Origin of the sequence: Sphaerimonospora thailandensis (assembly GCF_016863115.1) — a bacterium.
Lineage (GTDB): Bacteria > Actinomycetota > Actinomycetes > Streptosporangiales > Streptosporangiaceae > Sphaerimonospora > Sphaerimonospora cavernae.
Genome location: NZ_BOOG01000053.1, coordinates 1 through 49733 on the forward strand (window position 1 = coordinate 1; position 49733 = coordinate 49733).

Annotated in this window: 33 protein-coding genes; 6 read left to right on the plus strand and 27 right to left on the minus strand. The window is 70.2% G+C overall.

Annotation, left to right across the window (positions count from 1 at the left end; all coding sequences use genetic code 11):
• Together Mth01_RS23795 and Mth01_RS23800 are read right to left on the minus strand one after the other, a co-directional pair.
• Positions 1 to 5238, minus strand: a 5238-nt coding sequence (locus tag Mth01_RS23795; RefSeq protein WP_204018159.1) for an RHS repeat-associated core domain-containing protein, incomplete at its 3' end; no start/stop codon positions are given.
• Positions 5239 to 5951: 713 nt separating this feature from the next.
• The gene (locus Mth01_RS23800) at positions 5952 to 6425 is read right to left on the minus strand and encodes an Lrp/AsnC family transcriptional regulator (RefSeq protein ID WP_204018160.1); all 474 of its coding nucleotides are present in this window, start codon (positions 6423 to 6425) and stop codon (positions 5952 to 5954) included.
• 100 nt (positions 6426 to 6525) lie between these two features.
• Here Mth01_RS23800 and Mth01_RS23805 point away from each other — a divergent pair, with 100 nt between their 5' ends.
• Together Mth01_RS23805 and Mth01_RS23810 are read left to right on the plus strand one after the other, a co-directional pair.
• Positions 6526 to 7992, plus strand: coding sequence for a pyridoxal phosphate-dependent decarboxylase family protein (locus Mth01_RS23805; RefSeq protein WP_204018161.1), 1467 nt, complete (start codon positions 6526 to 6528; stop codon positions 7990 to 7992).
• A gap of 366 nt (positions 7993 to 8358) precedes the next feature.
• Positions 8359 to 9945, plus strand: a complete 1587-nt coding sequence (locus tag Mth01_RS23810; RefSeq protein WP_204018162.1) for an ATP-binding protein — start codon at positions 8359 to 8361, stop codon at positions 9943 to 9945.
• Here Mth01_RS23810 and Mth01_RS23815 read toward each other — a convergent pair.
• From Mth01_RS23815 to Mth01_RS23840, 6 genes are all read right to left on the minus strand, one after another.
• A complete protein-coding gene (locus Mth01_RS23815) occupies positions 9932 to 12238 on the minus strand; it encodes a HelD family protein (protein WP_204018163.1) in 2307 nt (768 codons plus the stop codon). The two genes, Mth01_RS23810 and Mth01_RS23815, sit on opposite strands and share 14 nt — an antisense overlap.
• A 141-nt stretch (positions 12239 to 12379) precedes the next feature.
• Positions 12380 to 13006, minus strand: coding sequence for a hypothetical protein (locus tag Mth01_RS23820; protein ID WP_204018164.1), 627 nt, complete (start codon positions 13004 to 13006; stop codon positions 12380 to 12382).
• Positions 13007 to 13022: 16 nt separating this feature from the next.
• Positions 13023 to 13727: a hypothetical protein gene (locus tag Mth01_RS23825; protein WP_204018165.1), complete on the minus strand. Its 705-nt coding sequence runs from the start codon at positions 13725 to 13727 to the stop codon at positions 13023 to 13025.
• Positions 13717 to 14841 carry a hypothetical protein gene (locus tag Mth01_RS23830; RefSeq protein ID WP_204018166.1) on the minus strand — a complete coding sequence of 375 codons (1125 nt, stop codon included), beginning with the start codon at positions 14839 to 14841 and terminating at the stop codon, positions 13717 to 13719. The genes Mth01_RS23825 and Mth01_RS23830 overlap by 11 nt, the downstream gene beginning before the upstream one ends.
• A complete protein-coding gene (locus Mth01_RS23835) occupies positions 14841 to 18041 on the minus strand; it encodes an acetate and sugar kinases/Hsc70/actin family protein (protein ID WP_204018167.1) in 3201 nt (1066 codons plus the stop codon). The genes Mth01_RS23830 and Mth01_RS23835 overlap by 1 nt, the downstream gene beginning before the upstream one ends.
• 10 nt (positions 18042 to 18051) lie before the next feature.
• Positions 18052 to 20430 (minus strand): hypothetical protein, encoded by a 2379-nt coding sequence (locus Mth01_RS23840; protein ID WP_204018168.1) that lies wholly within the window; start codon positions 20428 to 20430, stop codon positions 18052 to 18054.
• 440 nt (positions 20431 to 20870) lie between these two features.
• On the opposite strand from Mth01_RS23840, the gene Mth01_RS23845 reads away from it, so the two are divergent.
• Positions 20871 to 21065: a DUF5999 family protein gene (locus Mth01_RS23845; protein WP_204018190.1), complete on the plus strand. Its 195-nt coding sequence runs from the start codon at positions 20871 to 20873 to the stop codon at positions 21063 to 21065.
• Between the two features lie 30 nt (positions 21066 to 21095).
• Here the strand turns inward: Mth01_RS23845 and Mth01_RS23850 are convergent, their stop codons facing one another.
• From Mth01_RS23850 to Mth01_RS23930, 17 genes are all read right to left on the minus strand, one after another.
• On the minus strand, positions 21096 to 21719 hold the full coding sequence (locus tag Mth01_RS23850) for a response regulator transcription factor (protein WP_204018169.1): 624 nt from the start codon (positions 21717 to 21719) through the stop codon (positions 21096 to 21098).
• Positions 21697 to 22848, minus strand: a complete 1152-nt coding sequence (locus Mth01_RS23855; protein WP_204018170.1) for a sensor histidine kinase — start codon at positions 22846 to 22848, stop codon at positions 21697 to 21699. Before Mth01_RS23855 ends, Mth01_RS23850 begins: the two co-directional genes overlap by 23 nt.
• 68 nt (positions 22849 to 22916) lie before the next feature.
• Positions 22917 to 23552 (minus strand): response regulator transcription factor, encoded by a 636-nt coding sequence (locus Mth01_RS23860; protein WP_204018171.1) that lies wholly within the window; start codon positions 23550 to 23552, stop codon positions 22917 to 22919.
• Complete coding sequence (locus Mth01_RS23865; RefSeq protein ID WP_204018172.1) at positions 23549 to 24820, minus strand: sensor histidine kinase; 1272 nt, start codon at positions 24818 to 24820, stop codon at positions 23549 to 23551. The genes Mth01_RS23860 and Mth01_RS23865 overlap by 4 nt, the downstream gene beginning before the upstream one ends.
• A gap of 136 nt (positions 24821 to 24956) precedes the next feature.
• Positions 24957 to 25277: a hypothetical protein gene (locus Mth01_RS23870; protein ID WP_204018173.1), complete on the minus strand. Its 321-nt coding sequence runs from the start codon at positions 25275 to 25277 to the stop codon at positions 24957 to 24959.
• 104 nt (positions 25278 to 25381) lie between these two features.
• Positions 25382 to 26863 (minus strand): SagB/ThcOx family dehydrogenase, encoded by a 1482-nt coding sequence (locus Mth01_RS23875; protein WP_204018174.1) that lies wholly within the window; start codon positions 26861 to 26863, stop codon positions 25382 to 25384.
• Positions 26860 to 29136 carry a TOMM precursor leader peptide-binding protein gene (locus Mth01_RS23880; RefSeq protein WP_204018175.1) on the minus strand — a complete coding sequence of 759 codons (2277 nt, stop codon included), beginning with the start codon at positions 29134 to 29136 and terminating at the stop codon, positions 26860 to 26862. The genes Mth01_RS23875 and Mth01_RS23880 overlap by 4 nt, the downstream gene beginning before the upstream one ends.
• A gap of 24 nt (positions 29137 to 29160) precedes the next feature.
• A complete protein-coding gene (locus tag Mth01_RS23885; RefSeq protein ID WP_204018176.1) occupies positions 29161 to 32391 on the minus strand; it encodes a type 2 lanthipeptide synthetase LanM in 3231 nt (1076 codons plus the stop codon).
• A 1-nt stretch (position 32392) separates the two neighbouring features.
• On the minus strand, positions 32393 to 34972 hold the full coding sequence (locus tag Mth01_RS23890) for an ATP-binding cassette domain-containing protein (RefSeq protein WP_204018177.1): 2580 nt from the start codon (positions 34970 to 34972) through the stop codon (positions 32393 to 32395).
• Positions 34969 to 37179, minus strand: a complete 2211-nt coding sequence (locus Mth01_RS23895; RefSeq protein WP_204018178.1) for a cysteine peptidase family C39 domain-containing protein — start codon at positions 37177 to 37179, stop codon at positions 34969 to 34971. The genes Mth01_RS23890 and Mth01_RS23895 overlap by 4 nt, the downstream gene beginning before the upstream one ends.
• Entirely contained in the window at positions 37172 to 37885 is a 714-nt protein-coding gene (locus Mth01_RS23900) for a hypothetical protein (RefSeq protein WP_204018179.1), read from the minus strand. Before Mth01_RS23900 ends, Mth01_RS23895 begins: the two co-directional genes overlap by 8 nt.
• Complete coding sequence (locus Mth01_RS23905) at positions 37882 to 38196, minus strand: TIGR04351 family putative TOMM peptide (protein WP_204018180.1); 315 nt, start codon at positions 38194 to 38196, stop codon at positions 37882 to 37884. Before Mth01_RS23905 ends, Mth01_RS23900 begins: the two co-directional genes overlap by 4 nt.
• A 171-nt stretch (positions 38197 to 38367) precedes the next feature.
• Positions 38368 to 38658 carry a hypothetical protein gene (locus Mth01_RS23910; RefSeq protein ID WP_204018181.1) on the minus strand — a complete coding sequence of 97 codons (291 nt, stop codon included), beginning with the start codon at positions 38656 to 38658 and terminating at the stop codon, positions 38368 to 38370.
• A 152-nt stretch (positions 38659 to 38810) separates the two neighbouring features.
• Positions 38811 to 39587, minus strand: a complete 777-nt coding sequence (locus Mth01_RS23915) for a sensor histidine kinase (RefSeq protein WP_204018182.1) — start codon at positions 39585 to 39587, stop codon at positions 38811 to 38813.
• Between the two features lie 156 nt (positions 39588 to 39743).
• Complete coding sequence (locus Mth01_RS23920) at positions 39744 to 40094, minus strand: thiocillin family RiPP (RefSeq protein ID WP_204018183.1); 351 nt, start codon at positions 40092 to 40094, stop codon at positions 39744 to 39746.
• Positions 40095 to 40333: 239 nt separating this feature from the next.
• On the minus strand, positions 40334 to 42703 hold the full coding sequence (locus Mth01_RS23925) for an ATP-binding protein (protein ID WP_204018184.1): 2370 nt from the start codon (positions 42701 to 42703) through the stop codon (positions 40334 to 40336).
• Positions 42704 to 42724: 21 nt separating this feature from the next.
• Entirely contained in the window at positions 42725 to 42958 is a 234-nt protein-coding gene (locus Mth01_RS23930) for a hypothetical protein (RefSeq protein ID WP_204018185.1), read from the minus strand.
• A 310-nt stretch (positions 42959 to 43268) separates the two neighbouring features.
• Here Mth01_RS23930 and Mth01_RS23935 point away from each other — a divergent pair, with 310 nt between their 5' ends.
• Positions 43269 to 45524, plus strand: coding sequence for an MMPL family transporter (locus tag Mth01_RS23935; protein ID WP_204018186.1), 2256 nt, complete (start codon positions 43269 to 43271; stop codon positions 45522 to 45524).
• A gap of 62 nt (positions 45525 to 45586) precedes the next feature.
• On the opposite strand, the gene Mth01_RS23940 is transcribed toward Mth01_RS23935, so the two are convergent.
• Complete coding sequence (locus Mth01_RS23940; RefSeq protein WP_239089949.1) at positions 45587 to 46312, minus strand: MBL fold metallo-hydrolase; 726 nt, start codon at positions 46310 to 46312, stop codon at positions 45587 to 45589.
• 90 nt (positions 46313 to 46402) lie between these two features.
• Here Mth01_RS23940 and Mth01_RS23945 point away from each other — a divergent pair, with 90 nt between their 5' ends.
• Positions 46403 to 47233 carry a putative RNA methyltransferase gene (locus Mth01_RS23945; RefSeq protein ID WP_204018187.1) on the plus strand — a complete coding sequence of 277 codons (831 nt, stop codon included), beginning with the start codon at positions 46403 to 46405 and terminating at the stop codon, positions 47231 to 47233.
• Between the two features lie 3 nt (positions 47234 to 47236).
• Here Mth01_RS23945 and Mth01_RS23950 read toward each other — a convergent pair whose 3' ends face one another.
• Positions 47237 to 48775: a PP2C family protein-serine/threonine phosphatase gene (locus Mth01_RS23950; protein WP_239089950.1), complete on the minus strand. Its 1539-nt coding sequence runs from the start codon at positions 48773 to 48775 to the stop codon at positions 47237 to 47239.
• Positions 48776 to 48935: 160 nt separating this feature from the next.
• Here Mth01_RS23950 and Mth01_RS23955 point away from each other — a divergent pair.
• The coding region (locus Mth01_RS23955) for a HAMP domain-containing protein (RefSeq protein WP_204018189.1) at positions 48936 to 49733 on the plus strand (798 nt) is incomplete at its 3' end.

The window sequence follows — 49733 nt, forward strand, 5'->3', positions numbered from 1 at the left end:
GGCGGCGATTCGTTTGGCTTGGGCTTCGGCTGCGGCCTTGGCGGCGGCGGCCTTCTGTGCCGCTTCGCGGGCGGCCTTGGCTGCCGCGGCCTTGGCGGCTTCGGCGGCGCGTTCGGCGCCGCGCAGGATGGCCTTGGCCCACTTGAGTTCCTCGAAGAAGGTGATCACGGCCTTGCCGGCCCGCCAGATCGCCTCGATGATCTTCTTGGCCTTGAAGATCTTGCCCCAGGGCAGGGAGCCGACCACGGCCATCACGCAGGCGCCCAAGTCGCCCTGGAGGCAGTTGACGATGTCGTTGATCCCCAGGACCTCCATGAGGATCTGTCCACCGGCCTCCAGGATGACGTCCAGGACGCTCTTGTTCTGCAGTTGCTGGGCCTTCGCGACGTCTTCGGCGCTGGGTCCGGGCGCGGCCTCCTGACCCGGGGCGGTGTTGCCGCCGGTGGTCGGCCCGTTGTCGGGGGCCATGCCGGTGGCGTCGGTGAAGACCAGCGGATTGTTGGCCGCGTAGACATAGGAGGAGGTCGCCGCGCCGCCGGTCGGCATCGGGTCGGTGCTGGTGAAGCGGCCGCTGCCGGGGTTGTAGTTGCGTGCCCGCAGGTAGTAGTTGCCGCTGCCGGTGGTGTCGTCCTGGTAGGCGCCGGTGAACCTCAGCGGGTTGGCCGGAGCCGCCGCCGCTGTCTTGGCCGACCCGTCCGTCCCTGCCGTACCACCCGCTGCCGCGGGGCTGGAACCGGCCGTTGGCGTGGGGCCGGGGTGATCGGCATCGGAGTCCGCCTGCCCAGCGGCCTGCCCGGCGCCCTGTCCGGTGGTCTGCTGAGCGAGTGTGGTGCCCGTTCGGGGGTTGCCGAACGGGTCATAGTCGTAACCCGCCTCGACCCTCCCCGTCGGGGAGAGCATGTTGGCCACGCCGCCGAGCCAGTCGTGGGTGTAGGCGTACGCGCCGCCGCCCGTCAGCAACGCCAGCGGTTCGTCGTCGGGGCCGTAGGTGAAGCCGCGGGTTTCCACCACGCTGCCGGAGGCGTTGACGACGGAGTCGAGGGCGATCTGCGGCAGGTTGCCGTTGGTGTCCCAGCTCCAGTGCTGGGTGGCGGTCTGGCCGCCGGTGGTGGTGGCGGCCGACAGCCGCAACCCGGTCGCGTCGTAGGTGAACGTGGTGGTGTCGCCGCCGACGGTGGCCGTGGCAAGGCTGTTGTCGAGGTTGTAGGTGAAGCGATCGGCGCCGGCCCGGATCTGGTTGCCGTTGACGTCGTAGGCGAAGTCCTTGGCCGTGCTGGCGCCCGGCCGGGTCACGGTCTCACGGGTGAGCTGATCGGCGACGTCGTAGGCGTAGGTGGTGGTGTCGTTGCCCTCGCTGCCGGTCCGCTTCTGCGACAGGCGGTTGCCGACCAGGTCGTAGGTGTAGTCGATCCGTCCGGCCATCTGCGAACCGGCCGCGCAACTGGTGGCCGAGTAGCAGGCGGAGGTGAGCCGGTCCACCGTGTCATAGGCGTAGGCCACGGACTCGCTGCGGTCGCCGCGCGTGGTGACCGCCTTGATCGGGTTGCCGACCTGGTCCAGGGTCAGGTCGAACGCCGAGACCGGGTCGGCGTCACCCGCCGCGGCGGCGATGCGGGTCAGCCGTCCGGCCTGGTCGTAGACGCGTTTCTCGGTCAGGCCCCCGGTGGGCAGGGTGGTGCTGGTACGCCGGCCGGCCACGTCGTAGCCGAACCGCCATTCGGCGGCGTCGCCGGCGGCCCCGCCACTGACGCTCTGGCGGGTGAGGCGGCTGTCGGCGTCGTAGTCGGCGCTCACCGTGGTGCCGTCGGGGTAGCGGCGGGAGGTGATGTTGCCGCGCTCGTCGTAGCCGTAGGTGAACGTCTCATCTGGTCGGCCCGTGGTCTTGCGGGTGACCGAGTCGATCTGGTCCTCGTCGTCGTAGGCGACCTCGCGCACACCGGTCGGGTCGCCGTAGGCGACGGTGCGGTCCTTGGCGTCGTACCCGAAGGTGTAGACGGGCCCCTCGGAGCCCAGGGCGGTGCGGGTGCGGCGGCCCAGGATGTCGTAGTCGCTGGTCACGGTGCGGCGGGCCCGCTCGGCCGGTGAGACCCACTCCGGCCCGTTGATGGTGATCAGGGTCAGCGGATTGCTTTCCGCGTCGTAGGTGATCTCCACCCGGCGTCCCAGCGGGTCGGCCTTGGTGGTCAGCCGGCCGGCGTCGTCATAGGCCATCCGGGTGTAGCGGCCGAGCGGATCGCGTACCGACTCCAGCAGGCCGTCGATGCTGTAGGTGTAGACCGTCGAACGCGCGGTGGGGTCGTTCGGGTTGTACGGAGTGTCGGGGGTGTGGACCGTCGCCGGCAGGTCGTCCTGCCGGTAGGTGTAGTGCGTGGTCCGGCCCTTGGCGTCGGTGACCGAGGTCAGCCGGTTGACCGCGTCATAGGTCGCGGTGGTGGCGTTGCCGAGCGGGTCGATCGACTTGACCTGGTTGCCGGCCTGGTCGTACTCGTACCGGGTGGTGAACTTCGCCGGGTCGGCGCCGTCAACGTTGCCACGCGGCTCGGTGACCGCGGTCAACAGCCCGTCGTCGTCGTACTTCCAGGTGGTGACCCCGCCGGCGGCGTTGGTCTCCTTGATGCGGTTGCCCGCGGCGTCGTAGGTGGTGCGGGTGGTGTTGCCGCCCGCGTCCGTGATCTCCGTCTGCCGTCCGGCCTTGTCGTACGCCATCCGGGTCCGGCGGCCCAGCGTGTCGGTCGTGGCGGTGACCTGCCCGACGTTGTCCCGGCCGAAGTGCGACTGCTTACCCAACTCGTCGACGCTGGTGGTGGTCCGGTCCAGCGCGTCGACCTTGATGTCGCGGTCGATGAACCCGCCGCCGGGGTAGGGGCGGCGTATCCGGATCGGGTTGTCGTCGGCGTCGTAGAAGTAGGTGGTGGTGAAGTCGGCCGCGTTGGCACCGGGCTCGTTGCCACGCGGAGAGACGACCGTCTTCAGCAGGCCCTTGGCGTCATAGCCGTACCGGGTGGTGATCGGCGAGCGGGTGCGCAACTGCACGTCGACGGAGGCCCGACGTCCGGCGTCGGTATACGTGTAGAAGGTGCGGCCGCGCTCGTCGTCGACCGTCTTCAGCAGACCGTTGGCGAAGTAGAAGTAGTTGGTGGTCTGCCCGGTCGGCGTCTGCCGCCGCACGAGCCGTCCGGTCTCGTCGAACCCGCTGCGCCACGCCCCGGCCTTACCGGGTTCCAGCGTGCTCAGCAGCCGGTCCTGGGCGTCGTAGCCGTACCGGGTGGTGTAGGCGGCCCGGTTGCCGCCGCTCACCGTGCCGCGCGGATCCACCGAGGCGATCTGACGGCCGGTGGTGTCGTAGGTGACCTCGCCGCGCCGCCCCGACGGGGAGATCACCGCCTTGAGCAGGCCCGCGTTCGCATCACCGGACGGCAGGTACTCATAACGGGTCACCTTGCCGCGCTGGTCAGTGGTCGAGGTGCGCAGGCCGCGCGAGTCGTACGCGTTGCTGATGGCGTGGCCCTCGGGGTCCACGCTGCGCACGAGCTCGTTGAACTCGTTGTAGGTGTCCTTCCACACCTGCCCGTTGGCGTCGACGTGCTCGGTGGGGTTGTTGCGCTCGTCGAAGGTGGTCTTCTCCGAAAAGCCCAGCGGCTGCGGCGCGGTCGCCGAGATCCGGTTGCCGTTGGCGTCGAAGGTCGCCTCGTGCTGGTGCTGGTTGCCGTTGACCACCAGGTCGCGGTTCAGGTCGCGGTCGTAGCGGTGGCTGTCGGAGTCGCCGGTGCCGCGCTGGGAGTACACCAGCGTGTTGCCCCGGTACCCGTCCCAGATCACCACGCCGTCGGGGTCGGTGGTGGTCGCCTCCTGCTTGGCGGCGTTCCATTCGAAGGTGGTCTTCTTGCCCAGCGCGTCGAGCTGGGCGGTCATCCGGCCGTCGGGGCCGTAGGTGTTGGTCACGATCGCCACGCGGTGCGGGTCGATCACCTGGGTCAGCAGCCCGTTGTCCTGGTAGACGTACTTCCAGGTGAACCCGCGGGCGTCGATCACCGACGTCAGCAGCCCGCCGGTGTAGAAGTACGACACGTGCCGTCCGTCGGGCAGCTTGATCTGCTGGATCAGCCCGTCCTCGATCCGGACCTCGGCCCTGCGGCCGGAGGCGTCGGTGATGTTCACCCCGAGCCCCTCGTAGGCCAGGCTCACCCCGGCCCCGCGCGCGTTGCGGATCGAGGTCAACCGGCCCTGGCCGTCGAAGCCGTACCGCACCTGGCGGGGCGTCTTCAGCTCCCACCCGTTGTCGGTCTTACGGAGGGTGGAGCGCACGCCGGCCGGGCGCTTGTACTTGCCGCCCTCCAGCGGGGTGTACCGGGCCTGCGCGCCGTCCTCGGCACGCACCACCGCCACGCCGTCGGTGCCCTCGGTCACCCGCATGTCGTACGACCAGGCCCAGCCGGGGCCGAACGGGCTCGCGCCGCGGTTCATCGAGGAGTACGTGCGGGCGGTGACGAACTGCGGCCCGAACGAGGCCATCGCCAGGTCCTGCTCGGTACGCACGTACGCGCCGGTCCCGGTGTTCACGCCCAGTCCGCGCGAGGCCTGACCGGCCGCCGTCAGCGCCAGCGCGTTGCCGCACCCGCAGCCGGCCGCCTGCTCGTTCGGCACCGGCGGCGGGTCGATCGTCTGCCGCGCCTGCGACAGCTCGGACGGGGTCGACACCACCTCGCGGCCGTCGCCGTACACCGCGGCGACGCTGACGAAGTACTCCTTGCCGACCTCAAGCGACCAGCCCTGCTCCGCCCCGAGCGACTGGCAGAAATCGCCCGCGCCGCCGCAGTAGGAGACCTCCAGGTCCTGCCGGGACACCAGCGTGGAAGCCTGCTCGGTCTGCGAATCGGTCTCGTACAGCCGCATCCGCGCGCCGGTCCAGGACGGGTCCGCCTGACCGGAGGAGAAGTACAGCACCAGCGAGGTGTCACCCAGCGCGAACCCCGGGCGCAGCGACAGGCCGGTGAAACCCTGCTCCTCCTGTGTCGCCCGCGTCTCCCGTGCCGCCTTCTCGGCAGCGGCAGGAGAGGGCGGGCCCGCGACCCGGCCGCCTCCGGCAGACGCGGAACCAGCCGACCCGGGGCCGGACGTCGCGTTGGAGTTCGCGCGAGACTCGGCGGTGGCCTCGGCCGCGCGCTTGGCCAGCGGCGACCACCGCTGCTTGTCCAGCTTGACCGGCTTACCGTCCGCCGGTGCTCCAGGGGGCACCACCGGGGGCCGCTTGTCTGGTTTAACCGCTGTGTCCGGTCTTATGCCCGCCGGCAACGGGCGGATCGCCGGGGCCGCACTCTGCTTCACCTGCGGTACAGGCGGTGGCTCGGCCTCCGCAGGCGGTCCCGACACCAAAAACGTGGCGACCAGCGTCAGTACGACCAACGGAACCTGAATGCGGGCACGACGAACACGGCCAACAGCGTTCATTGCACGAAACTCCCCCGTGGAGAACCGGCGGCAAAAACAGTCAGCTATCCGAGTACAAGCCCGAATGAAAGCAAGCGCCGTCGAAAACGGCAACTCTTATATTCGGTAACTCACCTTCCGCGATGAAGGCGTCACATCGCCTCCCCACAAGAGGAACAAGCACCCCCGGTGCCGCTCGCCAGCGCTTCTACCAGTGATAACGTGAGCTTCCTGGGTTATGCGGGCATGCGAGCAGCCGCCGACGTTCATTCCGAATCACATTCGGATTCCGGCTTCCCCAAGGCACAGGGCGGCCACAACCAGTGATCTCACACGGCGTCAACAGGCAAGAAATACGCCCGACCGAAAGACGCGACCATAATCCCGGGGTAGGGACAAAGAGGTATGCCTGCAGCAGGCCGACCGGCTCCTTGTCCCTTCGAAACCGAGGCCGGCCGGGCACCCGGACCGACAACACGGTCAAGGTCCAGGCCGGGGGCGGATCGTTTCTGGCGCAGACCCCTTCACGCCAGAGGTCGCCGGTCGGCGGCCTGCTCGATCAACGCGCGGGTGCGCAGTGGCAACTGTTCGCGAAGGGAGATCACTGTGCTGGTGCGCACGACGTCGGGGACGGCGAGGAACTCTCCGGAGATGCGGTGCAGGTCGGCGGTGTCGCGAGCGACGACCTTCAGCAGCAGGTCGGCTTCGCCCGTGGTGGAGTGCATCTCGATGACTTCGGGAAAGGCCGCGAGGGCGGCGGTCGCACGGTGCCCGGTGGTCTGGCTCAGGGCGATGGAGACGAACGCGACGAGGCCGTAGCCGAGAGCGGCGGGGTCGACGCGGCGGGTGAATTCGCGTACGGCACCGGCCGCTTTGAGCCGCTGCAGCCGGGCGTGAAGAGTGTTGCGGGCGATGCCGAGCCGCTTGGCCAGGGCGAGGCTGGGGGCATCGGGGTCGTCGTCGACAGCGAGAAGGATTCGGGCATCGAGCGCATCCACACTGACCATTATGGCAAGTCTTACCCCCGTATGAGTATCATTCTGCTCAGCGAAACAGTGCCTTCTTGTGCGGATGCCCATACTTCAGCACGCTGTCGACATGACGCGTGCGACAGACCACCTCGTTCCAGAATCGCTCCGTACCTCGCCTTCGGCCCTCACCGACCGGGCGGGAGTCCTCGAAGACCTTTCCCACTACCTGACAGCGGCATGGGAGTCGTTCGACCGCCCGCGACCGTGTGAGCCGGCTATCGACGCGGACCTGGTCGGGCGCCTGCGAGCCGCGCTGCCGGAGCAGCCGGACGATACGCGGGCCGCGCTGGATGACGCCGTCAACATCCTGGAGGCCAGCGTGTCGCCATCTCGACCGCTGTACCTCGCCTATGTCGGCTCCAGCGGACTGGAGGTCAGTGTGCTGGCTTCCGCGCTGTCCGCCGCCTATGACGCGAACCTGGCCACCGCCGCAGGAGCTGCCGACCTTCTCGACCAGCAGGCTGTGCGCTGGGTGGCCGACTTCGTCGGCTTCCCGCTGGGGGAGGGACACTTCACCAGCGGAGGCCAGACGTCCAACCTCACCGCCCTGCTCGCGGCGCGGGAGCAGGCACTGCCGGGCGCGCGTGAGGAGGGAGTCGCCGGCTACCGGGCCACCGTCTACTGCTCGGACGAGGCGCACCACTCCATCGCACGCGCTGTGGAGGCGGCGGGCCTGGGCCGCCGAGCACTGCGCCGGATACCGACCGACGAACGGCGCCGGATGCGGGTGGACGCGCTCCGAGACGCCCTTGAGCGCGACCGGGCGGAGGGCTTCACCCCTGTGGCGGTCGTCGCGACCGCCGGCACCACCCTGACCGGAGCGGTCGACCCCCTCGCCGCGATCGCCGACGTGTGCGAGCGCGAGGGGGTGTGGCTGCACGTCGACGGCGCCTACGGCCTGCCGGCCGCCGCCACCTCGACGGCCGGGCACTGGTTCGCCGGACTCGACCGCGCCGACTCCGTCACCGTCGACGCGCACAAGTGGTTCGGCATGCAGAAGAGTTGCAGCGTCATCCTGCTGCGTCATCGCGGCCCGCTGCGGGCGGCGTTCGGCCACGAAGAGCGCTACATGCTCCACGCGGAGGACATCGGCAAACCGGTTGACCATACCTTCGAATACTCCCGGCCCTTCCGCTCCCTGCGCCTGTGGCTGTCGATGCGGGTCCACGGCGCCGACCAGTTCCGCGCCTGGATCGAGGGCACGCTCGCCAACGCGGCGCTGCTCGCCGACGAGGTACGGGCACACGCCTCCTTCGAGCTGTCGCATGAGCCGATGCTGTCGACCGTCTGCTTCCGGCACGTCCTGCCCGGGATGAGCGACAGCGAGCTCGATTCCCACAACGTACGGCTCGCCAGGGCCATACAGGCCGACGGCCGCGTCTACCTGGCACCGGCCATCGTCGACGGCCGCACCTGCCTGCGTGCGTGCTTCGTGAACTTCCGCACCACGCCGGATGTCGTCAAGACCGTCCTGGACGTGGCAGATGAACTGGGGCGGACGTTTCCGCCCGAAGAGACCGCCACCACCCGCTGAACATCAGAGAGGTGTCGGTCGGCCGGCTGGTCGGCAACGGATACCTCACGCAACGCCTGCGAGTGGTTGTAGCCGTACAGCGCGCGCCGGTAGTCACGCGGCGCTCCCGACGCGTGCAGGTAGTTGGCCGCGGCGAGCAGGGCATCGCGGGTGTCGTGGACGTCACCGCCCACGCGGTACGCCTTCCAAAAAGCCGACTGCGCCAGCAAGTCAGCGAGGAAACCCGAAGATGAACGAAGTACTTTGGGTGAGATGTCGCATGCAGACAGTAAGATATGCCATAATTCTTTCCGCCAGAGAGCGGGAGGAACAAGTTTGTCATATCCGTGCTTCCATCCTGAGCGTCAGGGGGATGTGCCCAAGCGGATGAGCCTGACGGAGTTCCGCGCCGCCTTCCCCGGTGAAGGGCAACACATCGAGTTCAAGCAGGGCCTTCCTGAAGAGAAGATCCAGGAAGCGGTCGTGGCCTTCTCCAACAGTGACGGCGGTGTGATCCTCATCGGGGTGGGCCCAGATGGGAGCCTGCATGGCCGCCGTCTCGATGGCGAGGCCACCGCACGTCTGCATCGTGCTCTGACCAGGGCTCGTGACCCTGGGCGCTACGAGATCTTTGAGCTTCTGGTGGAAGAGACCCCACTCACCGTCGTCGCTGTGGCGAGGCGGCGGGAGGGCTTCAGCCAGACGGCCAACGGCCGGGTCCTGGTACGCAAGGCAGCGATGAACGAACCCTTGATGGGCTTCGACCTCAGTGACTTCATCACCAGGCGGGCTCTGGCACGCTTCGAGATCACCGAGTCTGGCGCGGTGTGGCAAGACGTCGATGACATCTGTCGCAGATCCGTCGCGGAGGCGTGGAACTGGCCGGATGACGAGAACCTCATCGATCGGCTCACCGAGAAGGGCCTCGTCCGCAAACGGCGTACGGAACCGGCTCTCACTGTGGCTGGTGCGCTGTATCTCCTTGCCGAACCGCAGCGGGTGCTCGGTAAGTCCTACGTAGAGATCTTCCGGTACGGGGACTCGGGCAACGCCTACGACAAACGTCTGGAGGTCACCGGCCCACTGCCGCGCCAGGTGGAGGAGACGACCCGACTCGTGGTGGACGAACTCGGCTCGGACATGGTCATTGTCGGCCTGAAGCGAGTGGAACTGCCCCGTATTCCGGTGGAGGTGTTGCGTGAGGCGGTGGCCAATGCCGTCGCACACCGCACCTATGAGAATCACCGCAGCCCCGTCCGGCTGGAGATCCGGCCGGATGCGATCAAGGTCATTTCGCCGGGGCCCCTGCCGGAACCCGTGACCGTGCAGAACCTGCGGGAACAGAACGCGCCTCGCAATATGACCGTCATCTCCACCCTGCGCCGCTACCGGCTCGCTGAGGATGCCGGGCGAGGGATCGACGTCATGCAGGACTCCATGGAGGCGCATCTGCTGGATCCGCCACACTTCATCGACGACGGCAGCTGCGTCACAGTGGTGCTGCCGCGGACCAGCGCGGTTACTCCGGAGGAACGAGCTTGGGTACAGGAGGTCGAGAGCAAAGGGGAGATCCGCGGTTCAGATCGCGTTGTGCTGGTCCACGCGATGCGCGGTGCCGTGCTTACCAATCGGAGCGTCCGCGACCTTCTACAGGTCGACAGCGTGGATGCGCGAAACTGCCTGCAGAGGCTCCGGGACGCGGGCCTGCTCATGCAGAGCGGTGAACGGGGAGGTGCAAATTACGCCCTCGCACCGCAGCCCGCCATAACGCTCAGACGTCATGCCGGGCCTGCGGAATTCACCCAACTAGTTCTTCAACTCGCCGCTGAGGGCCCGGTGACCAACCGACAGGTACGGGAACACACCGGGCTAGACCGGGTTCAGGTCACCTCCCTGTTGAACAGGATGGTCCAAGCGGGCAACCTTCTCCGCCGAGGTGAACGCAAAGGCATCCACTACATCATGCCTTCATAACGCAGGCCATCCGCGGGGTGAGCTTGCTGAGCATCTCGGGGAGCGGGTCTTCGTAGACCACGGTCAGCCGGCGGGTCGCTCTGGTGATCGCCACGTAGAGGTCCTGGCCGCCCTTGGCGGACTGCCGCAGGATCGCGCCGGGATCGACCACCACCACCGCGTCGAACTCCAACCCCTTGGAGCTCCGTACGGTGAACACCGCGACGGGAGCGTCCAGCGGGTCGTCGCCGTCGCTGTCGGGGAAGAGCGCCGCGATCTCGGCGTGCCGCGCGTCGGGGGCGATGACGGCGAGCCGCCCGTCCCCGATCGCCGCCCACTCCGACTCGGCGAGCCCGCGCAGGTCGGTCTCGGACGCCGGGACGGCACGCGGCGGCGTGTCGCCGTACCGGACCGACTCGGGAGGTGACTGCTCCGGCATGACCGCCTTCAGCACGTCGGCGGCGACGTCCATGATCTCGGCGGGCGTGCGGTAGTTGACCAGCAGACGTTCCTCGCGCCACCGGCCGCCCACGTGGGGTTCGAGCATCTCCCCCCATGATCGCGCTCCCGCCGCCGACCCGGTCTGCGCGATGTCGCCCACGACGGTCAGCGAACGGGTCGGCACCCGGCGCATGACCATCCGCCAGGCCATCGCGGACAGCTCCTGCGCCTCGTCCACGATCACGTGCCCGTACGCCCAGCGCCGGTCGCGGGCGGCCCGATCCGCCGTGGTCAGGTGGGCGCCGGTGTCGCGGTTGCGGTCGGCGAAGGCCGCCACGTCCATCACGTCGCCGAGCTCGTTGACCGTCATGACCTCCCTGGCGTACAGCTCTTCCTCGGCCCGCTCCTCGGCGCGGCGCCTGCGCTCGGCCGACCGGTGGGCGACCGCCGCCGCGGTCTCGTCCTCGCCGAGCAGCTCGGCGGCCTCGTCCAGCAGCGGGACATCACCCAGCGTCCAGGGGGAGGTGCGCGGCCGTGCCAGCGCACCCGACTCCTCCTCCGACAGGTACGGCGAGGCGGCCGGGCGCAGCCGGTCCCCGTCGGACAGCAGCTCGTCGATCAGCAGCTGCGGGGTGAGCTCCGGCCACAGTGCGTCGAGCGCGTCGCGTACGGACCGGTGCTGCCAGAGCCCGCGCGCGGCGTACCGCAGGTCGGCGGCGTCCATGGGCCGATCGAGCCGGTCGGCCTCGTCGCGGGCGAGCGCGCCGAGCATCTCGGTGAGGAAGAGCCGACGCGCCGCGTTGTGCGGCCGCCGCAGCCCGCGGGCCCTGTCCCGGGCGCGCCGGCAGACCTCGTGGTCCACCCGCAGCGTCATCTCCTCGACCACGACCTCGACGCCGCCGCGCAGTGACGTCCTGACCGGGATCGCCACCTCCAGATCTCCGTACGGCACGCGCTGCCGGTCGCGTACCGCCGCCTCCACCACCTTCGCCATCCGGGGATCGCCCTTCACGACGGCGGCGGCCGGGCCGTCCTCGGCCGTCGCGCACACCCCCGGATAGAGCTCCCCCAGGCTGGACAGCACCACCTCGGTCTCGCCGAGCGACGGCAGCACGTGGCCGATATAGCGGGAGAACGTGGCGTTCGGGCCGATCACCAGCACGCCACGCCGCTCCAGCGTGGCCCGATGGGCGTAGAGGAGGTAGGCCGCCCGGTGCAGGGCCGCCACCGTCTTGCCCGTGCCCGGCCCGCCCTGGACCACCAGCGCCCCGGGCAGGCCGGACCGGATCACCCGGTCCTGCTCGGTCTGGATCGTGGCCACGACCTCGCCCATCCTGCCGGTACGGCCCCGGCGCAGCGTGGCGAGCAGCGCGGCCTCGCCGACGAGCGTACGGCGGTCGCGCTCGCTCATCCGATCGAGGTCGAAGACCTCGTCGTCTATGCCGACGACCTGCCTGTCCCGGGTGTGGATGTGCCGGCGCCGTACCAGCGGTCCCGGGTCTCCGGGCGTGGCGACGTAGAACGGGCGCGCGGCGGAGGCCCGCCAGTCGACGAGCATCGATTCGTGGTCGTCGTCACGCAGCCCGACACGGCCGATGTAGAGGGTCTCGCCGTCCGCGTCGTCGATCCGGCCGAAGCACAGGCCGCGCTCGACGGCCGAGAGCTGGGCGAGACGCCGCGCGTGCTCGGCGGCCGTGATCTCACGCTCGACCACCGCCTGCCGGGTCCCGGTGCCTCCGCGGGCGAACACCTCGCGCAACGTGCGTTCGGTCCGCTCCCGCGTGACGTCCAGCCGTCGGTAGAGCCTCGACACGTACGTCTGCTCCGCCTCCAGGGCCTCGACCCGGGCGGTCTCGGATTGACACTGCTTCATGCGTGTGTTAGACTCCTAACTGGAGGGATGGGTCATTTCATTCACGTGTTGTCCCATCCTAGACGACCGGGTTCTGTTCTGCGCATCGGCAGGCAGGCCCGTTCTCTGTTTCACCCCGCGAGAAGCCGACACACGATCCAGCTAATCGATCTCGCCGGTGCCTGCCCAGCTCGCGGACATCGCGCTGCAGTTGCCGTCGGGCTTCTCCAGGGAGAACTTCGCTTGGTAGGCACTCACCTTCCACCGCCGTTGCGCCGTGTCGAAGACGGCCGCGGTGGGGTGGAAATCGAAGCGCCAAGACACCTCGTTCCCGATGGACAGCGTGTCGTGGCACGTGATCGCGGCGGATCGTAATCTTCCTGACTGCCACCAGTAGGTATCACTCCGGACTAGCCGCGGCGTGCCATCCAGCCAGTGGTGGGATACGCAGAGAGCACCACCATCGCAGTGCCCTACTTCCACTTCGATGACCGGCATTTTCTCGTCCTCACACGCTCTGAAGCTGTCGCACGTCTTCTTGTCCAGGCTGAGCAGCAGGCGCTCTGGGACATCGGCGTCGCGGAGGCTCTCCGGCTTGATGGTCAGGTCGGCCTGCAAGGCGCTCATCTCGTCCCTCAACTCCTGTGTTCGATCCGTCGCGCGGTCGGCTGCGCCCTTCAGGTCGCCGATCCGCACCGTCGCGACGATGAACTCGGTGACGGCGAGGGCGAACATGACGAAGAAGAGAAAAACGTAGACGCGCGTGCCGCGTGGCCCGGTCGCTCGCATATGATCACCGCCACCTTCACATCAGCAACGTGAAAATCAGCCCGATCACGGTCACAGCGACCAGCAGCGCCATGACGGGCAGCAGCCAGGCCGGAAGCTCGCGACGGTCGGAGGACCTGTCGTCAGGCACAGCATCCTGGACGGTCGTCACAGAAATCACCGGCAGGTCCTGATCCGGCCGCACGGCAGGCACCGACGCACCGGACCATGCGGGAAACACCGGCAGGTCGCGCCATGGGGGAAACACCGGCGGATCCCGATCGGGCCGCGCAGAAGGTCCCGGCGGATCCGGCTCAGATGGCACAACGGGAATCGGCCGGGTCGACGCGCTTTCATCCTCGTCCTCGCGAACCATCTGCTGGGCGTGTCGCTCCCAGATGGGCCGCTGCCAGTCCATCCTGAGCCAATCGTGTACGGCGATCGGCCACCGACGGCCTTTCACCCGGATGCCGGTGCCATACCAGCGGAGACTTGGTTCGCCGAGGTCGCGGCAGCGGTCCGACAACTCGGCGGTCGAGCCGGTGAAGCAGATCACTATGAGTTCACCGGCTTCACTCGCCGCGTGGAAACCCACCACGCCCGGCCAGGAGAAGGTCTCCGGCTCGGTGTCGTCGAGTGCGATCCATGCCGACCGTAACTCCGCGACGTCGAAGGGGGAGGCGCCGCTCATCGCGCGCACATAGTCTTCTTTCGTCGGCCATTCGCCCGGATCAGCTGGCATAGATCACTCGCCCTGGATTCACGTCGCCGTCGACGCGCGACCACGCCTTCACGCACACGAGCACCTGCCCCGACCTGCGCGGGAGTTGGAGTGAGATGTCCTGCCGGGTCAGCCCGGCGGCCGCGGCGTAACGGGCGGGCGGGAACTTCACCGATCCTCCGGGGGTGAGGTCGGCGCCGGCGGCAAGGGCCTCGTTGCAGGTCAGCCGCCGCTCACCCCACCACGTGTCGTCCGGTGCGGGTGGCAGGTGCACGACTGAGCACAGCGCCTCGTGCAACCGTACGAGGGCATCCAGCCAGGGACCGGTGAACGGTACGGCTTCGGTCACGGCCCGGCTCCGGCGGTTCAGGTGCTCGGCGAATTCGCGCCGTTCGGCGGTGGCGGCCAGACTGCGCAATCCGCTGAACTCGATCACCTGGAGGCAGTGATGCAGCCGTGGATCCTGCTCGATCAGCACGAGGATCTGCCCGGCGAGTGCGAACAGCGGCCGTACGACCTCCTCGGCCGCTGCCGGCCGTGGCAGCTCTCTGAGGAGTTTCCCACGTGGGGACAGGGCCAGGCCGGGTGCTTGGACACGCCTGTCGAGCCACAGCTCCGGGACCAGAACTTCGTCGCGCACCCCGTGGACGGTGGTCGTGGCTGTGGACGTGGCTGTGGGCGAGGCTTCGGCCACGGTCGATCCCCTCTGCCGAGCCAGGTCTTCCGCCTCCTGCCGTACGGCCTCGGCCTCATCGCGTGGCAACCGCAGAGCGGACAGGTGCAGGGTCGCCCATACCCGGGCGAGATCGTCGGCCGGTTCGCCGATCGACGCCTCGCCCACGCGCCGCGCGACGGTCTCCCTGAGAGAGAGGAGCTCCGCGCGCAGCGCATCTGTCGTCGGACTCGCGACGGCGGTGCCCTCCGCGACGGGATCGGCGTTCGCGGTGCGTGACCGCACGTCGAGCAGATCTCCGATCACGGCTGCCAGAGCCTCGGCGTCGTCCCTGCCCGGTTCTCCTGTCGGGAGGTCGTCCAGGCCCGCCCGCAGCCCCGTGAGGAACGCGCGCACGAGCGGTGCGGCCCGCCCGTCCGCGACCGAGAGTACGGCCCTGGCATGCTCGTCGAAGGTCCCCATCAGTGCGTGCCGTTGAACGGGTCGAACCTCTCGTCGATGTCCGCCGTGCCTGGTTTCATGGCGTAGCCGAGCACCGCGCCCGGTCGTTCCAGCACCTCGGCCATGCTCTTGGCCTGCTGGTAGGCGGGGTAGGAGGGGGTTGTCGTGAGACGGCCGTCCTGGTCCAGGGCCGCTACTATGTCGGGGCCCATTCGCCCCGCCTCGGGGGCCGACATTACTCGCCCGATTTGCACCATACGGTCGGGGTCGGTGCTGTCCCGGCGGTAGAACGACCACCCGCCATCGACGGGAACATCCTTCGGCAGCGCCCCACTGATCAAACCGGCGACCGGACGATCGGATCCACCGACGACCAGGCGGTCCGTGAGCCTCGCGCCGCGCGGGAAGACCACCTGTCCGGCGGCCGCCATCCCGCCGGCCGACTGTGGATTGACGACGATGTCCGCCTGCACGACGGGCACCCCGTCGTCACCGACCTCCACCAGGCCGGTCATGGGGGAGACTCCGTCGAAGCCGACGATGTGCGCGGGCCCGGACTCCTCGCAGAAGTACGCCGTGATCAGGCTGCGCTCGTTGATCTCGAACTGGACCTTGACCCGGCGCTGCCAGCGCGCGAGATCGAGCCAGTGCTCGCCGAGCTCACCGCGCATCGTGGCCAGGTTCAGGTTGCCCCACACATCCCGCTTCTCCTCGAGGGAGAACGGCTGGCGGTAGACCGTGAGGTCCTCCGTCGTGTGCACCCACTCCGAGCGGCGGCGGCCCTCGACCCCACCTGCCGCCCCGATCTGGTCGAACTCGGCACCGATATGGAAGAGGATCCAGCTCTGTCCGTCCAGGGCGTCGAGCACGAAGGTGTTGGGCAGCGCGTGGAAAAGATTGTCGACATCGATGTGCAACTCGGTCAGCCCGCGTCCGACGCGTTGCCTGGCGTTCCTCGCCCGATCGAAACCCTTCCTGCGCACGTGTTCGGCCCAGCATGCTCCGATCGAGGTGCCGGTCTTGGCGAAGGCCGGCTCGTAGACCACATTCATGGGATTCCATTGAATGTCGCCGCCGGCGCCGGTGAACACCTCCCGCAGAATCCGCTGGATCTGCGGGAGAGCCGAACTCCCACCGGAGACCATCACCGTGTCCAGCGTCTCCGGCCCGCCATCGCTGGGCCGTATGAGGCTCCTCTTGACGACGTTCAGCCCGATGTCGAACGCGCTCCTGACGACCTCCTCGATGATCGAGGAGATTTCCGCATGGGCGATGGTGACGTCCGGCAGATCCTGCGCGGCCTCCTTGGCCTTCCCCGACAGGTTGAGCAACTCCCCCACATGGCGGACCAGATAGTCCCCCTCGTTCACGGACTGCTGCGTTTTCGCCTGCTCGGCCTCGTCCCACAGAAGGCGGAACCGTTGCCGCACGGCCTGCTTGTCGGTCGGATCCTTCACCCACCGGGTGGGAATCACCGCGTCTATGAGGTCGTCTCGTAGCGCCTCCATCTTGCTGTCCTCGACCCGTGACAGCAGCGACTTCTCCCGGTATCTCCCCTCTGACAGAAATGGCGGATACTCGCCCTGGACGATCCGGGCATCGCGGGTCAGTAGCAGGTCGGCGAGTGTGGCCTTGAGATGGTTGAATATCCCCAGCGTGATTCTGTCCCCGCCGAGTTGGGCCCGTCCGGCCTTGGCCCGGATCGTCGGCCGCAGCACGTAGTAACGCCCCTGCACATCGCGGCCCTTCCCGCTTTCGAAATCTGTCTCGTCGTGCAGCGTGATACCGATGAGCGCGATATCTGTCGTGCCGCCCCCGATGTCCACCACGAGAATGTTTCTGTGCCAGGTCTGGGCCGCCCCGTCCCTGCGGCTGCGTGCGCGGTACGCCTCGATGCCCACGGCGGGATCACCGGCGAAGTCGCGCATCAGGTAGAACATCGCGGCCGCCGTGGCCTCGTCGTAGTCGGTGACGACCCGGTCCAGTCCGATCCGCCGAGCGAGTTTCTCCACGTCCAGCCGGGTCTGCGGAGGCGCCGCCGTGGGATAGGTCACCACCGCGTGGGTGATCGGCTTGGTGGAGTACTCGTCCGGGTGGTCCTGGCAGAACTTGGCGACCTTGTCCTTGAGGAGGCACTGCCAGGCCGCTGCCAGAACATCGTCTGTGGAGACGGGATGCGGGTGATCGGGGGGAAGCCCGGGCAGCGGGCGAGAAGCTCCGATGTACTGCTTGAGGCCGGGCTGGTACCGAACCTCGACGGGTGCCTGCCCGGCCTCAGTGGAGTCCAGCCTGATTCCGTCCGCGGCCATCCGCACATTGAGCGGCTGCAATGACAGCACGTCGACCGCACTGGCGATGGTCTCCTTCTCGGCGTGCAGGGGGATGCTGACCAACCGCTGTTCCCTGATCGGAGGCATCGCGAACGCCGACGAGTAGAGCCGGTGCAGGCCCAGCGCCAGCTCGGGCCGCTGGCTCTCCACCACCTGGCGTTCCAATGCGATGAGCAACCGGTAGAGGTCGGAGTGCAGCACGTTGCGGGCGACCGTGAGCGGGTCCAGACGCGGCGCGGAAGCCGAGGCGAGGAGATTGCCCGCGGCCTCCAGCATGCGCCGCCACTCCGAGACGGAGAGGCCGAATTCGATCCCCTCCGACTCCCCGCCCTCGAAGAGTTCGCCGAGCCGCCGCCTGATGATCGCCGCCTGGGTTCGCGGCAAACCGAGCAGGACTATCTGGTGCTTCTGATCGAACATGGTGATGGACGTGGTGGTCGTGCCATAGTCCAGGGCGATCCAGCCTTCATGCACATCCAGCCGACCGGGGTCGCCTGTCGTGTCCACTGTCAGCCCACCGGTGGCCTCACGCATGAGGGTGCTCCCGTCATCGAGTTGGTACGACACGGTCCAGTCGAAATGCGTCCGCCCCGGAGGCAACTCGGACCGGCCCACCTGGATGGCGCCCACCGGCCGCCACCAGAGCCCCTCGCGCAGTCGCAGTCCGTTCTGGGGGATTTCGGGCGTCCACTGCCCTGCCAGCCACAGGGCACTGCCGGATGCCGCCGGTTCAGTGCCGTACGCCGGAACGATGCGAACGGAGCGCACAATGGCGGCCGACTCGCCGTGGAACCGCATGACGGGGAACGGCAGCGTCAGACGATCACCACCAGGCCCGACGCGCAGCTCCGTCGTCAGCCTGCCGTCGCCGCCACGGAACACGAACTCCACGGAAGCCACGTCAGTCGGCCTCGGCCTCGCTGATGAGATCGCGCAGGGTGCCTTTCCCCTGCCCTGAGCTCTCGCGCAGCCGGCGCAGCTCGTCGAGCAGCGGCTTCTCCTGCGCGGGGGTGGTCGGCGTCGAGGTGAGGCTGCTCCGCAACTTGGACAGCACGCGCTCCAGAGACTTCAGGAAATCGCCGACGTTCTGAGCTGCCGACGGTCGCAACGCGTCGATCCTGCCCTGCACGGCCGCGGTCGCCGCCCCGACCAACTCGTGCCGCAGACGCAGCACGTGCCCGGGATGAAGCTGGTGTGCGAACCCGCCGTCGTCTATGGGGGGCCGGTCGGTCTTGGCGATCGCCCAGGCGAACCGATGCGGCCGGCGCAGGGGGAACACGTCATCCAGTGTGCCGTCGCCCTCGGCCGCCGCGATGTCGTCGGCGACGTCCATGAGCATGCCGTGCCACTCCGCCGGGTGGGTGAGCAGCCTGGCGCGTTTGACGTTCTTCGGGCTCAGTTCGGGACGCTCCGCCAACGTCCGTACATCCAGCGGCAGGCTGCGCTCGGCCTTCGCGATCACGGCTTCCTCCCACTGGAGCAGGATCTGCCGGTGTGCGGCCCGATATGCGCTGTGGCAGGTGCTTTTGAACTGGGGCAGGAAGGCCTCCGTCGTCTCCGGGCCGCCCCTCACCTCGGCGCCGGCCGTGGTGGAGAGAATCTGCCACCACTCGGGCCAGGCGAGGACCTTCGCGGTGATCGTGGCACGGATGTCCTCGACGATCGACTGGCCGCCCGTGGCCGGAGACATCGTCAGGGTGTCGGCGAGCATCGTGGGAATGTCACTGATCAAGCTCGTGAGCACCCCCTCCGTCCTGTCCAGCAGGCGCATCACGTCAGCGTCGGCGGACGCCCACGCGTCCTGCGGGGCCTGTTCGAGGCGCGTCTCGAGGCCGTTGAGCAGACCGTCGAGGCGATCACGCTCCCGGCGCACCCGTTCATACCTTCTGACCAGCCCATGCTCCGCGAGCCTGTCCTGCAGCCGCGACACCACGGCCTCGCGGCCGCCATCGTGCGCGAGCGCGGCCAGCAGCGGCTTCAGCCTGCTGACCTGCGGCAGGCTCTCCGCCGCGTCGCCTGCCGAACGAGCCACCCCGTCGGCCTCGTCGGCACGATGGTCGAGGGAACCCGCCAGGCCGAGCCGCTTCAGGGCGACGAGTCCGGAGTAGAGGAACGGTTCCTCCTCCGGGCTGAGTCTGTCCGCCGTGTCGAGGAGCTCCTTGAGCGTGGGCAGCTGCCGAAGCAGGTCGTCCTCCCGCTCGGCATGTCGTGCGGCGGGCGATGCCAGACGCCCGATCTCCGGGACATCGCTGACGTTCCCGACACCCACCAGGACGCGGCCACGCCGCCGATCCTTGGCGAAGACGTCACGGAAGAGGTGACCCAGGTGATCGGAGGCCGGTCCGTCCGCGTTCGCCGCTTTGAGCAGCGCCACGACCGTGTCCATTTCCGGGAGCATGGTCTCGGTCAACCGCAGGTCACGCTCACCGGAGATGTGGTTGAGGAAGCCGGGAAAGTCGTAGATGACCAACCGGTCGAGGTCCTGCGCCTGTGTGGAGCCGCCGGTCCACGGCGCCTCGCCGACGAGACGGTCCAGGTCGAGGATTTCGGGCGGCACCTCGACGGTGATCGTCACGTGGCGCACGATCCAGAAGCGATCGGCGGCCATGGAGGAGCTCTCGGACGTGCTGCGCGCGTCCGAGATCGTGAGTAATGGGGCGGCCTCCTGAAGGACTACGGGTTCGTCGCGCCGCCCGAGCAGATGCGTGAACTCAGCGGCAGCCGACGCGATCGCGACCAGCTGCGTCGTGAGCCGCCCGACTTCGTCGGGACAGGCAGCGGCGTGCGTGTCGTACCAGTGCCGAAGTTGACGGCCGTTTCCGGTGGGTGAGGAGGCCTCCCGCACGGCGCCGTCGAATTCCTCCGTCACCAGCGAGTTCGTTCGACCGGCCGCCTCGCGGAGTTGGGCGCCAAGCTTTTCACGGCAGTCGCGCACCTCGGCCGCCGACAGGTAGGTCACGCGTACGCCGACGATCGCCGATGAGCTTTTCGCCGGCCCCTGACGCACCCAGAATGCCGTCACGTTTCCCGTCGTCGGCCTGTCCCCGATCGCCAGGTCATCGAGCAGGCCGAGCAGCGAAGCGATGAACATGGTCTTGCCGGCGCTGAACTCACCGAGAATCCCCACCACATAGGGGTCACGCGTCGCGGATAGGACGAGTTTCGCCTGATCACATGCCCGTTCGACATCTGGCCTGAGATATTCCGGCAGGAGTGCGCTTTCCAGGAGACGTACGATGCCGCCCGAGAACTGCTCCGCCTCTCGAAGGCTGCGCCGCATGCTTTCGACATTCACCGGTACCCCTCGGGTGTCCATAATTCACTTATCTGCCGTCCGTATCGGCAGGATCCCCCGGGTAGTGTCGCGTTGGAACGTTCTTGCCTCGAAACTGTAAACCCACGGCGCAGAAGGCGCTAGAGGCATAAGCACCCCCATTTCGACCAGGCTTCCCAGCAGCCTTCTGATCTACCTTGGTAGGCCCGCGGAAGCAGTACGTACTACCCATATTGGGCGGAACGGGTACCGATGTGGGGGTTTCCCCGGTGCAGTGCCAGGGGTTGGAGAGGGCACGCTGAAGTGGACGTAAAGAACGTTCCGGCACCCGCCGTCCGAAGTCCGGCCCGGTGCCCCGCACCGAAGCACGCCCGGTGCCCAACCCGGAGCCCGGCCACCGACATCCCGGTCGACGTCCAGTACAGCCCAGCCGGAGGAAACCGATGCTGTGTCAGCACCACCCGCCCTGTCCGTCCGCCGATGCCCCCGACCGCGAGGCCGCCTGCCTGGTGGCCTTCCACCCCGAGCAGGGGTGGGGCCTGCTGTGCAACGGCGTCGTACTGTTCGACGACTGGGGAGAGCTGCTGCCCGACGGCCGCAGCGTGCCCTCCCACCAACAGACCCTGGGACGGGCCGCATAGGTTCTCACGGTGGCAGGACGACGCCGTGACTCACCCGTGCCGCGGCCTCTCGATCCACCCGGACTCCATGGCGATGCGCACGGCGTCCGTCCTGTTCCGGGCGCCGGTCTTGGTGAGGACGCTGGAGATGTAGTTGCGGACCGTCGCCGCCGACAGGTGCAGCTCGGCGGCGATCTCCCCGGTCGTGGCCCCAAGGCCGACCAGGCCCAGCACGCTCGCCTCCCTGTCGGTGAGCGGCGTGACCGTCGCGCTCATCGCCGCCAGGGCCAGGGACGCGTCGACCACCCGCTCCCCCTGGGCGATCCTGCGGATGCTCTCGGCCAGTCGTTCAGTGGGGGCGTCCTTGAGCAGGAAGCCGCTCGCGCCTGCGTCCATGGCCCGTCTGAGCAGCCCGGCCTGGGCGAGCGCGGTGAGGATGAGCACGCGGCAGGACGGCATGGCCTGCCTGAGGCGGCAGGTGGCCTCGATCCCGTCGCATCCCGGCATCTCGATGTCGAGGACGGCGACGTCGGGTGCGGCGGCGAGGGCGTGGGCGACGACCTTGTCGCCTCTGTCGGTCTCGGCCACCACCTCGATGTCGCCCGTCAGGTTCAGCAGGATGGTCAGGGCGCCCCGCACAACGCCGTGGTCCTCAGCCAGCAGGACACGAATCAATGGTGATCACTCTTTCCAGATCGTGTACGGCGGGCAGCCACACCCGCACTTCGAACCCGTCTCCCCCCGTGCCACCCGCGTGCAGATACCCGCCCAGCCTGTCCACCCGCTGCCGCAGCCCGGCGAGCCCCGAGCCTCGCCGCGGGCCCGCTTCGCGGCGTGCGCCGTCGTTGCGCAGCAGCAGATGGATCCGCCCGTCCACTCTGTCCAGCTCGATCAGGCAGTGACGGGCATCGCTGTGCCTGACGATGTTCGTGGCCGCCTCGCGCACGATCCAGCCGAGCGCGTCGGCCGTCTCCTCGTCGATCTCACTGATCCCCACGCGCAGGTCGCAGCGCGCACCGGACAGCTCGATCAGCGCGACGGCCGCCGACAGCTCCGCCCCCACGTCGAGCGAGCGCCTGGCCGCCACGACGTCGCCGATCTCCTCACGTGCCTCGTTGACGATGGCGATCACGCCCGTGACCTCGCCGATGGCCCGCTTCCTGTCCAGGTCCACCAGGGCCAGGGCCAGCTCGGTCTTCAGCGTGATCGACGCCAGCGTCTGGCCGAGCAGGTCGTGCAGCTCTCCGGCCATGCGCACCCGGTCCTGGTCCACGGCCATCTCCGCCAGTGCCGCCCGCAGCTCGCGCAGCTCCCGGACGAACCTGGCGTAGTGCAGGATCCCCGCGGCGACCACCGAGGCGACGAACACTCCGGCGCTCTTCAGCAGCGCATCCTCCGGTGTGTGGTCCGACACCGCCAGCGCCAGCGGGAACTCGGCTACGGCCACCGCGAGGAGCACGCCGACGGCGAACCCGAGCGGCAGCAGGAGCAGCCCCGCGGCGGCGACGATGAGGGGCGTGTAGATCCAGGCCGACCCCATGAACGGGAACGCCCCGTAGACGACCACCGCGAACAGGGCGAAGGTCCGCACCCGGTGCGGCCCTTGGCCCGTCCCGGCGATGTGCCGGCCGACGACCCGCATGTACACCACCAGCAACCCGCCGAGCAGCACGCCCGACAGCAGGGCCCGGCCCACCTCGTCGACGATCAGGAACGCGACGGGGGTGAGTGCCCACAGCGCCCCTGTCACCGCGACGATGCCCGTGAGCAGCCACCTGGCCTGCGCCTCGCTCTCCTGCGCCACGGGCGATCTCCCGAAATATCCGGAGGCATCATGATTTCACATAGATCTTGACGCCTTCCGGGCCCATGTCAACCGGCGACGCGACTGTTCTCCAGCCAACCGTTGGCCCGCGCGATGCGTACGGCCTCCTCATCACTGCGGGCGCCGGTCTTCAGGCGAGCGGCGGCGAGGTAGTTCCTGATCGTGTGGTCGGACAGTCCCAGGGTGCTCCGCAGGTCGCTGCCTCGCCCGCCGGCCGCGACGGCCGACAGGACGCTGATCTCCCTCGCGGTCAGCGGGTTGGTGTCGACCTCCTGCTCGCCGCCGCCGTCGGCGGCCACGTCCAGGTCGATGTAGCGCTCCCCCCTGGCCACCGCGCGGATGGCGTCGGTGAGCCGATGGGCGGGCGCGTCCTTGACCAGGAACCCGCGCACCCCCGCGGCCATGGCCCGGTCGAAGTTGCCGGGCGACCCGACGCTGGTGAGGATGAGCACCGGCGGCGGCTGCTCCAGCTTCTTGATCAGGCCCGCCGCCTCGAGGCCATCCATGCCCGGCAGTCCGATGTCGAGCAGGGCCACATCGGGCCTGCTGCCGACGACGGCGGGCACGATCTCATCACCCCTGGACACCTCCCCGATCACTCGGATGTCCCGCTCCTCCGACAGCAGCGCGATCAGCGCTCCCCTGATGAGATCGTGATCCTCCGCGATCAGAACTTTGATCATTTCCGGTCTCCTGTGGCCGAGGTGAGTACGGCCGCCGTGGGGCGGCCGGGAACGTCCAGCGACAGCGTGAACCAGCCGTCTTCGGTGTGCCGCCCGCTGCTCCCGCCGACCTGTGCGAGCCGCTCGTCGAGCCCGGCCAGGCCGCTCCCGCCCACACCGTTTCCGCCCACGCCGGACCCCGAGGTACGCCCCGAGGCGCTTTCCGGGGCGCTTTCCGGGGCGCTTTCCGGGGCGCTTTCCGGGGCGGCACCGCCGCCGTCCGGACGTACGCCGTCGTTGGCGACGGTGACCGTGATCCGGTCACCGTGCGACTCGACGCCGAGCAGGCAGACGGTGGCGTCGCTGTGCCGCAGCAGGTTGGTGGCCGCCTCGCGCACCGCCCAGGCCAGCGCCACGCGCACGTCCGGAGGCAGCGAGGGCGGCAGTTCGGCGAAGTCGCACCTGACGCCGGCGGCCTCGAGCACCCGGCGCACCCCGCCCAGCTCCTTTTCCAGCGACATCTCGCGGTAGCCCTTGACCACCGCCCGCACGTCGTGGAGGGAGCGCCTGGCGATGTCGTGGATCTCCGCCAGCTCACCGTGCAGCCGCGCGATCTGGTCGGTGGGGATCCGCATGGACAGCTCGGTCCGCATCGCGATGACCGAGAGGTTGTGCCCGAGTACGTCGTGCAGCTCGCGGGCGAACCTGAGCCGCTCCTCGGTGATGGCGAGCCTGGCCAGCTCCTCACGGGTGCGCTGCAGCTCGCCCAGCAGCGTCGCGAAGATGGTCAGACCCGCGAGCGCCCCCGCCGTCAGCATGTTCTGCAGCGAGCCGAAGATCAGCAGGCTCATCTCATGGGAGGCCGACAGGGCGATGCCGGCGGCGAGCGCGGCGAAGAAGCCCGCCGCCGCCCACCAGCCCCGCAGCGTGATCGCGAACGCGAACGGGAGCATGAACCCCAGGTTCAGCCAGGAGGGCCCCGCGGCGAACGGCGCGGCCACGGCCAGCGCCGCCATCCCGCCCAGCACCACCAGGTCCCGCCGCGCGCCCCGGTCGAGCACGGCTCTCATCGCGAGCCACAGATAGCAGCCCGTGAGGCCGGTGATGAGGAGCACCGCGATCGCCGCCCTGAAGCCGCCGAACGCGCCGCCACCACCGAAAGCGCCGAGCGCCTCCGCGAGGGGTACGGCGGCGAAGGCCGCCATGCCCACCGAGAACGCCGCGGCCCCGACGCGCGCCAGCCGTACCGCGCCCGGACCCACGCCCCTCAGCCTCTCCGAGGCTCCCACGTGAACCACCTCTTCGCAGCCGGCGACGAAAGGACGAGTCGGGCGATCAGGACCAGCCCCCCAGGCCACCTCCCCCGGATGCCCTCCAGGATCTGGATCGTGGTGGTCCTGCCCGCGCCATCGAGCATCGCCTCGCTCATGTCGTGCCTTGGGGAAGGGTGGGGTCACTCCCGGTGAGCACACAGCCGATGCAGGCCGCGGTGCCGGTCGTGCTGGCCGAGGCGACCGCGGAGCCGGCCGCGGACTCGAGCTCGGCGATGTCGAACTCGCCCTCGGGTCTGGCCGGCAGCGGCGGGGTGGGCACGCCGGACGGGTAGACGATGCCGTACTGCGCGAGCACGGCTCTGGGCTCGGTCTCGTAGCGGCCTCGGAGCTCGGGGTCGTCCCAGGCCGCCGCGATCAGCCGCGCGAACTTCTTGCGATCCTCATCTCCGAGGATGTAGATGCTCTCAGCCATCAGGTCTCCTCTTTCTCCCGGCAACTGGTCCTTCTACCTGCCACGATCCCGAATCTGGGCGAGGTCGGGCAGATGCAGACGACATCTGCCGACCATGACGGACATCACGAACCGGGCGTCGCGTCGTCCGGCGCGTCGTCCGGCGCGTCGTCCGGCGCGTCGTGCGGCGCGCTGCCGATGAGGAAGTCCCCGACCGACGACTCCGTCGCCCAGTCGAGGCCGAAGGTCCGCGCGGCCAGGTCGGCGTCACCGCTGCCGAGGCCGCAGGGCCCCATCCCCATCGCGGTGGCCACGAGGTAGAGGGTCTGGTACAGCACGCCGACGTTCTTCAACGTGGCGGCGTACGCCAGGCCCGAGTACTTCCACGACAGCCGCCGGAACCGCGAGGTGATGGTGATGAGCACGTCGGGGTCGGCGGCCCCGGCCGTCGCCCGGCTCGCCACGGCCAGCATCGCCCGCGCGTCCTCGGCCCTGGCGGGCAGCGTGATGAGCCGGTGGCCGAGCGGGTCGTAGTAGTAGACGCCGCGATCCAGGCCCTCGCACCTGCTGACGGTGAGGTACAGCTCGAGCTCGTAGACCGCGCCGCCGCCGGGGTAGGGCCTGCTGCTGGCCTCGTAGGGCATCCCGGGCTTCGGCGCGACGACCTCCCGCACCCGCGCGGCCCGGTAGAGCAGCTCGCCGAGCTGGCGGACGGTGGGCGGCGCGTCGGCGTACGCGCGTACCGACCTGCGCGACTCCAGCACGGTGGTGAACGGCGGGTCGGCGGCCGCGGTCTCCTCCAGTGAAGGCACGAACAGCTCAACGACCGCGCCGTCGGACAGCTCGGGCGGCGGTTTGATCGCCGGTTCGGGCGGCAGTTCCTCAAGGAAGCGGAAGGTCGCGCCGAACGGCTGGTCGTGCCGCCCGATCCTGCTCCTGCTGTGGAAGAGCAGGTCGTGGAAGTCCCAGGCCCGCAGCGTGGGATCGGTCTCCTCGGCGTCTCCGACACAGGCCAGGCCCGCCCCGACCAGATGGCCGAGTGCCTCGGGCGCCTCCTTCGCCGGGACCGCGCGGCCGAGCGCCGCGAGCAGCGGCATGGCCTCCTCGGTCAGCATGGCCCGGTGCCTCGACAGCGGCGACTCGAGGACCAGGCCCTCCTCCGCCCTGCGGACCAGCGCGAACCTGGACAGGCGCACCATCTCGTCGGGGGCCAGGTCGGGCGGCTGGAAGACGGCGTCGCGGGCGATCGGCACCACCCGGAGCAGCGGCTCGACCGCGTGCACCAGGACAGGGCGCAGCCGGGAGAGCACCAGGTACAGCAGGGCGGCCTCCTGACTGGTGCCGCCCGCCGCCAGAAGTCTCTCCACGAGCTCGTCCTCGCCGGCGAGTGCGCCCGGCAGCTCGCGCAGGAGCGACTCGATGCCCGGGGTCAGGCCGCGCGCGGTGAGCACGCCGAAGGGATGCGCGATGGTCAGCGCCCCGCCGCTCGTGTCGCCGTCCGCCGACGCCACGACGGCGTCCGGACGCAGGCCGACCCGGCACACGGTCGCCGGCGCGATCGTGGGACCCACGGTCGTGGAAACCGGAGTCACGGGACCCGCGGTCATAGGAACATCGTGATGGGGTTCATCTGCTCCTCCGGGGTGGGCTCGGCCTGCCAGCCGAGCCGGACGGGTACGTCGTAGAGGCGGCCGGGCGCGAGCCGCCGCCAGAAGTGGCGCATGCCCGGCACGATGACCTTGACGACCGGCAGGCCGATGTCGGGCCTGGTCTGGTCGAGCACGAGCATCTCCATGCCGCGCTCCTCCACCAGCGCGCGGGCCGCGGCAATGTCGTCGAGCAAGTCGGTGGTGGCGGGCCTGTCGTACGCCGCCGCGGCGACGGGCGGCCCGCCGGGCGCCAGATAGGGGTGGTCTTCGATGCGCGCGGTCTTCCACCAGGTGAGCTGGTCGCTGTCGTGGAAGCGGTAGCGGGTGCCGGTCTCGTCGGCGTCGATCACCGCGGGGATGAACTGGTTCATCTCGGCCAGGGCCCGCTGGACGGCGATGCGCGGGTCGAAGTGCGCGCCGAAGGCCATGAGGATGTCCTCGGTGGGTCCCTTGACGCGGCGGCTGACGGCGACGGCCACCGGGATGCCCAGATCGGTGGTGAGGTCGAGCACGTGCAGCTCACGGTCGAGCCCCGCGTAGACCTCCTGGAACTCCGTCATCCACGGGTCGGCGAAGCTGTCGAGGTCGAAGGCGGGACGGCGGACGCGGTTGTACCACCACAGGGCCACCGCGTCCCGTTCGACGAGCTCCATGAAGCCCTGCACCACGGCGTCCTCCAGTGAGGACCCGGCGGCGTTTCCGTTGGAGTCGGACCAGACGGAGCTCGGGACGGAGCCGGACGGGTCGCGATAGTAGTAGTAGAGGTAGCCGGTGGGCACGTACTTGTGCCGCTGTTCGGTCAGCGACCACACGGGCGTCCACTCCAGCGTGGCGTCCTCGTCGAGGGGGTCGCTGACGTAGCCGTAGCTGGAGCCCCCGCGGGTCTCCGTCCGGGTGCGGTACTGCTCCTGGCTGTAGAGCGAGCACGCGTTCGGATGGACGGCGTCCGCGCCCAGCTCCCGGTAACTGGCCGCGAGCCTCGCCTCGTCCCCCTGGAAGATGCCCGAGTACCGTTCCATCGCCTCGCACATGGCGCTGACCTTGGCCTGCAGGTCGGTCGTGCCCTTACCCGCGCTCTGGCTGCGCAGACCGGTGCGCAGGGCGTGCAGGTCGCGTACCTGCCTGGCGAAGTTGTGGCCGGCCGCGTACGTCTTGACGAACGGCGTTCCCGAGTCGACCCTGGTGAGCTCCTTGATGACGCCGGTGACCGGGCTGACCAGGTGGGCGTACCGCTCCGCGGTGTCCTCGGGATGCCGCGAGCGGTGGCCGCCGTCGGCGGTGAAGGTCTTGGGGCGCGGGCTCAGCTCGACCGGCCGCGCTGCCGCGGCGGCCACCAGCCCCGCGTCGCCGCACTCGGGGCACTGCGGCCGGGGGCGCAGCTCGTGGCGGGTGGTGCCGAGCCCCTGGGTGTCGAAGGTGATCACGTCGCGCTGCTCCGGGCTCCTGGCTCCCGCCAGCCACTTCAGCGCCTCGGCCGCGACCAGGCGGATGCCCGCCTCGCGGATCAGCGGCAGGTCGGCGACGGGCAGGGCCAGCGGTCCCGTGCTGCGCAGCCGTTCCTCCAGGTACGTCAGCGACTGCCGATGCCCTTCCAGCCGCTGCGACAGGCAGCGCCAGCAGCCGCCCTCCCCCGGCTGGAACACGGGCCCCAGCCAGAGGACCGGACCCACGGGACGGGCCAGCAGCCACGGCCGTCCGTCCGCCAGGTGCCGCCTGTTGATCTCGGCGAGTTCGTCGCGGAGGTAGTTGTCGGTCAGCACGACGGTCAGCGCTCCCGACCCCGGGTCGGCCACCTCCCCATCGGTTACCTCCATCCCCTCTGCGGCGAGCAGCCGGCCCAGCTCCGCACCCGGCACGTCGCCCACGGTGAGCACCCCGACCCGCGCGTTCCGCACCCCGGCGGCCGCGGTCTCCGCGTGCGGCCCCGCCATCTCCCAGAACGCGGCCTCCCGGTGGGCGGACGTCCCCCGGTCCAGCTCCTCGGTGACGTCGATGACGAGACCGCGCTCCCGAAGCCGGTGGATCACGTAGTAGACGTGCTCGGGCGGGAGGTCGGACTCCGTCGCCGTGAGGATGTCCGAAGTGGTGTGCTTGCCGTCCAGCAGGCCCGCCACCGCCTCGATCGATCGGCCGGTGAGGAGGTGCAGCTCGCGCTCGGAGATCAGGTAGACCCCCTCTCCCTCGATGGTCTCCACCCGGTAGTGGCGGCGAAATCCCGGTCGGGCATCCACGGCGTTCCTTTCTGAGGAATCAAATCAGTGCGCGAGTCGGAGCGAGGCGACCTGGTCGTCCGCCAACCGCAGGAGGGTGAGACCCGCCGCTGCCAGCCCGTTGACGGCGGACAGGGTCAGCCGGTCGGCGCGCCGCCGGTCGGCGAACCATCGTCCGGTGTGGTCGCGGCGGCGCAGCAGTTCGGCGGCGAGCGATCGTGCCGACCGCGCCAGCGCCTGGTCGCCGGTCAGGCGGGCGGTGTGCAGCGCCACCTCGGCGTCCACCACCAGCCGCACGCAGGAGCGTCCCGGGTCGGGCGCGCAGTGCCTGGCCACCCGCTCCCGCAGCCCGCCGGGCACCTCGCCGGTGAGCAGGTGCGCCGTGGCGACGGCGGCGAGCAGCGAGCCGGGCGTGTCGAGGGCGAATCGGTGCGCGGCCAGGGTGGTCGCGCAGGCGTCCTGCTCCCCGATCGCGGCCGCGCCGGCGGCCAGCGCCCACACCAGCCCGTCCACGCCGGTGGGCAGCCCCTCCAGGGCCGGCACCCGGTCCGGGTACGGCCGCCGGGCCGCACCGCCCATGCCGCCCGCGCCGCCCGAGACGACAGTGGCCCCCGAAGTAAACTCGGCCAGCAGCTCCGCGTGCAGCCGCGCGGCGAGCTCGTCCGCCGCGGGCACCGGCACGGGGGACGCCTCGCGCAGCTTGTTCAGCGCGAGCAGCAGCCCCGCCCGGCCGAGCACGGGCTCGGCCGAGGTCGGCAGGGACAGCTCGCCCTCGGCCAGCGGCACCAGCGCCGCCGCCCGTTCCACCAGCCTGGTGTCGGCCAGTGCGGCGCCGCAGCGGCTCAGCGCGTAGATGGCGGAGCCGACCCCGACGAAGGCGCCGACGGGGGCCAGCGTGCCGCACATCCTGCGGTAGAAGGCCGACCGGGTGGACAGCGTCGCGAACTCGACCGAGGCGTCCAGCGCGTCCTGCGCGGCCGTCCAGTGCGCGGGGGCGCCGGTGTTGGCGTACAGCTCGGCGAGGAAGACGGCCAGGCCCGCCGTGCCGGTGAGCAGGTCGCCGTGGAGCGGTTCGATCTGGTCCAGCCCGTGCGCGGGGTAGGTGACCACGCCGATCCAGCCGGACCGCTCGCCGGGCGGTCTGCCGGTGAGCGAGCCGGGGGGCGAGCCGAGCGGCACGGCGCCGGCCAGCACCTCGTCGGCCAGTTCACCGGCGCGGGCGAGCAGCACCTCGGCCTGCGGCTCCTCCTGCCGACCCGACAGGTCGTAGGCGTGCAGGCCGATCTCGCGCATCGTGCGGGGTCTCGGCCCCGGACTGGGGAAGGATGCGGGCAGTTCGCCCGCGCCGGTGAGGTCGAGGCAGGTGTCCAGCACCGCCAGGTGCTCCTCCACGGGGAACCCGGCCAGGTCGGCGACGCGGTCCTGCAGGCGCTGCCAGGCCGTACCCGAGAAGTGCCCGGGGATCTCGACGCCGTCGGGCGTGAACACCGAGTCCGATGCGGGGCGGGAGACGAAGAGCGGGACGTCCATCCGGCGGAACGCGTCGATCTCCTGCTCGACGATCTCCAGGATGTCCGTGCGGCCCGGGTCCTCCCGCAGGGTCTCCCTGGCGCTGCGGAACAGGTGGGCCAGGCAGACCTCCCTGGCCACTCCGTCGATCAGCGCGCCGGGGCTGACGCTCATGCGGAGCAGTTCGACGCAGTCCCAGGTGCTGCGCCAGATGTAGCGGACCGGCGCGTCCCTGAGCAGGGCCAGCGGGCCGCGCACGTCGGCCAGCAGCTCCTGGTTGCGCGTCAGGCAGGCCTGCATCTGCCGGTAGCCCTCGATCACCTCGTCGGCGTAGCGGCGGGGGTCGGCCAGCTCGCCCGCGCCCCACGTGGGCCGGTACGGCGGGGCCTCCCAGCCCAGGGGATACCCGTAGGAGTTCTCCGCGACCTGCTCCTGCAGCGGGGCCAGACAGCCGATGTCCTGAGCCTGGACGCCACCCGCGATCACCCGGGGGAAGGTGACGACGGCGGTCTTGACCACCGTGTCCTCGACCCTTCCCCACAGACTCTGGATCCGGTCGCTGAGGTGGGCGGGCTTGCTGATCCGGGCCTGCAGGATGTTCTCCAGGTCGATGAAGACCGGCGTGTCGCCCCGCGCGACCAGGTTGTCGGCCCACAGGTCGCGGCACTCCAGGAACTGGGCGAGTCTGGCCAGCATGCCGAGGCGCGTGTAGAAGCGGCGGACGCTGTCCTCGTCGGTGCCGGGCTCGGCGGTGACGTACTCCTCCCAGCCGTAGTCGTCGCGCAGGACGACCTTCCTGGTGTGCAGGGCGAGCGGCAGGCCGTGGTTGTTCAGCAGGGTGCACACGTCCATCAGCCCCACCACGGAGCGCAGGTCCTTGGGCTTGTAGACCACGCGCTCGCCCGAGGCGAAGGTGAGCAGCGTGACCACCCTGCCGTGGTTGTGCGGGTCGCCCGAGTCGCCGGAGTACCCGGTGACCGGTCCCGGCGCGGCCCACCCCCACAGCGTCCTGCGCAGCTCCGGCAGGTCCGCGCCGAGCCGGTCGAACAGCTCGTGGACCACGCGTTTCCACTGCAGGCACGCCATGCCCATGACGTACGCGAGCCCCGGCAGCGTCTCCAGCCGGTCCAGCCAGCCCGACTGGCTGACGTCGAGGCCGGGGCTCTGCAGCCAGGCGGACATCTCGCCCGCGGTGCCGGCCAGCTGCGCCTCGAACGCGAACCCGGAGAAGCACACCTGGGTGAGGCGTTCGATGAGCTGTCCCGCGATGTCCTCGCACGCCTCGGGGGTCACGGGCACGCCGCGCACGGTCCCGTCCTTGATGTCGACCAGCCGGTTCACCGCGCGCCTGAACGCCACGAAGGGGGCGCCCGGTCGCCCGGAGGCGGGATCGGCTCCGGCTGTGGGCGGCTGCGCGAGCAGGAAGTCCACCAGCGCGTACCCCCAGTCGGGCAGCCTGCGCGGATCTTTCAGCCTGACGTCCACGAGCCCGGCGCCGAGGTCGCGTCCCGAGCGCCTGCGGTGGTGCAGCAGCGCCCTCTTGGCGTCCTCGTCGTCGCCGACCGCCGCCTTGAGCCAGCGGTTGGTGCGTTCTGACGCCTGGCGTCGGCCCCGCCCCGTGACGGGGGCGAAGAACTCCCCCGACACGCGTTCGTGGAACGGCGCGGCGGCGGCCAGCACGGCCATCAGCCGCTCGTCCCCGCCGGGGACGGCGAGCAGCCCTTCGCCCTGCGCTTCGGCGTATTCCCGGTGAACCGAGACGGGCATCTCAGACCTCCTGTCGGCGGACCATGCGGGCGAAGAGCGGGTTCCGCTCCACCAACTCCTCGAAGGGGCCGTCGGCGACGACCCTGCCCTGGTCGAGTACGTAGATCCGATCCGCCGACCTGATGGTGCTCAGTCGATGCGCGATCACGATCCTGGTGATGTCCAGCTCGGCGATCCTCTGGCTGACCAGCGCCTGGGTGACGTTGTCCAGAGCGCTGGTCGCCTCGTCGAGGACGAGGATCCGTGGCCGCTTCACCAGCGCTCTGGCGATGAGCAACCGCTGGAGCTGGCCCCCGGAGAAGGAGGCGTTGTCCTCGCTGACGATGGTGTGCATGCCCATGGGCATCGCGGCGATGTCGCCGTCCAGGTCGGCCAGGCGCGCCGCCCGCCAGGCGTCCTCCTCCGTCGCGCCGGGCACATCCCCGATGATGTTCTCCAGGATCGAGCCGCGCAGCACCCTGGCCTGCTGCATCACGACGCCCACCTGGGTGCGGACCCGGCGCAGGTCGAGGTCGCGCAGGTCACCCCCGTCATAGAGGACCTGGCCGGTGCGCGGCGGCTCGAAGCCGAGCAGCAGCCGCACCAGCGTGGACTTGCCCGCGCCCGACGGACCGGCGACCGCGACGAACTCGCCCGGCCGGAACACCATCGAGACGTCGTCGAGGATCCGCTGGGTGGTGCCGGGGTAGGCGAAGGAGACGCCGCTGAGCCGTACCAGACCGGTCAGCTCGCCCGGATCCTTGGCTTCGGGCGGCGTCTCGGCCGGCCGTTCGAGCACAGGCCTGAGCCGTTCGAACCCGGGCAGCAGGGCGAAGGCCGCCTCCACCGCCCGGTTGACCTGGCCGAGGGCGAGCACGAACTGGCCGAGCGCCACCGCAGCGATCACGAAGGAGGCCGCCGACACGTGCAGGCCCAGTGCCGAGACGGCGAGGACGAGTAGCAGCGTCGGCTGCGCCGCTGCGCCGATCGCCGAGGTCACCGCCCGCTCGCGCTGCGCCGCCGCGGCGGCGCGCTGCTGCGTGACGAACAGCCGCGTCCACAGCTCGAAGACCTGGGCCTCCCGGCCCGCGACGTGGATCTTGTCGATCGCGCTGAGGCAGGAGTAGAGCAGCGAGTAGACCTTCCCGTACTGCTCGTGCATGACGAGCTCGTGCCGCTGCTGGCGGACCGCGCGCGCTGCCAGCACGGCGAGCAGTGCCGCCACTCCGGCGAGCACGGCCACCGCCAGCCGCCAGTCGACGACCAGCAGGCCGAGCAGGCCGAGCAGGGAGAACACGCCGCCGAGGAGCGAGTTGACCGCGGCCTCCCCCAGCGACTTGCGCATGTCGGAGACGGCGTTGGCCCGCTGGACCAGCTCGCCGGTGCTGTACTGGGCGAAGAACGGCAGGTCGAGGGCGATCAGGTGGCTCCAGACCGCGGGTTCGAGCCTCTCCTGCAGGCGGCCCTGCACGCGTACGAGCACCGCGTTGCGCACGGCGAGGAGCATGGCGCCGGCGCAGACCACGCCCGCGATGAGCACCGCGATGCCGATCATCGCCGGCCGGTCTGCGGGGTTCGCCGCGGTCTTCAACAGGGTGAAGGTGAACATGGGGACACCGAGCGCGAGCAGCGCGGCGCCGCCGCCGGCCGCCAGCAGCCACGCCAGGTCCTTGCCCGCGCCGCGCAGGCCGTATTTGAGCAGGCCGAGGGGCGAGGTGATGCCCTCGTCGAGCGGCGGGTAGACCTGCCAGGCGTCCGGGGCGAGGGCTGCGGCCGCGGTCTCGTTCACCCGGCGCGTGCCCCCGTCGGCGATCAGGTAGCCGCCGCGGTGCGGCAGGAGCGCCACCGGCCGGCCGCCGTCCCGGGTGAAGCCGATCATGGGGACGGTGGCCTTGCGCCACCACCGCTCCTCCAGACGCACCCGCCGGTGTCTGACCCGGGCGGCGTCCAGCGCGGCGCCCAGGGGATCAGCGGACTGGTGCTCACCGGATCGGGGAGCGATGTCCCGCGTGGCGAACCCGCAGTGGTCGCCGAGCGTCTTGACGACCTCCATGGCGTGTTCCGCCGCGGTGCGCGGCCTTTCTGGCGAATGGGCCGCACCCGCGGCGACCGCGACGTCGGCGAAGGACCGCCTGAGCGTCTCGCCGGTGGCCGCGACCCGGGCCGCGCGCCAGTTGTCCCGGTCGGCCTGCTCCGCCTCGGCCAGCAGCAGCACCTGCGCGAGCGCTCCCCTGTGCAGTGCGCGCAGATCGCTGTAGCCCAGCGCACGCGGCTCGCCCTCACCCGGCGGGGGGACGCTCCGCCCGCCGTTCCGCCCGCCGGGCCCGTGCAGTCCGCGCGCCCACGCCGTCAGGGCGCCCGCGTCCCTGCGGACGCGGCGCACCGACGTCCCCTCGGCGGGGACCGCCATGACGGTGTAGCCCCGCGGCAGGTCGGTCGCGGCGAACCCGTGCATGAGCTGTCCGCTCTCCACCCGCACGACGGGGTGGCGGGGACCCTGGCCGTCCGTGGGGGACAGCAGCACGTCCACGGAGCCGCTGACCACCCGCCAGCAGGCGTAGGGGTCGATCAACTCGATCTCGCTGACGGGATATCCGTTCATGCCGCTTCCTCGACGAGCGTGCGATAGGGGCCCGGCCCGGCGATGAGCTCGGCGTGCGTGCCGCGCTGGACGACCCTGCCCCGGTCGAGCACGAGGATCAGGTCGCTGTCCCGCACGGTGCTGAGCCGGTGCGCGATCACCACGCACGTGCAGCCCCTGGCCTTCAGGTTGGCGTCGACCAGGGCCTCGGTCTCCGCGTCCAGCGCGCTGGTGGCCTCGTCGAGCACCAGGACCGACGGGGACAGCGCGAGTGCCCTGGCGATCTCCATGCGCTGCCGTTCGCCGCCCGACAGGTTGCGGCCCCGCTCCTGGATCCAGCCGCCCGACAGCCCGCCCCTGCGGTGGACCACCTCGGCCAGGCAGGAGTCGGTGAGCGCCCTGTGCAGCCGGTACGACGGGATCGTCGGATCCCACAGCGTCAGGTTGTCGGCCACCGTGCCCTCGAACACCTGCAGGTTCTGCTCGACGTAGCCGACCGAAGTGGTGAGCGTCTCCCTCGGCGTGTCCTCCCTCGGGACGCCGTCGAACCTGATCTGCCCCGACCACGGCCGGACGGCGCCGGTGAGCAGGCGGGCCACCGTGGACTTGCCGCTGCCCGTACGGCCGACGATGGCGACCCGCTGACCGGGCTCGGCCCGGAACGACAGTCCCTCGATGACCGGCCCGTGCTGGCGGTCGTAGCCGAACGTCACCTCGTCGAACTCCACGGCGCCGCGCAGGCCGCCGGACATCTCGGATGTCTCGGACGTGAGGGGCAACGCCGCATGCTGCGGATCGGGTTCGGTGCAGAGCGCGTCGTCGAGCATGCTGGTCTGCGCGACCACGATCTGGGCCTGGGCGCCCAGCCCGACCAGCGAGGTCACCGGCACGAGGAAGGCGCCGACGAGAAGCTGGGCGGCGATGACCGTGTCCATGGTGACCTCGCCGCCGGCCATCAGCACCCCGCCGGTGATCACCACGGTGGCCCCGGCGAGGGAGCCGAGCGAGGCGGGCACCACCATCAGCGCCTGGGTGACGCGCATCAGGTCCTGGGCGGCCGACAGGCTCCGCGCCGACAGACCCGCCCACTTGGCGAAGAACCAGCCCTCGGCGCCGTCGGCCTTGAGCGACTCGGCCATCGAGACGCCGTTGAAGGCCATGCTGTCCCTGTGGTGCTCATCGAAGATCAGCCGTTGCTGGTGCGGCGCGCTGCGACGGCTGACCGCGCGCATCGCCAGCAGGTTGACCACCGCCAGCACGCCGGCGACCACGGCGAACACCGGGTGGAAGACGAAGAGGATCGAGGAGTGCACCACCATGGTCAGCGCGGCGGCGATGGCCGTGGCGACCCGATCCGACAGCAGCAGGGCCAGCCCGGCGCCGAAGGCCGTCCTCGTCACCAGGCCGCCCGTCGCCCGCCTGTGGAAGTAGTCGCCCGGCAGCCGCAGCAACCGCCACATGTAGCGGCCCGACAGGTCGGCCGCCATCGCCATCTGGACGGCGGTGAGCAGCCGCTGCTGCGCCCAGGTCCCGACCAGGGTGAAGGCGACGCAGCCGAGCAGCCCCAGCAGCACGGGCGCCGACCAGGTGGGATCACCGGCGACCAGCACCCTGCCGAGCAGCAGCCGGGTGAGCAGCGCCGTGGCCGCGGCGGGAACGGCGAGCATGAAGGCCATGACGGCGATGGCGAGCAGCGTGGACAGGTACGGCCGGACCTTGGCCAGCGCCGAACGGGCGAGAGGGAGGCGCTGCCCCCCTGGTGTGAAATCCTCGCCCGGGCGCGGCACCATCACGATCCCGCTGAACCGTTTGCGGAAGTCCTCCCTGCTCAGCCGGACCCTGCCCACGGCGGGGTCGTTCAGGTAGGCCCATCGCCTGCGCATGCCCTCCAGCACCACGAAGTGCCGGCGATCGACGAAGATCATCGATGGGACGGGGAAGGTCTCCAGTTCGTCGGCCGTCACGCGCCAGGCGCCGATGTCGAAACCGTATTCCTGGGCCGCCGCCTTGATGCCGGCGCCGGTCAGCCCGTCCCTGCCGACGCCGCACCGCTCCCTGATCTCGTGCAGGGGTACGCGCAGGCCGTGGTAGGCGAAGATCATGCTCAGACAGGCGGGCCCGCAGTCGGCGTCCTCCATCTGCGGGCGGCGCTCGGTGCGTACGGGACGCCGCCGCCTGGTCGCCGTCTCCGACCTCGCCGGTTCGGACCTGGTCGCCGTCTCAGACACGGCGGCCTCCCGGGAACAGCGCGTCGACGGGACGGACGACGGCGACGGTGATCTCCGCCGCCACCGGGGTCAGCGTGGCGCCCGGCCAGGCCGGCCGGTCGAGATCGACGGACACCAGATATCGGCCGTCGGCCCGCAGCGCATCGCCGAAGAGCGGGCGCAGCATCTCCTCGGACGCGGGGTACGGCTCGACGGCGCCCACCCGTCCCGGTACGGCGCCGGCGACCATGACGGGCTGGCCGGGCGCGAGCGCGCCGACCCTGTCCTGACCGACCATGAGCAGTGCCCGCAGGGGACCGGCGGCGGGGTCGAGGGCCGCGACGGTGCCGCCGACGGCCAGGGTGGTGCCGGGGGCGGCCGTACGAAGCACCCGGCCGCTCAGGGCACCCGTCACGATGTGCCGGTTCCCCTTTCCATCAGAGAGCACGGCCAGCGGAGTCGCCGGGGTAACCTCCTGCCCCGCATGGACCAGCACCTCGGCCAGGCTGCCGGCCACGGGGGCGGCCACCGGCACGGGCCCGCCCCCCGCCACCAGCACGCCCGTGGCCACGACCACGTCGCGGACCTGACCGAAGAAGGCCCAGCCCGCGCCGCAGCCCGCGACCAGGATGAGCGCCACCGCGGCGAGCCACGCCTTGGTCCGCACGGTGGAGACGAGCTGGTCGATCCGTTCGCCTCCCGGCGCCTCCAAGACGGGCGTGGTCATCGGAGGCTCGCCTCCGGGGGGTTTTGGTCCATGCAGAAGCAGAAGCTGAGCAGGCACGGAGGCACCGCCGCCGTCACCTCGCCGTCGAGCGCCTCGATGACCAGCTCGGTAACGGGTTCCGATGGCAGCGCCGGCGCGCGGACCCCCTCCGCGAGCGTGAGGCCGTACTCCGCCAGGATGGACGCGGGCTCGCGCTCGTAACGGATCCTGAGGCCGGCGTCGGACCACGCCCGCGCGGTCAGCTCGCCGAACTTTCTGCGCTGGGCGGTGTCCCAGCCGATCGTGTCCCTGCCGATCGTGTCCACAGTCATCAAAAATCTCCCGCCGGGTGGTATGAGATGCTTCTTCCGCGGGGTGGTGAGCATCTGGACTGCCCACCACCCCGTCTGGGCGTACTGGGCCCGGCCGTCCCGGGCCCGCTTGTTCTGGCTCGGTTGTTCTGGCCCGGACGTGCTGAGATGTCTCGGGTGGTCTGCCAGGTCTCAGGCGCTCTGCCTGCCGGACAGGCATCCGGTCGGACAACTGACGGTGCCGATCGTGCCGAGGGCGCCGCCCGCCGACGACTCCAGGCTCTCCAGGTCGATGGCCTGGTCGGGCTGGGCGGGCAGGTCGGGAGGGGGAAGCTCGCGCGGCCAGTCGACGCCGGCGTCCGCGAGTGCGGCGCGTGGGTCTCGCGCGAAGTCCCGCCTGATCGACTCGTCGGACCAGGCGAGTGCGAAGAAACGGGCGAGTTGGGTGCGTAGCTCGTGAGACAGTGTCGGATCTTCCGGCATGATGTCACCTCGTCACGGAGGCCCCGGGGTCGCGGGCACCTGCTCGTCCGCTCTCTCCGGAAGTCGGGGGGCGGCCTCCTGTTGCTGTCCAGTTTCGTGATCAGCCGCTGGGGCCACCAGAAACAACTAACACCGACATATCGTGATATTCATCATTTCGGACGGTTCGTCGGTCTCGATGGCATCCGCTGTTCCCGATGCGCGAACCCTCGCATCTCTCTCTGCGCCTCGCGGGCCAGTTCGAGCATGTCGCGCAGCTCCTTCTTGACGTGCTCGGCTTCGCCGTCCGCGCCGCGGAGGACTTCCCGGCCCTGCGCGGCGATGGCGTCGAGACGGCTGCCGAGGACTCTCTCCAGCTCGCGCATCGCCCGCGCGCGCTGGGCCGCCAACTCGACCGTGACAAGCTCGGCCCTGGTCGCGTACAGGACCCTCGCCGTCTCCGCGAAATGCGTCAGACCCGCGAGACAGACGGCCATCACCGCGACCGTCAACGTCCAGGACATCATCTCCTGAGGAGGGTCGCCGAGGGCCCTCGACTTGAACGCCTCCGCGAACAGCACAAGCGCGAAGGCCGGCAGGGAGAACGGCCTGGGGAGGAATCCGAGCGCCGCCGCGGCCAGGAAGATCCCCAAAGTGGCCCACCACGCGCCGAGGAACGGCAACGGCGCGTAGACGAGGAGGGCCATCGCCGCCACCGCCCAGTGCCGGCGGTTTCTGAGGGGACCGGCGAAGCCGGTCGCGACGTACAGTACGACGACGGCGGTCAACAGGATGACGGCGGGGATCCACCGGTCCGGGCCGCTGTCCTCGATGTAGTGCCTGAACACCCGGCTCATCAGGACAAGGGCGAACGCCAAGACCGCGGCGCGGCCGAACCGCACCTCCAGCGGTGCGCGAGCGGCCACCCGCGGTTCACGAGCCCGAGTCACAAACGGATCATGGCAACCGATTCCGGCCGAGGCAACGCCTCACGGGCCGGCGTTCGGTACGAGACACGCCTTCGCAGAGCGCTTTTCTGGAGACGCCCTTCTGGAAAGGCGCCCTTCTGGGGGGCGCGCACAGACGGAGGCGCCCCCCAGGACAGGTCAGTTGGGCAGCTGGCTTGAGGCAGAGCCGTACGTGCCCGCGCAGGCAGCGGTGGCCGCGGTGCCGCCGATGGTGCTGACCGAGCTCGCCGTGCCCGCCGTACCCGCCGTGCCCGCCTCGGCGACGCCGGCCGCGACCTCCAGCTCCTCGACGCTGAACTCGCCCTCGGGCTTCGGCGGCAGCACCGGCGTGGGCACGCCCTCGGGGTAGACGATGCCGTACTCCGCGAGCATCGCCCGGGGCTCGCGACCGTAACGAGCCTTGACCTCCTCCTCCGCCCACGCGGCGGCGATCAGCCGGGCGAACTTCTTGCGGTCCTCGTCACCGAGAATGTAAATGCTTTCGGCCATCGGGCCACTCTCCTTCCGCCCCGGCTCGCGACCGGGATCCGACGGGAGTGACAGCGGGCATCTGGACTGCTCGCTGCCCCTTGTTGCAGGTTCAGACTCGCCCGAGACGACCTTCGGCGGAAGGCACAACTAACACCAACCGGCCGTGATAACTGTCACGTGGCCCGCGGGGGCGTGGCGCCACAGGTCCGGCGTCGAGGGCCCGGTCCCGCCGGCGGCCTCGGAAACGTCGCCAGAGATCAGGAGGCCTCATCCCTGGTCCGCCCGCTGAGCCAGGCGGCGATCTGGGTTCGGGAGTTGAAGCCGAGCTTGTCCAGGATGTGCTCGATGTGCCCTTCCGCGGTGCGCTGTGAGATCACCAGCGCCGCCGCGATGTCCTTGTTGCTCAGCCCCTGCGCGACCAGTTCGGCGATCTCCGACTCACGGCGGGTCAACGGCCACAGGCGTCCCGGAACCGCGGCGGTTTCGGGCCGCTCGGGCGACTCCTCCTTCAACGCGTAGCGGATCGCCTCGCCGTACGACATCTTGGCCCCGCGCTTGAAGGCGGCTCGGAACGCCGTCTCGCCCAGGGCCTCCAGCGTCAGCGCCTCGCATTCATCGTGATAGCGCCTGAGGCAGCCGAACTCGGACATCGACGCGTCGACCGCCTGCCACACCCTGTCGAGCACGCCGAAGAGCCGGGCGGCCCGCTCGAACTGCTTCTCGCTCACGGCGGTCCAGGCCAGCACCTCCAGGCTGATCCCCGCCCCGGGGAGGTCATCGAGCCTGTCCAGGCACCGCAGCGCCTCCTGCTCCCGCACCGTGGCCTGCCGGAGATCGCCCAGCCGCCAGGCCTCGAGGCCCAGCGCCGTCATCGCGTACGCGCGGTGCCACTGTTCCCGGTGCTCCTCGCAGAGCGCCACGCTCTCCTGCCCGGCGGCCGTCGCGCGGTCGTCGTCGCCCCGCAGGCCGTACACCAGGCAGAGCCGGTTGAGCACGACCGCCAGGCCCACCGGGTCACGCGCCGCGCGGTGGTCGTCCGCCGCCTGCTGATAGAGCCGGAGGGCCTGGTCGATCTCCCCTCGGCCCATCGCCACCATCGCGGAGTACGTGGTCACGTAGGCGAGGACGTGCTTCAGGCCGAGACGCTCGGCGATGGCCCCGCTCTCCGCGAGCATGGCCGCGGCCGGCTCGTAATCGGCCTGGATGACGGCGAGCCAGGCGGCGGCCGCCAGCGCACGGGCCCTGACCTCGCCCGGCTCGGAGTCGAGGGCGAGGCCGCGATCGAACCAGCGGCGGCCCTCGCCCACCTGGTAGCCGGCCCGCCAGTGATAGAGCAGATCCGTCGCCATCTCCAGGCCGACCCGCGCCTCGCCGGGTTCGTCGAAGGACCATTCGAGGGCCGCCCGGATGTTCGGCTGCTCCTCACGTAGGCGCAGTGACGTGACGATGTGATCGGGGCCGAACAGCTCGGCCCGCGCCCGCGCCGCCCGCCGCCGGAAATGGTCACGGTGCCGCCGCCGCAGCGCGTTCTCCTCGCCGGACTCGGCGAGCCGCTCCGCCGCGTACGCGCGGATCGTGTCGAGCAGGCGATAACGCACCCCGGCCCGCTGCCGCTCCTCCCTGATCAGTACGGATTTCTCGATCAGCCCGCTGATCAGGTCGAGGACGTCCTCCCTGGCGATGCCGTCTCCGGAGCAGACCTCCTCGACGGCCTCGAGGTCGAGCCCGCCGCGGAACACCGAGACCCGCTGCCACAGCAGCCGCTCGGCCTCCGTGCACAGGTCGTAACTCCAGTCGATCGACGCCCGAAGCGTCCGCTGACGCGTCTGCGCCGCCCGCGACCCCGAGGTCAGGAGCCGGAAGCAGTCGTCCAGGCGTTCCAGCACCTGTTCCACCGACAGCGCGCGCAGCCGTACGGCCGCCAGCTCGATCGCGAGGGGAAGACCGTCGAGCCGCGCACAGATCGCCGCGACGGTCTCACGGTTGGCCTCGGTCAGCTGGAATCCGGGCAGGACCGCCGCCGCCCGCTCGGCGAACAGCCGGACGGCGTCGGACTCGTCCACCGGCTCGGCGAACAGCGGCGACCCGACCGCGCCGGTCGACGGCGGCAGCGGCAGGGGCAGGGGCCCGAGATCGAACGTCTGCTCGCTCCCGATCCCGAGCGCCTGCCGGCTGGTGGCGAGAATGCGCAGGTCCGGCAGGGCACGCACCAGCGTGTCCACGAGGACGGCGCACTCGGCGAGCAGATGCTCGCAGTTGTCCAGGACCAGCAGCACGCTGCGGCCGACCAGGTGCTCGATCAGCACCTCCACCGTGGGACGCGACGACACCCGCGACGACACGCCGACGGTCTCCGCCACGGTCTGGACGACGAGTTCCGGCCGATCCAGCGTCGCGAGCTCGATCAGCCACACGCCACCGGGGAAGGCCCGGCGCACGTCCAGCGCGACGCGGGTGGCCAGGCGCGTCTTGCCGACCCCGCCCACCCCGGTGACGGTCACCACATGCGACATGGACAGCATGCGCTTGACCTCGGCCACCTCGTGCCGACGCCCGACGAAACCGGTGACCTCGACGGGCAGCCCGTTCTGTCCTCGCTTAACCGCCCTCGCCGACCCCGCGGCCATGGTGCTTCACGCCGCCCTGGATCAGGTTGTTCTCAGGCGGCGCAGAATCTGCTCCCGCCGGTTCTGCAGGTTGCCGATCAGGGCCTCCTGCTGTTCCACGTTGGTCAGCAGAACCGCGCGCTCCGCGGGATCGGTCGGGGCGTCCCAGCTCTGCCCGATCTCCTCCCGCATCTGCACCGCCTCCCGGTGCAGCCGCGCGATCTGCGCGTCCACCTCTTCGAGCCGGCTCTTCAGCTCGGACTCGTCGTTCGCCACGCGATCACCTCCGCCCGTTCACCTGTACGGCCGTTCGGACGCCGAGTCGTACCTCCCCGAAACACGCATCGGGGGTCGTCTCCTCACATTCCACGAACACGGGAAACTAACCGAGACCTGGGCCGACATCCCCGGCCTGAGGTGATCCCCCCCTTTCGTGCGGGAGATCCCGGAGGAAGGCATGGGGGATGTCCCCTAGCCCTCGAGAACGAGGGCCGTACGTCAATAGCACTACCCCGATTTGGTCTTCACGTCCGATGCTCCCGCCTTGATCGCTTTCTACCGTTGAAGCGCAGATAAGGGAGTGATGATGGAACGCCGGAAGAAGAACCTCGCCGCCTCGATCGGCGGCTGGAGTGCCCGCCACCGCTGGTGGGCGCTGCTCATCTGGATCGCGTTCGTGGCCGTCACGACGTTCGCGGGGAACGCCGTCGGCACCGAGAAGATGAAGAGTTACGAGAGCCTGAACGGTGACTCCCGCCAGGCGGGCCAGATCCTGGACGAGGCGAACTACAAGGACGTGGCGAGCGAGGTCGTGCTGGTGCAGACCCGCACGGGGTCGCTCACCGTGACCGACGCCGCCTTCCGGCGGGCCGTGATGGATGTGAAGAGTGCGATCGAGGCGACCGGCCAGGTCGAGAACGTGCGCACGCCGTATGACGAGCAGCCGTCCCCGGTGACCGCGGACCGGCGCACCACGCTGGTCCAGTTCGACATGAAGGGCGAGGGCGCCACCGCCGCCGACCGGATCGAGCCGGTGCTCGACGCGGTGGCGGGAGTCCAGGGGTCGCACCCGGACCTGCGGATCGAGCAGGCCGGCGGCGCGAGCGCCAACAAGATGATCGGCGAGGCGATCGACAAGGACTTCGTCCGCGCGGAGCAGCTCTCGCTCCCGATCACCCTGGGCATCCTGCTCGCCGCCTTCGGCGCGCTGCTGGCCGCGGTGGTCCCGGTCGCCCTGGCGATGACGGCCATCGTCGCCGCCACCGGCCTGCTCGCGTTCACCAGCCAACTCCTGCACGTGGACTCGGCGACCAGCAACGTCATGCTGCTCATCGGTCTCGCGGTCGGCGTCGACTACTCGCTCTTCTACATCATGCGAGCGCGTGAGGAGCGCGCGAAGGGGCTCGGCAAACGGCGGGCCCTCGAGATCGCGGCGGCCACCTCGGGCCGTGCCGTACTGATCTCCGGCATCACGGTCGTCGTCGCCATGGCCGGCATGTTCCTCACCGGCAACGGAGTCTTCATGGGCTTCGCCGAGGGCACGATCCTCGTGGTGCTGACCGCCGTCGTCGGCTCGCTGACCGTGCTGCCGGCGCTGCTCTCGCTGATCGGCGACAAGATCGACGCCCGGCTGATCCACGGCACGGTCCGGGTCGCCACCCGCGGCCGCGTCACCTGGCGGCGCGTGCTCGGCGTCCGCGGCGGGCAGAGCCGGATGTGGGCCGCCATCCTCCGTCCGGTGCTGCGCCACCCGCTCGTGTCCGTGATCATCGCGAGCGGCCTGCTGGTCGCGCTGGCGATCCCCGCGCTGAGCCTGAAGACCGGCCCCCAGACCATCGACGACCTGCAGGGCGACTACGCGATCGCGCAGACCTTCAAACGGATCGACAAGGCCTTCCCCGGCGGGACCGAGCCGGCCGTGGTCGTGGTCAGGGCCGACGACGTCACGACCCCCGAGTTCACCGCCAAGATCGAGGAGTTCAAGCGGCAGGCCCTGGCCACGGGTGAGGCCAACGAGCCGTTCTACGTCGCCATAAATCCGGACAAGACGGTGGCGAAGATCTCTATCGGCATCAAGGGCTCCGGCATCGACGAGGTCTCCGAGCACGCGGTCCACACGCTGCGTGAGAAGGTCATCCCCGCCACGCTCCCCGGCGCCCACGTCACCGGTGGCACGGCCGCCTCGATGGACTTCAACGACCAGCTCAGCCGGACCATCCCGCTGGTGTTCGGATTCGTCCTGCTGCTCGCCTTCATCCTGCTGCTGATCTCGTTCCGCTCACTCGTGATCGCCATCAAGGCGATCCTGCTCAACCTGCTGTCGGTCGCGGCGGCCTACGGCGTGCTCGTGCTGGTCTTCCAGAAGGGGTACGGCGACAGCCTCCTGGGCTTCCACTCCATCGGGACGATCACCGACTGGGTTCCGCTGTTCCTGTTCGTCATCCTTTTCGGCCTGTCGATGGACTACCACGTCTTCATCCTCAGCCGCATCCGGGAGGCGTACGACAAGGGCATGCGCACCGAGCAGGCGGTCACGGTCGGGATCACGAGCACGGCGGCCGTCGTGACCAGCGCGGCGCTCATCATGGTCGCGGTGTTCGCCACCTTCGCCACGCTGTCCCTGCTGACCTTCAAGGAGCTCGGCATCGGGCTCGCGGCGGCGATCCTGATCGACGCCACGATCGTCCGCGCGGTGCTGCTGCCGGCCTCGATGAAGCTGCTCGGCCAGTGGAACTGGTACCTGCCGCGCTGGCTCGGCTGGCTTCCCCAGCTCTCCCACGGCGAAGCGGAGATCGAGGAGGAGACGGCACCCGCGGAGCGGGAGCCGGTCCTGGTCGGCTGATCTCCCAACCTGTACGGCCCGGCGCTCGGGTGGCCCGTCCACCCCGTCGCCGGGCCCAGCTGTCATGGGGAGAACGGTTCGGCGAAGTGGGCGGGGGCGAGCACGGCGGCGCGGGCGAGAATCGCCATGCGGCTGCGGACGGCCTCCGCGGGGTCCGTGTCGTACACGTAGGTGATCGTGGGGTCGGCGAGCTGGACGGGGTGGTGCAGCACGTCGCCGCTGATCACCAGGTCCCCCACCTCCACACACTGGTGTCCGGGTGTGTGGCCGGGGGTGTGCAGCAGGCGGATCCCGGGGAACACCTCGGCGTCGCCGTCCACGACCTCGATCAGGTCCTCGATGGGGGCCACCACCTGCTCGCGCGTCTGCCCGGAGACCCAGTCGAGCTCGGCCCGCTGGATCAGGTGGCGGGCGTTGGGGAAGGCGGGGACACCGCCCGTGACGCAGCCGCTCGCGTGGTCGCTGTGCAGGTGGGTGAGCACGACCGCGTCGACATCGGCCGGTTCCACTCCGACAGCGGCCAGCTCCCCGCCGATCCTCCCGGGCACCGGCGCCCAGCTCGCGGCCGGCGAGTCCGTACCACCGATCCCGGTGTCCACCAGGACGGTACGGCCCGCGGCCCGCAGCAGGTAGCAGTGGAAGTGCAGCACCCACTCGGCGTCATCGGGGAAGGACGAGCCGGGAAACATCTCGGGCAGCGGCTTGCGGATCTCCGCCCCCATCGGCCCGACGGCATCACAGAGCGGGATGATCTCGACATCCGCCACGATCCTCGACTCATGCGGCACCCGACCACCGTAACGCGCGGGACCGACAGCCGTCGCGCGCGTTTCAGGCCCTGCACGCCAGGACGCCATGCGGTACGCCAATATGAGCGGGTGCTCGCGGACATCATCGACTACCTGATCTGCCCGCTGTGCGGGACCGCCCCGTCCCTCACCGCTGGCTCGGTCCGCTGCGCGCGAGGACACAGCTTCGACGTCGCGCGGCAGGGTTACGTCAACATGCTGACCGGATCTGCCGCGGCGGGCACGGCAGACACCCCCGCGATGGTCGCCGCCCGGGCGGAGTTCCTGTCGGCGGGTCACTACGCGCCGCTCACCCGCCGCCTCGCCGAGATCGCCGGAGCGGCCGGAGTGGTGACGGACGCGGGCGCCGGGACCGGCCACTACCTGGCCGGAGTCCTCGGCGAGGGGACCAGAGGCCGGGCGGGCATCGCCCTCGACGTGTCCAAGCACGCGCTCAAACGGGCGGCGCGCGCCCATCCCCTGATCGGCGCGGTGGCCGCCGACGTGTGGCGTGGCCTGCCCGTCCGGGACCGCTGCGTGGACGTGCTGCTCAACGTCTTCGCACCGCGCAACGCCGCGGAGTTCGCCCGGATCCTCCGCCCCGGCGGCACGCTGATCGTCGTCACACCGACCGCCGGACATCTCCGCCCTCTCGTGGAGCGGCTCGGGCTGCTCTCCGTCGACGAGGACAAGGACCGCCGCGTCGAGGAGACCCTGGGCGGCCGGTTCGCCAGAGCCGTACAGGAGGTGATCGAGATCGGGTTGACGCTCCGCCACGCGACGGTCGCCTCGGTGGTGGAAATGGGCCCGAGCGCCTGGCACACCCGTCCCGACGAGCTGGCCGGGCGCATCGCCGACCTCCCCGACCCGGTGCAGGTGACGGCGTCCTTCCAGATCACCCAGTGGGTCGTACGACCCTAGCGGTCAGGGCGCGCGTAGCACGAGGATGGCCAGGTCGTCGGACATCGGCTCGGGCGCGAAATCCTGTACGGCACGGCGGATCCGCTCGGCCACCGCCCGAGCCGACAGGTCGACGCACTCCGCCAGCAGCCTGGACAGTCCACCGTCATCGTCGAGGAGCCGGGTGCCCGACCGGCGCTCCGTCACCCCGTCGGTGACCCCCAGCAGCACGTCGCCGGGCCCCAGGTGTGCGCTCTCGGCGCGGAACTCCGCCTCCGGGAAGACCCCCAGCAGCGACTGGGGCGAGCCGACCACATCGACGGCGCCGCTCGGCCGCAGTCGCAGCGCCTCGGGGTGACCGGCGGAGACCAGGTGGATGGTGAGCCCGCCCTCGACGCGGGTGATCTCCCCGTGCAGCAGGGTCAGGAACCGGGCACGCTCCCCTTCTTCGAGGATGGCGTGATTGAGCCGGCCGACGACCGCGGCCACGCCGTACCCCTCGCGGGCGAGCAGCCGCAGCGTGTGACGGGCGAGGCCGGTGACGGCCGCCGCCTCCGGGCCGGTGCCGCAGACGTCGCCGATGGCGAACCGCCAGACTCCCTCACTGACCGGGAACAGGTCGTAGAAGTCGCCGCCGACCTCGTTGGTCTCGCCGGCCGGCTCGTAGATGACGTGGAAGTCGAGCCCGGGCGTCGTCGGCTCGTCGGGCGGCAGCAGGCTTCGCTGGAGCGCCCGGTTCGCCGCCGCCTGCTGGGCGTACAGGCGCGCGTTGTCCATCGCGAGCGCCGCGCGGCGACTGAGGTCCTCGGCGAGCTGCATCGCCTCGTCGGGGAACCGGTCGTGCCGGCCGAGGCACATCACCCCGAGTTGCCGCCCCCGGGCGGTCAGCGGGAAGGCCAGGGACTGCCAGCCGTCGACGTGCAGCACCACGGGGCCGTCCTCCGACGGCATCTGGGCGTCGGCGAGCCGCTCGCGCAGCCCGTCGATCTGCATCTCGTCCGCATGCCACAGGTAGGCGAGCCGCAGCGGCCCGGTGGCATGCACAGCGGTGTAGACGGCACACCAGCTCGCCAGCCGGGGCACCACGACCTGCGCGATGATCGCGGGGACCATGTCGGGGTTCAGCGTGCCGGCCAGCAGTTCGCTCGCGTCGGCGAGGAAGCCCAGCCAGCCCGGCCCCCGCGCGGCCTCGGCGATCCACTCGTCCGCCGACTGCACCTCACCGCCCGGCAGCTTCAGCCGGGCCCAGCGGTTCCGGAGCGAGGGGGTGAACGTGACGCCCCAGGAGGCGGCTCCGGCGAGCGAGCCGAACTCGGCCTGCTCCGACTTCTCCCGCACCTCTATCTGCACGCTGTCGCCCTGATGGATCCAGACGACCTCGAACGGCTCATCCGGCGCGCCCGCCACCAGCTCGGCCGCCAGCCGCTCGGCCTCGGCGTTCACGGACATGGCAGCCCAAGCGGTCATCACCTCTCGGGTGAACCGCTTGGCGTCGGGTACGGCGGTCTCGCCCGGCGTGAAGGACGCGGCGAGGACGGCACGAGGAGAATTATTCACCGTCATCGTGCATACCACATTCTCGCTTACTGGAGTAAACAAGGGGACGTCGCATTCGGCGGAACGTGACAGACTGACAAGGAGTCCGCGGCTGGATGGCTGTACGTCTTGGTCGCCGTACATGTGGGTCTTGGTCGCGTAACCCCCGCGGGGTGAAGGAGGCTAGATGGCGTCCGCCAACGTCGAGGCGGCTGGGACGGAGCGGGGCTACACCGAATCCGATCTCACGCCATTCCTGGAAACACTCGTCATGTGGCGGGACGGCAACTTCCGCAGACGGGTGCCGCACGCCCCGCCCGGTGTCCTCAGCGAGATCCGGCTACTGCTCAACGAGATGGCCGACCGGCGCGAGCACCAGGCCAACGAGCTGGCCCGGGTCCGCCGGGAGATCGCGAAGGAGGGCAGGTTCAGCGAGCGGCTCAGCCCCGGCCCCGGCGTGGGGTTGTGGGCCGAGAGTGTGGAGGCGGTCAACGATCTGATCGACGCGCTGGTCACCCCCGTCAGCGGCGCGGCGGACGTCATCGACGCGGTGGCCAAAGGAGACCTGTCCCGCAAGATAGAACTGGACCGTAGCTCACGCGGCGAGGTCAGGCGGCTCGGCAAGGCCATCAACGGCATGGTGGACCAGCTTTCGCTGTTCACCTCCGAGGTGACCCGCGTGGCCAAGGATCTGGGCACCGAGGGCAGGCTGGGCGGCCGGGCCAACCTGAAGGGCATGGCCGGAAGCTGGCGAGACCTCACCGAGTCGGTGAACACCATGTCGGCCCGCGTCTCCGCCCAGGTGCGCGACATCGCCGAGGTCACCACCGCGGTCGCCAAGGGCGACCTCAGCCGCAAGGTCACGGTCGACGCGGTCGGCGAGATGCTGGAACTGAAGAACACCGTGAACACCATGGTGGACCAGCTGTCCGCGTTCGCGGAGGAGGTCACCCGCGTCGCCCGCGAGGTCGGCACCGAAGGCCAA

What these genes read in the sequence shown, in the direction of transcription:
- Mth01_RS23885 (WP_204018176.1), bottom strand. Translation starts at nt 32,391, where the DNA reads ATGCCCGTCTCGGTTCACCGGGAATACGCCGAAGCGCAGGGCGAAGGG.
- Mth01_RS23820 (WP_204018164.1), bottom strand. Translation starts at nt 13,006, where the DNA reads ATGCGAGCGACCGGGCCACGCGGCACGCGCGTCTACGTTTTTCTCTTC.
- Mth01_RS23910 (WP_204018181.1), bottom strand. Translation starts at nt 38,658, where the DNA reads ATGCCGGAAGATCCGACACTGTCTCACGAGCTACGCACCCAACTCGCC.
- Mth01_RS23925 (WP_204018184.1), bottom strand. Translation starts at nt 42,703, where the DNA reads ATGGCCGCGGGGTCGGCGAGGGCGGTTAAGCGAGGACAGAACGGGCTG.
- Mth01_RS23935 (WP_204018186.1), top strand. Translation starts at nt 43,269, where the DNA reads ATGGAACGCCGGAAGAAGAACCTCGCCGCCTCGATCGGCGGCTGGAGT.
- Mth01_RS23875 (WP_204018174.1), bottom strand. Translation starts at nt 26,863, where the DNA reads ATGACCGCGGGTCCCGTGACTCCGGTTTCCACGACCGTGGGTCCCACG.
- Mth01_RS23860 (WP_204018171.1), bottom strand. Translation starts at nt 23,552, where the DNA reads ATGATCAAAGTTCTGATCGCGGAGGATCACGATCTCATCAGGGGAGCG.
- Mth01_RS23900 (WP_204018179.1), bottom strand. Translation starts at nt 37,885, where the DNA reads ATGACCACGCCCGTCTTGGAGGCGCCGGGAGGCGAACGGATCGACCAG.
- Mth01_RS23805 (WP_204018161.1), top strand. Translation starts at nt 6,526, where the DNA reads ATGACGCGTGCGACAGACCACCTCGTTCCAGAATCGCTCCGTACCTCG.
- Mth01_RS23830 (WP_204018166.1), bottom strand. Translation starts at nt 14,841, where the DNA reads ATGGGGACCTTCGACGAGCATGCCAGGGCCGTACTCTCGGTCGCGGAC.
- Mth01_RS23890 (WP_204018177.1), bottom strand. Translation starts at nt 34,972, where the DNA reads ATGAACGGATATCCCGTCAGCGAGATCGAGTTGATCGACCCCTACGCC.
- Mth01_RS23840 (WP_204018168.1), bottom strand. Translation starts at nt 20,430, where the DNA reads ATGCGGCGCAGCCTTCGAGAGGCGGAGCAGTTCTCGGGCGGCATCGTA.
- Mth01_RS23905 (WP_204018180.1), bottom strand. Translation starts at nt 38,196, where the DNA reads ATGACTGTGGACACGATCGGCAGGGACACGATCGGCTGGGACACCGCC.
- Mth01_RS23920 (WP_204018183.1), bottom strand. Translation starts at nt 40,094, where the DNA reads ATGGCCGAAAGCATTTACATTCTCGGTGACGAGGACCGCAAGAAGTTC.
- Mth01_RS23815 (WP_204018163.1), bottom strand. Translation starts at nt 12,238, where the DNA reads ATGAAGCAGTGTCAATCCGAGACCGCCCGGGTCGAGGCCCTGGAGGCG.
- Mth01_RS23825 (WP_204018165.1), bottom strand. Translation starts at nt 13,727, where the DNA reads ATGCCAGCTGATCCGGGCGAATGGCCGACGAAAGAAGACTATGTGCGC.
- Mth01_RS23810 (WP_204018162.1), top strand. Translation starts at nt 8,359, where the DNA reads ATGAGCCTGACGGAGTTCCGCGCCGCCTTCCCCGGTGAAGGGCAACAC.
- Mth01_RS23870 (WP_204018173.1), bottom strand. Translation starts at nt 25,277, where the DNA reads ATGGCTGAGAGCATCTACATCCTCGGAGATGAGGATCGCAAGAAGTTC.
- Mth01_RS23950 (WP_239089950.1), bottom strand. Translation starts at nt 48,775, where the DNA reads ATGACGGTGAATAATTCTCCTCGTGCCGTCCTCGCCGCGTCCTTCACG.